The organism is Paraburkholderia ultramafica, assembly GCF_902859915.1.
GTDB lineage: Bacteria > Pseudomonadota > Gammaproteobacteria > Burkholderiales > Burkholderiaceae > Paraburkholderia > Paraburkholderia ultramafica.
In genome coordinates, this window is the sequence record NZ_CADIKK010000030.1 from 1 (window position 1) to 57,671 (window position 57,671).

Sequence of the window (57,671 nt, forward strand, 5' to 3'; positions counted from 1 at the left end):
CTTCAAGCAGTGGATGAGCAAGGGCCTGTACCTCGGCACGTTGATGGTCGGCATCGAGCAGAAGCTGCTGGGCGGCAATGTGCCGTGGACGCTGCATCACCAGCATTCCGATCACGAGATGCTCAAGCCGGCGTCGCAGTGCAAGCCGATCACGTATCCGAAGCCGGATGGGAAGCTGACCTTTGACCGGTTGTCGTCGGTGTTCATTTCGAACACCAACCACGAAGAGAATCAGCCGGCGCACCTGACGCTGAAAGATCCGTCGGTGCCGGTGAACGTGAACTGGCAGACTTATGCGGGCCCGGAATCGCGCTATTGCCCGGCCGCGGTTTATGAGTTCGTCAAGAGCGACGACGGCAGCGAGCGGCTCGTGATCAACGCGCAGAACTGCGTGCACTGCAAGACCTGCGATATCAAGGATCCCACGCAGAATATCGTGTGGGTCACACCGGAAGGCGGTGGCGGGCCGAATTATCCGAACATGTGATCGATGCTTTGTTTGCCTTCGCAGCGCTCATCGGAATGCCTGCGTTGCGAAGGCAAAACTCAACGACGCCGACGCGTCATCGCTTCAATCCGCTCCCGCACTTTCGCCACGACCGGCGCCCAGTCGCCGACCCGCGGCTGTCGAACCAGTTCGATCGAATCGTACCAGGCAGTCAGCGGCGATTCATCGCCCCAGAACCACGCGGATACGTGATCGATCATCAGACAGGTCGGCACGCCGAGCGCCCCCGCCAGATGCGCGGGCCCGCTGTCGATCGTCACGACCAGATCCAGGTTCGCCAGCAACGCGGCGACATCGTCGAAGCCGGACTGAAAATGATGGGTCATGTCGACGACGTCGAGACCCTTCGCGCGCCACTGCACGACCGTCTCGCCCCGTCCCGGCGATAACGCGAAATAGCTCACGCTTGCCACGTCCAGGAGCGGTTCGAGTTGCCCGACCGGCACAGAGCGCCGCGTGTCACGGATATGCTCCGGATTGCCATTCCACACCAGGCCGACTTTGAGGTGGCCTCGCGTGGCCGCAGTGTGCTCATCGACCCGTTCGCGCCACGTCTGCACGTGCGCCGGGTCGGCGCTCAGGTACGGCGCGCCCCACCCCGCTGCGTCGACAATACCGAGCCGCAGCGGCAAGCTCATCAGCCCGCAATGGAAATCGGGCCGTGTTTCGAGACTCGTTTCGAGCGGCAGATCGGCGGGCAGCATCCGTTCGAATAAATGCCGCAACGGCCCGTCGTGTCCGAAGATCACCCGGCCGCCCTCGCGCCGCGCCCGCACGGCCAGCAGCGGCAGAAAGCGCACCGCCCACAGGCAGTCGCCATTGCCTTGCTCGCCGTAGACCACCAGCGTTTTACCCGCCAGCGATTCGCCGTGCCAATGCGCGCTGATCGCCGCGAGCGCACGCTGCGCGTTGTTCAGATCGTCGGCGAACGCGATGCGCGATTCGTAGTGCGCCCAGCCGTCAGCGAAACGGCCGGTGCGGATTTCAAGTTCCGACAGATCGAATAACGCATGCGCGTTGTTCGGCGACATCGCCAGCACCTGTCTGAGCAGCGCCTCGGCTTCGGCGAAACGCGCCTGTTCCTTGATGCACAGCGCGAGCTTGTGAAGCGCCACCGGATTGCCGGGCACGACCCGCACCGCTTCGCGCAGCAGCCGCTCCGCAGTGGCGAAGTCGTCGCGCTGCTGCACGGCGGCCGCGCGCCAGATCAGCGCGTTGGCGTCTTCGGCATGGTGTGAGAGCAGCAGTCCGGTAGCAGAGTCGAGCAACGCCCAATCGCGCACGACGAACGCTGTCTGCGCAATCGTGTGGAGCAGCGTGGGTTCGCACGAGGGATCGAGCTGGTAAGCGCGTACCAGAGCAGCGAGCGCCTCGCGTTGGCGGGCTTTGTCGCGACCGGCGTGCTGCAGCAGCAGGCATCCGAACGCAAAGCAGTCACCCGCGCAGGCTTGCGGCGCGGCGGCACGCACGCGCAGAGTTGCGAGCTGGCTATTCGCCAAGCCGGGATTCAGATCGGCCATTGGGACGGCACTGCGCGCGCAGCGGGTACAGAGACGTTCGACAACCGCCGGTTACGGCGCGCTCGCCGCAATCTTCGGCGTGCTGACGGACACATCGCCGCATTGCGCGCGATGGCGCAGCGCGTGGTCGATCAGCACCAGCGCGAGCATCGATTCAGCAATCGGCGTGGCGCGAATGCCGACGCACGGGTCATGCCGCCCGAACGTTTCGACGATGGCCGGCTGCCCTGCCTTGTCGATCGAACGGCGCGGCATGCGAATGCTCGAAGTCGGCTTGATCGCGATCGACACCGTGATGTCCTGCCCGGTCGAAATGCCGCCGAGCACGCCTCCCGCGTGATTGCCGACGAAGCCCTCAGGCGTCAACTCGTCGCCGTGCACCGAGCCGCGTTGCGCGACGCTCGCGAAGCCGGCGCCGATCTCGACGCCCTTCACCGCGTTGATGCCCATCATCGCATGCGCGATGTCGGCGTCGAGACGGTCGAACAGCGGCTCGCCGAGGCCGACCGGCACGCCGGACGCCACGACGTTGATGCGCGCGCCGATCGAGTCGCCGTCTTTGCGCAGCGCGTCCATATACGCTTCCAGCTGCGGCACGATGCCGGCGTTCGGCACGAAGAACGGGTTCTCACGCACGTGCGCCCAGTCGACGAACGGCACGTCGACCTCGCCGAGCGCAGCCATATAGCCGCGAATCTCGGTGCCGAACTTCTCGCGCAGCCACTTCTTCGCGACCGCGCCTGCCGCCACCGTGGGCGCCGTCAGACGCGCCGACGAGCGGCCGCCGCCGCGATAGTCGCGAATGCCATATTTCTGCCAATAGGTGTAGTCGGCGTGGCCCGGGCGGAACGTGTCGACGATGTTGCCGTAGTCCTTGCTGCGCTGATCGGTATTGCGAATCAGCAGCGCGATCGGCGCGCCGGTGGTCTGGCCTTCGAACACGCCCGACAGGATCTCGACCTTGTCTTCTTCCTGGCGCTGCGTGACGTGGCGCGACGTGCCGGGCTTGCGGCGGTCGAGTTCGAACTGGATGTCGGCTTCGTTGAGTGCCATGCCCGGGGGGCAGCCGTCGATCACGCAGCCGATAGCGGGGCCGTGCGATTCGCCGAAGGTCGTGACAGTGAAAAGCGTACCGAGCGTGTTGCCGGACATGGGCGTCGTCCAAAGAAATGCGGGGAAAGCGCTATTATGCCAGCCCCATCGCGTGTGGGCCGCGTCGCGCGGGACGGGTGGCCGGTCGGCCAGGCCTACTTGCGCGCGCCGCGCAACTCGGCGACGATCTGCTGCAACTTCTCGGGCGTCGCCAGCGCCGGATCGATCGGCTCGCCCACCGCGAGACTCAGCCGGCTCATCACGCCTTTCTGGATTGGCCGCGGCCAGTGCGCGTCGTCGGCACGAGAAAACACGCTGCCCCACAAGCCGCGCAGCGCCATCGGTATGACCGGCGCCGGCGTGCGCTTGACGATCTCGGTCACGCCGTGGCGGAACGGAGTCATCTCGCCGGTACGAGTGAGCTTGCCTTCCGGGAAGATGCAAACCAGGTCACCCTCGGCGAGCGCCTGCGCGCAACGCTCATACGCGCGCGCGAGCAACTGGGCGTCCTGATGCGCGGGCGCGATCGGAATCGCTTTCGCGTGACGGAATACCCAGCCCGCGAACGGCGACTTGAAGATCTGATGGTCCATCACGAAACGGATCGGCCGCGGGCTCTCGGCCATGATGACGATTGCGTCCACGAAGCTCACGTGGTTGCACACGAGCACGGCCGCGCCCTCCTCCGGAATCCGCTCCGCATGGACGAGGCGAATTTGGTAGAACGTATGCACCAGCAGCCACGCGATGAAGCGCAGCAGGAACTCGGGCACCAGCGAATAGATGTAGGTCGCCACCACGATGTTCAGCAGCGCGGTAACGAGGAAGATCGCCGGAATGCTGAAGCCCGCGGCGGTCAGACCCATCGCCATCAACGCCGAAACGATCATGAACAGCGAATTCAGAATATTGTTCGCGGCGATGATGCGCGCCCGGTGGCTCGGCTGGCTGCGGCTCTGGATCAGCGCATAGAGCGGCACGCTGTAGAAGCCGCCGAACATCGCGAGCAGGAACAGATCGGCCAGCACGCGCCAATGCACGAGCTGTCCGAGGAACTCGCCGACGCTCAACAGATGCCCCACGGGCGGCAGCGCGTGGCTCGCGAAAAACAGATCGATCGCGAACACGCTCATGCCGATCGAGCCAAGCGGCACCAGACCAATTTCGATCCGCCGCTTCGAGAGCTTTTCGCACAGCAGCGAGCCGATGCCAATGCCGATCGAAAACGTGCCGAGCAGCACGGTCACGACGTCCGGATTGGCGGACAGCACATTCTTCGCGAAGCTGAAGAACGACGACAGAAAGGTCGCGCCGACAAACCACAGCCAGGAAATCCCCAGCAGGCTCAGGAACACGGTGCGGTTTTCGCGCGCCAGTCTCAGGTTGCGCCAGGTCTCGCTGACCGGATTCCAGTTGATGCGCAGATCGGGTTGCGGCGCGGCGGTGGGCGGCACGAAACTCGACATGGCGCGCCCCACCAGCGCGATCGCGATGCAGGCGCCGGCCAGCACCAGCGCGCCATGTTCGGCGAGACCCGCGCCCGCGCCACCGATGATCGTACCGACGAGGATCGCGACGAAGGTCCCCATTTCGACCATGCCGTTGCCGCCGACCAGTTCCGACTGCGACAGATGCTGCGGCAGATACGAGTACTTGACCGGTCCGAACACGGTCGAATGGACGCCCATCAGAAACGTGCACAGATACAGCAATGGCGCGCTATGCAGCCAGAAACCCGCGCCGCCGATCAGCATCACGACGATCTCGAAGCTCTTGACGAAGCGCGTGAGCATGGCCTTGTCGTACTTGTCCGCGATCTGGCCGGAGGTGGCCGACAACAGCACGAACGGCAGGATGAAAATGGCCGAGATCAGGAACGCCGCGGTGTTCGGATCGACGCCGGAAAAGCGCGCCGCCTGATACGTGACGAGCGACGTGAAGCCGATCTTGAAAACATTGTCGTTCATCGCGCCGAGGAACTGCGTCCAGAAAAACGGCGCGAAGCGGCGCTGGCTGAGCAGCCGGAACTGGGATTCGTGCGCCTCGTGGGCGCGGGCGGCGCGACGGGCGGCAGGTAACGGACGATCGCTCATGAAGTTCGGAGAACGGCCCAGAAGAGCAACAACTAAGAAAGCGCGGTGAACGGCGCCGGGCGCAGGCGGTTCACTGCGCGGAGCACGGGGTCGGCCGGCGATTCAAACTCGCGCGCCGGCGTCCACTCTGACGGCCCGTCCACGGCGCGACCGGGCACAAAAAAAGCGCACGCTTGCGCGCGCGCCTTGCCTGCATCTTCACGCTCATCGCGATGCCCCGAGCGCGACGGTAACTGCCCGCGCATTAGCGCGCCGGCTGTTGTTCCTGCTGCTCTTCCGGCCAGTCGCGGATATAGGCCTTGAGCATGCGGTTCTCAAAACCCTGCTCTTCGACCACCGCCTTCGCCACGTCGTAGAACGAAATGACGCCCATCAGCGTGCGGCTTTCCATCACCGGCAAATAGCGCACGTGATGCTCGAGCATCATGCGGCGAACTTCATTGACGTCCGTTTCAGGCGTGCAGGTGAGCGGATGATCGTCCATGACCTTGCGGATCGTGGAGGTGCCGACGCTGCCGCCGTTCTTGCTGAGCGTCAGAATGATTTCGCGGAACGTCAGCATGCCGACGAGATCGCCGTATTCCATCACGACCAGCGAGCCGATATCGTGCTCGGCCATTGCATCGACTGCGTTATGTAGCGTGGTATCCGGTGTGACCGTGAAAAGGGTGTTGCCTTTGACTTTAAGAATGTCGCTGACTCGCATGATCTGTCTCCGTGATACCCGCTAAGCATGGCTATGCCTGAATGATTTCGATCCTAGCGGAAAGGCCCATAAAAGGAAAGCGGCCCGCCCATCAACGCATAGCGGGCGGTCGTCATCCCAAATTCGCACCGCGTCGCGCACGCGCATCGGGAAAACCGCGCTTGATGCGAATCATGCCGGTGATAGGATGGCCGCCACTTTCTCCTTTCGCGAGGCCGCTCGTGGCCCCGCCGCCCACGATGTCCGCCAACCGTTTCGACACGCTCGCGCTGCATGCCGGCGCTGCTCCCGACCCCGCCACCGGCGCGCGCGCCACGCCGATCTACCAGACTACCTCGTTTTCGTTCCGCGACTCGGACCACGCCGCGGCGCTCTTCAACATGGAGCGCGCCGGCCACGTCTACTCGCGCATCTCGAACCCGACGGTGGCCGTGTTCGAGGAACGCGTGGCCGCGCTGGAAAACGGCGCGGGCGCGATCGGCACGGCCAGCGGCCAGGCGGCCCTGCATCTGGCGATCGTCACGCTGATGGGCGCGGGCTCGCACATCGTCGCATCGAGCGCGCTGTACGGCGGCTCGCACAATCTGCTGCACTACACGCTGCGGCGCTTCGGCATCGAGACGACCTTCGTCAAGCCCGGCGACCTCGACGCGTGGCGCGGCGCGCTGCGCCCGAATACGCGGCTGCTGTTCGGCGAAACGCTCGGCAACCCCGGCCTCGACGTGCTCGATATCGCGGCCGTCGCGCAGATCGCGCATGAGCACCGCGTACCGCTGCTGGTCGACTCGACCTTCACGACGCCGTACCTGCTCAAACCGTTCGAGCACGGCGCCGACTTCGTGTATCACTCGGCCACCAAATTCCTCGGCGGCCACGGCACGACGATCGGCGGCGTGCTGGTGGACGGCGGCACGTTCGACTTCGACGCGTCGGGGCGCTTTCCCGAATTCACCGAGCCTTATGAAGGCTTTCACGGCATGGTGTTCGCCGAGGAGAGCACGGTCGCGCCGTTCCTGCTGCGCGCCCGCCGCGAAGGCCTGCGCGACTTCGGCGCCTGCCTGCATCCGCAGGCCGCGTGGCAACTGCTGCAAGGCATCGAGACGCTGCCTCTGCGCATGGAGCGGCACGTCGCCAATACGCGCCGCGTGGTCGAGTTTCTTGCCGCTCACGCGGCCGTCGAAACGGTCGCGTATCCCGAGCTGCCGACCCATCCCGATCACGCGCTCGCGCAGCGTCTGCTGCCGCGCGGCGCCGGCGCGGTGTTCAGCTTCAATCTGCGCGGCGACCGCGCAGCCGGCCTTAGTTTCATCGAAGCGCTGTCGCTGTTCTCGCACCTCGCGAATGTCGGCGACGCGCGCTCGCTGGTGATCCATCCTGCATCGACCACGCACTTCCGCATGGATGCCGCCGCGCTCGCCGCCGCCGGCATCGCCGAAGGCACAATCCGCCTGTCGATCGGCCTCGAAGATCCTGACGATCTGATCGACGACCTCAAGCGCGCGCTGAAGGCCGCGCAAAAATCGGCCGGCTCCGCTGTGGCGCGAAACGGTGCAGCCACCGCGTCCAACGCCGGCGCCGCCGCCGCGGCAATCAGCTCGTCGGCCCCCTCCAACACCGCTGCGAAATCGCGCCCGGAGTCCGCATGATCGTCAACGTTCAAGGCAAACCTGCCTACGCGTACACCGGCGGCAAACCGTTCGACGCCAGCCTGCCGAGCGCGGTGTTCATCCACGGCGCCGAGCACGATCACAGCGTATGGGCGTTGCAGAGCCGTTACTTCGCACACCACGGTTTTGGCGTGCTGGCGGTGGATCTGCCCGGCCATTGCCGCAGCAGCGGCCCGGCGCTCACCAGCGTGACGGCGATGGCCGACTGGCTCGCCGCACTGCTCGACGCCGCCGGCGTGCAGCGCGCGTTCGTGGCCGGCCACAGCATGGGCTCGCTCATCGCGCTCGACTTCGCCGGCCGCTACCCGCAGCGCGCGACCCACCTCGCGCTGCTCGCCACCGCGATGCCGATGGCCGTCTCCGACGCGTTGCTCGACGCCGCGCTGCATCGCGAGCCCGAGGCGATCGGCATGGTCAACCAATGGTCGCATTCGACGCTCGCAGCCAAACCGTCCTGCCCAGGCCCGGGGTTCTGGCTGCACGGCATGAACCAGCGGCTGATGGAGCGGGTCTCGGCGAGCGGCGAACCGCAGCTGTTCCATACCGACTTCACCGCCTGCAACACCTACGCGGACGGCCTCGCCCGCGCCGCCCAGGTGCGCTGTGCGGCGCGCCTGATCGTCGGCCGGCGCGATGCGATGACGCCGCCGCGCGCGGCCAAAGCGCTCGCGGACACGCTTGCGCAAGCGGGCGTACTGGTCGACACCGTCACGCTCGAAGCAGGCCACGCGCTGATGACCGAACAACCCGATGCCACGCTCGACGCGCTGTTCAGCTTCGCATCCAGGCCGCCTCGCGAAGCCCGATAGCCGCGACGAGACGTCACTCGAAGCCAGCGCGTGAACTGGCACGCGAATCAGCACGATAAGCGCCCGGCAACAACCGCGCCATCGTCCGAATGGCCAGGTTGCGCGCAGGGCCCGATAGCCGCACAATGACTCAAGCCTGTCCTGTTTCCAGCGCGCACGCGTGGCATGCCGGCACGCGGCGAAGCAACCGGGAGCGGCGGGCTTGACGTCGGCAGGCGTCCACATCCGGAGGCCATCATGGCTCATACCGCACATACCGATCACTTCGCGAGTTTCGCGGAGTTCTATCCGTACTACCTGAGCGAGCATCGCAACACGGTCTCGCGGCGGCTGCATTTCGTGGGATCGCTCGGCGTGATCGGCTGTCTCGCGATGGCGTTGGCCACCGGCGACTGGCTATGGCTGCCGTTGGCCGTTATCTGCGGCTACGGCTTCGCGTGGGTCGGGCATTTTTTCTTCGAGAAGAACCGGCCGGCTACTTTCCGCCATCCGCTCTATAGCCTGATGGGCGACTGGGTGATGTTCAAGGACATCTGCGTCGGCAAGATTTCGCTGTAGTTGTCGCTGTACTTATCGCGTCACAGCTTATGCGGTCATTTCCAGCGGCGGGCCGCGATCATCTCGCCACCCAAGCGCAGGCGTTTTATGGCGGGGTCACGCGCCGCCGAATCGCCACTGACTCTTCACCGGTTCCCCACCCGTTCAACTTCGCCAACGCCGTGCAGGACGAGCTTCAGTTGCCCTGCCTCGTGTCAAGCCGCCTGATGTGGCATTGAAGGCGTGGCGCGCTCGCTGTCCCCGGCGCGGGCCGCTTTGGCTGCCGCGCGCGCCGCCAGCAACGCGGCAAGCGTCACCTTCAGCTTGTCGTTGTCCAGCGCCCCCAGCAGCGTGACGCCATCCACGCGCGTGGACTCCAGTTCAAGCTGATACGTGAGTTCCGCGCGGTCGATCACGAACAGCTCGAACAGGCGCTCGACCGTGACCTGCGCCGGATTCGCCAGCAGCAGGAAGTGCGGGCCGGCGCTGTCCTCCTGCGGCCGCGCGATCCAGTCGATCTCCTCGAGCCTTTGCAGCAGGTAGAGCGTGGTGTCCATGTCGCGGCGAAGCATCCGCGACAGCTCGGGCATCGTGTAGCCGCGCGTGCCGGCGTCGCGCGCTTCCGAGAGCCGCGCGAGCAGTTCGAGCGAATCGAACAGGTTGCTGCCGTCGAACGTGGGCCGGTGAAACTGGCCGATGCGAATCGCCGGCAACGCGGAGGCGATCATCGCGCCCGCGAGCGTGATGAACCAGCACAGGTACATCCACACCAGGAACAGCGGCACGGCGGCGAACGCGCCGTACACCGCGGTGTAGGTCGGAATGCGGCGCACGTAGTAACCGAAACCGCGCTTGGCGAGCTCGAACGCAATCGCGGCGGTGACGCCGCCAATCACCGCATCGCGCCATTCCACGCGGCAGTTCGGCAGGTAGACGTAGAGAATCGTGAAGGCGAGCGCCGTCAACGGCAGCACCGCGCCGGTGAGCGCAAACTCGATGACCGGCGTGATGCGCTGGGCCGCTGAGAAGGTCATCGATTGCGTGAACAGATAAGATGAAAGCGACAGGCTCACGCCGATCAGAATCGGGCCGAGCGTGATGATCGCCCAGTAGACCAGAATGCGCTGCGCGATCGGCCGCGCCTTGCGCACCCGCCAGATCACGTTGAACGCGGATTCGACGGTCATCATGGTCATCACCGCCGTGAGAAACAGCAGGATCATGCCGATCGTGGTCAGCCCTTTGGCCTTCGACGCGAACTGGTTCAGATACTTGAAAATCTGACTGTTCAGTTGGGCGGGCATCAGGTGGTCGGCGAGAAAAAGCTGCAGCGAGTCCTGGAAAGAACTGAAAATCGGAAACGCGGTGAACAACGCGAACGCGACCGTGGCGAGCGGCACGAGCGCAAGCATCGCCGTGAACGTGAGGCTGCCTGCCACCTGCGGAATACGGTCTTCGCTAATGCGCTGCGCGGCGAACCGCGCGAGTCGTTTGAGCGTGTCGAGATCGAAACGCACTCTGGACAACAAACCCGCCTCCTTGCTTCGTGAACCGGTGCTGCAGGACCGCGCGCGGGACCTGGCCGAACGGCTATGAGTGGCCTGTGGAGCGGACCGAGCCCCTATAATACCCGTTCACCGATGAGGCCTATGAAAGACATTCTCGTGCTTTATTACAGCCGTCACGGCGCCACCCGCGAGCTCGCACTGGCGATCGCGCACGGCGTCGACAGCATCCCCGGCATGCAGGCGCGCGTGCGCACCGTGCCGGCGGTTTCCACCGTCTGCGAAGCAACCCAGCCGGAGATCCCCGCCGAAGGACCGCCCTATGTCGAGCTGCGCGATCTCGAGGAATGCGCCGGTCTCGCGCTCGGCTCGCCCACCCGCTTCGGCAATATGGCCGCCTCGCTCAAATACTTTCTCGACGGCACCACGCCGCAGTGGCTGGCCGGCGCGCTCGCCGGCAAACCAGCCTGCGTGTTCACGTCCACCGGCAGCCTGCACGGCGGCCAGGAATCCACACTGCTCTCAATGATGCTGCCGCTGCTCCATCATGGCATGCTGATCGTCGGCATCCCGTATACGGAGAGCGCGTTGAGCACCACGCAAACCGGCGGCACGCCCTACGGCGCGTCGCATTTCGCCCGCGCGGGCTCAACCGCGCAAGGCATCTCCGCCGACGAAAAGACGCTCGCGATCGCACTCGGCGCACGCGTCGCGCGCACGGCGGCGTCGATGAGCGAAAGGCCGTGAGCGGACCTGATGTGAAACCGGCCCGCGCAAGCACGGCAGCGGACGACGCAACGACCGCGTCCCTGCGCGCCGCCGTGCTGCCCGTGCAGTCCAGGCCCGCCGCCGCGCTCGGCGCGACTGCCGCGCTGCTGGCGCTGATCGTGTTGTCGATCGCGTGGGAATGGTGGCTTGCGCCGCTACGGCCCGGCGGCTCGGCTCTCGTGCTCAAAGCGGTGCCGCTGCTGCTCGCGCTGCCGGGCGTATGGCGGCGCCGGCTTTACACGCTGCAATGGGCGTCGATGCTGATCCTGCTGTATTTCGCCGAAGGCGTCGTGCGCGGCTGGAGCGATCATGGACTGAGCGCGCGTCTCGGCTGGTTGCAAGCCGCGCTCGCGGTGATCTTTTTCGTCTGCACGCTGGCCTACGTCGCGCCGTTCAAGCGCGCGGCGAAACGCGCCGCGAAGCAGACCGGGAAGCAGGCCACCGCTGATGCCGCAAGTCAGGCAACAGCATATGCGGCAACTCAGGCGGCAACGCAAGCTGCAACTCTGGCAGCAACTCATCCGGCAACGCGCGCAGCAACTCAAGCAGCGACCGACGCCGGCCAGCCCGCCAACCCGAACGCCTGACGAGAACGCCCCGCCCCACCCGACCTTTCCGCTCGAACACGCTGACCGGCCATCATGACTCAAACCGCTTTCCTCGCCGCCTGCCGCGACGCCATCGGCGCCGCCCAGGTGCTGACCGACCCGCACGACACCGCCCCGTATCTCACCGACTGGCGCCGCCGCTACACCGGCGCGGCCTGCGCGGTGCTCTGCCCGGCCACGTCCGCTGAAGTCGCGGCGCTCGTGCGGCTCGCCGTCGAGCAGCGCGTCGCGCTGGTGCCGCAAGGCGGCAACACCGGTCTCGCCGGCGGCGCCACGCCCGACGCGAGCGGTGCGCAGGCGGTCATCAGCTTGCGGCGCCTGAATCGCGTGCGCGACATCGATCCGCACAACAACACGATCACCGTCGAAGCCGGCGTCATCCTCGCCGAAGTGCAGAAGCACGCCGAAGCAGCCGGCCGCCTGTTCCCGTTGAGCCTCGCCGCCGAAGGCAGCTGCACGATCGGCGGCAATCTCGCCACCAACGCGGGCGGCACCGGCGTCTTGCGCTACGGCAACACGCGCGAGCTGTGCCTCGGCCTCGAAGTGGTGACGCCGCAAGGCGATCTGTGGGACGGCCTGCGCGGACTGCGCAAGGACAACACCGGCTACGATCTGCGCGATCTGTTCATCGGCGCGGAGGGCACGCTCGGCATCATCACCGCGGCCGTGCTCAAGCTGCATCCGCAGCCGGCCGCGCGGGTCACGGCGCTCGCCGCACTGGCCTCACCGCATGCGGCGCTCGACTTTCTGTCGCTCACGCAACGCGTCGCCGGGCCGCTTCTGACCGGCTTCGAACTGATGTCGGATTTCTGTCTGCGGCTGGTCGGCCGGCATTTCGAGCAGATGCGCTATCCGTTCGCCGAGCCGCACGCGCAAGTCGTGCTGCTGGAATTGTCGGACAGCGAAAGCGAGGCACACGCACGCGCACTGTTCGAGCGGCTGATGGAAACCGCGCTCGAAGAAGGTCTGGTGCAGGACGCGGTGGTCGCGGAAAACCTCGCGCAGTCGCGCGCATTCTGGAATCTGCGCGAGCACATTCCGCTTGCCCAGGCCGAGGAAGGTTTGAACATCAAGCACGACATCGCGGTGCCGATCTCGCGCATCGGCCAGTTCATCGAGGCGACCGACGCAGCGGTCGCACGGGCGGCGCCGGGCGCGCGGATGGTGACGTTCGGCCATCTCGGCGACGGCAACCTGCACTACAACGTGCAGGCGCCCGAGGGAGTCGACGCGAAGGCGTTCCTCAAGCAGTACCAGAGCCCGATCAACCAGATCGTCTACGACAGCGCGCACCTGCATCGCGGCAGCATCAGCGCGGAACACGGGCTCGGCCAGTTGAAGATCGACGAGGCCATGCAGTACAAGCAGGACGTCGAGGTGCAACTGATGCGCGCGGTCAAACAGGCGCTCGATCCGCTGAACCTGATGAACCCGGGCAAGGTGCTACGCTAACGTTTGAAGCCTCCGCTCTCCCACGCGGGGGTGCTTGCAGGAGTCGTGGCCGTGAAGATTCGAGTGCTGTCCGATCTGCATCTGGAGAACGACGAGCCCGAGCTGATCCCGCATGCGCACGCGGATCTGATCGTGCTGGCCGGCGACATCCACAATCATGCGGCCGGCCCGCGCTGGGCCGCGCAGACCTTCGACGGTGCGGTGCCGGTGATCTATGTGCCCGGCAATCACGAGTACTACGACGGCGAATTCAGCGCGCTCGAACGCGCGCTGTACGACGCGGCCGCGCAGGTCGACAACGTCCACGTGCTGAACAACGCCACGCTGATCGACCCGCAAGGCCGCTGGCGTGTGCTCGGCACCACGCTGTGGACCGACTTCGCACTGTATGGCGCGGACCCTGGCACACTCGCCGAGTCGATCGACGCGGCGCGCCGGGTCATGCTCGACTTCCGCGGGCTGATCCAGATGAACTGGCCGCACGACACCCACGACGCCGCGCGCGACTTCACGCCCGCCGACTCGCTCGCGCTGCACCGGCAAGCGCGCGCGTGGCTCGAAGGCGAGCTCGCCAAACCGTTCGGCGGCAAGACGATCGTCGTCACGCATCATGCGCCGCATCGGCTGAGTCTCGCCGAGCGCTACGCGCAGGACCGGGTGTCGGCGGGCTTCGTCAATCATTTGCCGGAGCTGGTGTGCGCGCCTGTCGCGCTGTGGATTCACGGGCACACGCACACGTCATTCGACTACACGGTGAACGGCACGCGCGTGGTCTGCAATCCGCGCGGCTATTTCGACCGGCGCACCGGCAAGTGGGAAAATTCGCAATTCGCCTGGGATAAGGTCGTCGAGATCTAGCGCGGCCTTCGGGCCGGACTGGATAGCGCGGCTGGAACGGACGCATTACGCTGACGTCGGTTGCGGGTTGCGGGTTGCGGGTTGCGGGTTGCGGGTTGCGGGTTGCGGGTTGCGGGTTGCGGGTTGCGGGTTGCGGGTTGCAGGTTGCGGGTTGCGGGTTGCGGGTTGCAGGTTGCAGGTTGCAGGTTGCAGGTTGCAGGTTGCAGGTTGCAGGTTGCAGGTTGCAGGTTGCAGGTTGCAGGTTGCAGGTTGCAGGTTGCAGGTTGCAGGTTGCGTGCTGCGTGCAGGTCGCAGGTGGTGCCGGTCACCGCTTGCGCGCCGGCGACGCCTGATGCACGTGCCAGCAAGATCCGCCAACTCGGCCCAATAGCTGGAGCTCGCCACGCAGGTCGTCACCGGAGATCACTCATGTGTGGTCGAATCAGCCAGTATCGCGATCCGCAGCTTTACGCCAAACATCTCGGCCTCGCCGATCCGCTGATGCTATTCGACGCCGCCGACCGCCGCCCCGGCTACAACCTGGCCCCCGGCACCCACCCGCTCGCGATTTATCCGGATCAAACGCTGCGTGCGATTCACTGGGGATATTGCCCGGACTGGGCACGCGAGCAGCATCTGCCGCAGACGATCAACGCGCGCGCCGACACCGCGCCGACCGTGCGCTACTTCGAGGCGTTGTGGAAAACCGGCCGGGTGCTGGTGCCGGCGGACGGCTGGTTCGAATGGCGCATCGAAACCGCGGCCGCAACCGGCGTCGCGAACGGCCCGGCGCAAGCCGACGCAAAAAACCGCCAGCCCTACTTCGTGCATCTGAAAACCGACGCGCCAATGTATCTGGCGGCCTTGTCGAGCGTACGCGGCGCCGAGCCGCAAACAGAAGGGATGGGATTGGTGATCGTGGCGGCGAGCGCCGACGCGGGTCTGGTCGACGTGCACGACCGCCGCCCGCTGGCGTTTTCGCCGGATGCGGCGCGCCGCTGGCTGGACCCGGCCTTGCCGCTCGACGAACTGGAACAACTGGCGCGCGGCGCCTGCTTACCCGCCGGCCGCTTTCGCTGGCACCGTGTGAGTCACGAAGTAAACCGCACGCTCAACGACGAGCCGGGCTTGATCGCAGCGCTGCGCTGAGGGCGCAGGCGCGTCTGTCAGAATCGGAAAGAAAAAAGCTACCACTTCTACGCTACGGCCCGGCGCCCCGCAAACCAGGCGCAGAGACGCAGGGACGCCGTGGCGACGCTCAACGGTCGCGCCGTTGAGCCTGCGAGTCTGGGCGTTCGACCTTGATCGGCACCAGTTGCGGCTGCTGTTCGCGCAGGCGGCGCCGCAGATCGCGCGATGCGGCGATCCCGATCAGTCCAAGCATGACGGCCACGCCGATCATCAGATGGGTATCCATGAATCCCTCGTCCTTCAGTTGTTGCGATGTGCCGAACGGCAGCGAACCGGGCGCGTCCGGCTGAAGCGGCAGCGCATGAACCACACGTTAGCAAATCGACCGCGGGCCAGAAGTAAGGAAATGTTGCGGCGCGGCACTTCTGTAACAGACCGTCACGCGAGAGCGGACCGCCGCGTCAACCCGCGCAACCCTCACAGCACGCCCGCACGCCCGCGCTGCGGCCCGGCGCGGCGCTTCAGGAGCGCGCGAACTGCCGCAGCTCCTCCTCATCCGCCGCCAGCGTGGCCGGCAGCTCGTCGCGCAGGAATTCGACCCAGGTGCGGATTTTCGCGTCCAGATACTGCCGGGACGGGTACAGCGCATACAGATTCATTTCCTGCGACGAGTATTCCGGCAGCAGCCACACGAGTTCGCCGCTACGCAAACCGCTGATCGCCGAATAGATCGGAATCAGCCCGACGCCCATGCCCTTGCACACCGCGACCGCCATCGCCTCGGCGACGTTCACCTGAAACGTGGTGGCGCCGAGCGTGACCGTTTCCTCGCCGTTCGGGCCGTCGAAGGTCCATTTGTCGAACGGAAACACCGGCGTCACCATTTGCAGACAGGTGTGGCGCGCGAGGTCAGCGGGCGTTTGCGGCACGCCGTGCCGCTCCAGATAGGCCGGCGACGCGCACGCGATGCTGAACGCGCTGCCCAGACGCTGCGACACCAGTCCCGAATCCGGCAGACCGGTGGCGAGTGTCAGCGACACGTCGAAACCTTCATCGAGCAGATCGGGCATGCGCTGCGCGAGCGTCAGTTCGATGTGGACGTCCGGATAGCGCTCCTGATAGCGGCCGACGGCCGGCACCACGTAGTGCTGGCCGAAGCTCGTCATCGCGTGAACCTTCAGTTTGCCGGACGGGCGCGCGTGCGCGTCGCTCGCCTCGGCTTCCGCCTGATCCACGTACGCGAGAATCTGTTCGCAGCGTTGCAGATAGCGCTCGCCCGCCTCGGTCAGCGCGATGCGGCGCGTGGTCCGGTTCAGGAGGCGCGTGCGCAGATGCGCTTCCAGATCGGAAACCGCGCGCGACGCGTACGCCGTGGTCGTATTCAGATGCTGCGCGGCACCCGTGAAGCTGCCCGCTTCGACGACCCGGACAAATACGCGCATGTTTTGAAGCGTATCCATACCATTCCTTGTCGATCCGGAGTTAGCGCAAAGCACTTGCCCCGGTCCCGTGCAACATAGTTGCGATTGATCGGGAGCGATTGTTACACGATTAGCAAAGGCGATTGTCTCATATCGCGTAAGAATGCCTTGCACCTTTACCAGTTATTCCTCAATCAATCAAAAAATATAATGACGCACAAGCTTCTATAGTCAATTTTGGAGGAAATCGTGCAGTCTCCGGTACCGAAAAGGATCTCCGCAGCCGCAGTTCTTACGATCCTATTAACAATCGCCGGCTGCGCCAGTACCGGAGGCATCGCACCGCAAGATCGTGGAATCGAGCCGTCCTCACTCGACGCGGGCAATGCGATCCGCGCCGCCAACGCCGACGCCCAATGGCCGGCCGCCGACTGGTGGCGCGCCTATGACGATCCGCAGCTCAATGAGTGGATCGAAGCCGCACAGGCGAACAACCCGAGTCTCGCGGCCGCCCAGGCACGCGTGCGCGAGGCGATGTCGATGGCGGGCGTCGCCCGCTCGGCGTTGTCGCCGCAAGTCAACGGCAGCCTGTCGATCCAGCGTCAGAAGTGGGCCGACAATGTGTATTACGGCTCGGGGCCGCTCGCGGGCGAGCAAACGTGGAATAACACCGGCACGCTGAGCCTGTCGTACCACCTCGATTTCTGGGGCAAGGACAAGAACGCCGCCGGGCGCGCGCTCGACGCCGCCCATGCCAGTGCCGCTGATGCCCGCGCCGCCCAGCTCGAACTGCAAGGCAACGTGGTGCGCACCTACATCGAGATGTCGCTGAACTACGCGCTGCTCGATATCGCCAAGGCCACCTTGCAGCAACAGCAGCAGATCGTGGATCTGGCCAACCGGCGTCTGAAAGGCGGCATCGGTACGCAGCTCGAAGTGAGCCAGGCCGAAACGCCGTTGCCGGAATACGAGCGCCAGATCGACGAGATCGAAGAAAGGATCGCGCTGGGCCGCAATCAGCTGGCCGCGCTGGCCGGCAAGGGTCCGGGCGCGGGCGACGCGATCCAGCGCCCGGCGCTGTCGCTCGCCACCCAAACCGGTTTGCCGAGCGCCTTGCCCGCGGACCTGATCGGCCATCGGCCGGACGTGGTCGCGGCGCGCTGGACCGTCGCCGCCCAGGCGCGCGGCATCGACGTCGCCAAGGCCAGCTTCTATCCGGACATCAACCTGCTGGCGTCGATCGGCGGTTATGCGGCGATGGGGCCGCTGTTCCAGTTTCTGAAGAGTCCGTCGCATAGCTGGAGCGTGGGTCCGGCGTTGTCGCTGCCGATCTTCGACGGCGGCCGGCTGCGCTCGCAACTCGGCGCGGCGTCGGCCGGCTACGACGAGGCAGTGGAGCGCTACAACCAGTCGATCGTCGGCGCGCTGAAGGATATCTCCGATCAGGTGATCCGCATCCGCTCGCTCGCCACCCAGGCCGACGACGCCGACCGTTCGGTCGCGGCGGCCCGCAAGAGCTATGAGCTCTCGCGCGAAGGTTATCGGCGCGGCCTGACCGAGTATCTGAACGTGCTGGTCGCGCAGAACCAGTTGCTGCGCGCGCAGGAAGGCGTCGCGAAGATCCAGGCCGAGCGGCTCGGCGCGCATGCGTCGCTGGTCACGGCGCTGGGCGGCGGGCTCGACGAGCCGGCCAATGGTCCGCAGGAAAACGAAACGCTGCCGGCGCATGGCAAGGGTAAGAACAACGCCGCTGCCGCTGCCGCCGCCGACCACGCCGCTGCCAAACCGGCAGCCCCTTCAAACGTCCCGGCGCAAGCAGGTTCGGCCAGCCACGCGGACACCGCCGTACCCGCGCCCGCTGCCGCCAGCCGCGCGAACCGCACCGGCATGAGCACCGCTGCCACCACGCCGCGCGCCACCGCCGGCGCGCCGGCGGCTGAGTGAGGAAGCCGGCCATGTCAGCGTCTCCCTCTTCCACCGCGCGTTCCGCGTCGTTCGCCTCGTTATGCACGGCCGCCGCCGAATGGGCGCGCACCGACGGCTTCACGTGGGTCTACATCTTCAAGGCGCTCGCCGCCTCTTTTCTCGCGCTCGGCATCGCGATGAAGCTCGATCTGCCGCAGCCGCGCACCGCGATGACCACCGTGTTCATCGTGATGCAGCCGCAAAGCGGCATGGTGTTCGCGAAGAGCTTCTATCGGATCTGCGGCACCCTCGTCGGCCTCGTCGTGATGCTCGCGCTGATCGGCCTGTTCGCGCAGCAGCCGGAGCTGTTCATCGCGTCGACGGCGATCTGGGTCGGCATCTGCACCGCGGGCGCCGCGCGCAACCGCAACTTCCGCTCGTACGGTTTCGTGCTGGCCGGCTACACCGCCGCGCTGATCGGCATTCCCGCCTCGCAGCATCCGGACGGCGCGTTTCTGAGCGCGCTCACGCGGGTCGCCGAAGTGGTGCTCGGCATCGTCTGCGCGGGCGCGGTGAGCGGCCTCGTGTTTCCGCAGTTCGCCGGCTTGCAGATGCGCAGCACCGTGCGGGCGCGCTTCTCGGCCTTCGTCGAGTACGTGTCGGCGTCGCTGGCCGGCCGCAACGACCGCGCGCAGATCGAAGCAAGCAATGCGCGCTTTGTCGCCGACATCGTCGGCTTCGAAGCGGCGCGCAGCGTGGCCGTGTTCGAAGGCCACGATTCGCGGATGCGCGGCGGCCGTCTCGCGCGTCTGAACAGCGAGTTCATGACCGCGTCGACGCGCTTTCACGCGCTGCATCAGTTGATGAACCGGCTGCGCGCGACCGACACGAGCGGCGCGCGCGACGCCATCGCCGCGCTCGATCCGTACTTCAAGGAGATCGCCCCGCTGCTCGCGAAGTCCGGCGAACCGGTGCTGAGCGCCGCCGATGCCGAGCACGCCGCCGCGCAACTCGACGCGTACAAGACCGCGTTGCCCAAGCGCGTGCGCGCGACGCGCGCCGAACTGGAGACGCATGCCGATGCGCCGCTGCTCGACTTCGATACCGGCGCCGAACTGCTGTACCGCTTCATCGACGAGCTGCATGCGTACGCGGCCACCTACGCGTCGCTGGCCGTCGACACGCATGCGCGCGAACGCTGGATAGAACGTTACGAACCGAAGACGAACGCGATCGCGGCGGGTGTCGCGGGCTTGCGCGCCACCATCGTGATGATGGTGCTCGGCGCGTTCTGGATCGCGACCGCGTGGCCGAGCGGCTCGACCTTGACGCTGAACGCCGCGGCGGTGTGCGCGCTGGCGTCGTCGTCGCCGAATCCGAAGCGCACCGCGTTCCAGATGGCCGGCGGCACGCTGGTCGCAACGCTGATGGGCATGATCGCGGTGTACGGCGTGTTTCCGCACATCGACGGCTTCGTGATGCTGTGCGCGGCGCTCGCGCCGTTCCTGCTGCTCGGCGTGTTCATGACCATGCGCCCGCTGCTGGCTGGCTACGGTATCGGCTACTGCATCTTCTTCTGTTTTCTGGCCGGCCCGGACAACCTGATGCACTACGACCCGAGCGCGTTCATGAACGATGCGCTGGCGCTGGTGCTGTCGATGCTGGTGTCGTCGATCGCGTTCGCGGTGTTGCTGCCGCCGTCCACGCCATGGCTGCGCAACCGCCTGCTGGTGGACTTGCGCCGCCAGGTGGTGCTGGCGAGCCGCGCGGGCCTGCGGCGGGTGCGTTCGCGTTTCGAAAGCGGCGCGCGCGATCTGATGTTCCAGATCAACTCGCTCGCGCAAAACGAGCCCGAACTCAAACGCGACACGTTGCGCTGGCTGTTCTCGGTGCTCGAAGTAGGCAATGCGGTGATCGACCTGCGCCGCGAAGTGGCGACGCTGCCCGCCGACGCCCGCTATGCGTCGTCGATGCCGTGGCGCATCGCGCTGCGAAGCATGGGCGATGCGCTGAGCGCGCTGTTCGAGCGGCCGCGCGAGGACCGCTTCGACCGGGCGCTCGCAGCGACTACCGACGCGATTGCCACGCTCCAGCAGATGCTGGTCACGTTCACGCCGCCGCGTGAAGAGCGCCATCAACTGCAGCGCATCCTGAGTCAACTGCATTTCATTCGTACCGCGCTGCTCGATCCGCAATCGCCGCTCGAACCGTTGATGAGCGGATCTGCCAACGCGTCAGAAGGAGTTCTTCATGCCACGTGATATCGCCATCCTCGATGCCTACATGCCGGCCATCGTGCTGCTGTTCATCGCGGGCGCCGCGCTTACCTGGGTGCTGGACCGCGTGATCGCCTATACGGGCCTGTATCGCGTGGTGTGGCATCCCTCCCTGTTCCGGGCCAGCTTGCTCGTCTGTGTGTGCGGCCTGCTGGGTCTCGCCGTTTATCGTTGATCAGAGTCGAAACATGACCATCCGAAATATCGTTGGCTTCGTCGCGACAGCCATTATTTTTATCGTCGCGATCTTGATTGGACGCGTGTTGTGGGTTCATTACATGGATGAACCGTGGACCCGCGACGGGCGCGTGCGCGCCGAGATCGTGAATGTCGCGCCGGACGTCTCCGGCGCGGTCGTCGATCTGCCGGTGAAGGACAACCAGTTGGTGAAGAAGGGCGACCTGTTGATGCAGATCGATCCGTCGCACTACCAGATCGCGGTCGAACAGGCGCAGGCGGCGGTGGCCGCCCGCAAGGCCGAGTTGACGATGAAGCGCGACGACGCGCAACGGCGCGCCGATATGGATGCGCTGGTGGTGTCGAAGGAAAGCCGCGAGAACGCGACGCACACGGCGTCCGCCGCCGAGGCTTCGTATCAGCAGGCGCTGGCCGCGCTCGATGCCGCGAAGCTGAACCTGGCGCGCACCCGCGTGGTGTCGCCGGTCGACGGCTATGTGACGAACCTGAGCGTGTTCCGCGGCGACTATGCAACCGCCGGCGCCGCCAAGCTGGCGATCGTCGACAGCCACTCGTTCTGGGTCTACGGGTACTTCGAGGAAACCAAGCTGCCGCACGTTCGCATCGGCGACAAGGCGGAAGTCCGGCTGATGAGCGGCGGCACGCTGCAGGGTCACGTCGAGAGCATCTCGCGCGGCATCTACGATCGCGACAATCCGGAGAGCCGTGAACTGCTCGCGGACGTGAATCCGACCTTCAACTGGGTGCGCCTCGCGCAGCGTGTGCCGGTGCGCGTGAAGATCGATGCCGTGCCGGATGATGTCGTGCTGGCCGCGGGGATTACCTGCACGGTGGTCGTGAAGCCTGACGCCGCCAAGTCGAGCTGACGAGGCCGATGGATCGCGTCAAGCGGCGCTGCGTTGTCCATGCGCGCAAGCAGATGGACAACGCGCGAACGATCAGCGCCGTGCAATCCAACCCGCTTACAGCCTGAATTTCCCGACCATCGCCTTCAGCCCGCGCGCCTGATCGTCCAGCGATCGGGCCGCGGCGGTGGCCTGCTCCACCAGCGCGGCATTTTGCTGCGTGCCCGAATCCATCTGCGTGACCGCGAGGTTGATCTCCTCGATGCCGGCGCTCTGCTCGGACGAGGCCGCCGAAATCTCGCCCATGATGTCGGTGACGCGCTTCACCGCCTTGACCACTTCATCCATCGTCTGCCCGGCGTCCTGGGCCAGCGTCGAGCCGTTGCTCACCCGTTCGACCGACGCATTGATCAAGCCTTTGATCTCCTTCGCGGCAGCGGCGCTGCGCTGCGCCAGGTTGCGCACCTCGGCGGCGACCACCGAAAACCCGCGGCCTTCCTCGCCGGCGCGCGCCGCCTCGACCGCCGCGTTCAACGCCAGAATGTTGGTCTGAAACGCAATCCCCTCGATCACGCCGATGATGTCGCCGATACTGCGCGCGCTGTCGTTGATGTCGTTCATCGTTGCGACCACGCGGCTCACCACCGCGCCGCCCTTCTCGGCGATCTCCGACGCGTTGTTGGCGAGCGTGCTCGCCTGCTTCGCGTTGTCGGCGTTCTGGCGCACCGTCGAGGTCAACTGCTCCATGCTGCTCGCGGTGCGCTCGAGCGCCATCGCCTGTTGCTCGGTACGCTGCGACAGGTCCAGGTTGCCCATCGAGATCTGGCCTGACGCGGTCGCGATCGCGTCCGCGCTCGACGCGATGTCGGAGACCGTCGTCGCGAGTCCGCTCTGCATGTCGTGCAGCGCGAACAGCATGCTCGACTTGTCCTTGCGGCCCAGCGCGATCTGGTTCGACAGATCGCCCGCCGCGATCCGGCTGGCGATTTCCTTCGCGTACGCCGGCTCGCCGCCGAGCTGGCCGGCCAGACGCCGCACCACCCACTCGCTGATGCCGAACGCCAGCGCGATCAGCGCGACCGTCATCGCCGCGAGCATCACGAACGACGACTGGTAGATGAAACCCGACGCGTCGATGGTCGCCTTCGCGGCGGTGCCGCGCTGCGCGACGAGTTCGTCGACGAGCTTTTCGAGCTTGGCGGTTTCGACCAGCAACGACACGTCCTGCGTGCCGACCTGCCAGTTCATTTGCGACAGGTCGAGCGGCTGCGCTTTCACGAGCGTCACGAAGTCGCGCAGGTGGCCGCTCCACACCGTGATCGCGGCGGCAAACGCCTTCTGCTGCTCGACCGCCTTCGCGTCGGAGGTGTCGACGTACTGTTGCAGCGTGCCGAGTTGCGCGGCGAGACCGCTCAAACCCTTGTCGATGTCGGCGCCGAGTTCGTCGCGCTCCTTCGCGGTGGTCGCGGTCAGCAGCATCTTTTGCGCGCGGCTCGCGCGCAACATGTAGCCGCGCGCTTCTTCGGCGGCGCGGCTCGCGACGTGGCCCTGATCGTAGATGGATTGCGCGGACGCATTCAGACGGCTGATCTGCGCGAGCGAGAACACGCCGATCAGCAGCGTGCCGATCAGCAGCACCGCGAACGCGACGCGCAACGTCGCCTTCACCGACAAGCCCTTGAGCTTCACGGCACACGAGCGGCCGCCCGGTCCACGCGACGGCGTCGTGCCAGCCGCCTGTCCTTGCGCCAGGAACCCCGCGCCCTGCTGATTGCCTCGCGAAACTGCTTTCATATTCCCCGTCCCCACATATAGGCCTGCCGGAAAGGTCGGTTCCGGCATTGCCGCTTATCTCTCCGGGTTGACGGCAGCAACGTCTGCGATCTTTAATGCCGCTCGCGCATGCCGGCCGCGTGTCGCCCGGTCCTTGACGCGCCGCTTTGTAAGCTTCGCGCCCGCGACCGTTTATACATGGCCAAAATCCCCGAGCGGTATTTATCGGACGACTTGACCGCGGCGCGTGGTCAGGACTTGACAATCGGTGATGGGCACAGGGGTGGTGCAGCCGATTCCCGGTTTGGAAGCATCGGCGGCTTCCACGCATGCGTCCCTTTGTCTGATTCGCGACAAAACTTGTCCTTACAATTCACTCAAGCCACATTAAACTTCGACCAACGACTGAAAACGCCGGAAGTCGCGTCGAAATGCCGCAGCCCGCCCAAGCGCAACGCGCGACCCACCGGCAACTGCTGAATCCTCACTTGCCACCGTCTTTTCTCTCTCATCTAGCGTATGGAAACGAGCCTCGATAAAGGCGCCCTCGCCGGCGCATCAGCCGCAGGCGGCACTCCTGCCGCTCCCGCCGCACAACCGGCCGCCAAACTCCAGCGCACGGTCTATTCCGTGCTCGGTGCGATCAGCTTTTCGCACCTGCTCAACGACATGATCCAGTCGTTGATCCTGGCGATCTACCCGATGCTGAAAGACAACTTTTCGCTGTCGTTCGGGCAGATCGGGCTGATCACGCTGACCTACCAGATCACCGCGTCGCTGCTGCAGCCGCTCGTCGGCTCCTATACCGACAAGCATCCGAAGCCGTATTCGCTGCCGGTCGGCATGGGCTTCACGCTCGCGGGCCTGCTGCTGATGTCGGTCGCGCCGAGCTTCGGCGTGCTGCTGGTCGCCGCGGCGCTGGTCGGCTGCGGATCGTCGGTGTTCCATCCGGAATCGTCGCGGGTCGCGCGGATGGCCTCGGGCGGCCGTCACGGACTCGCGCAGTCGCTGTTCCAGGTGGGCGGCAATGCAGGTTCGTCGCTCGGGCCGCTGCTCGCCGCGCTGATCGTGATTCCGCACGGCCAGCGCAGCATCGCGTGGTTCTCGGTGGCGGCGCTGGTCGCGATCGTCGTGCTCACGCAGATCGGCCGCTGGTACAAGCAGCATCCGTCGGTGAAAAAGGTACGCAGCCACGTGGCGCACGCAACGCTGTCGCGCAGTCAGGTCATGCTCGCGATGGGCGTGCTGGTCCTGCTGGTGTTCTCCAAGTACTTCTACCTTGCCAGCATCAACAGCTACTTCACGTTCTATCTGATCGACAAGTTCCATCTGTCGGTGCAAGCCGCGCAGATCCATCTGTTCGTGTTCCTCGCGGCGGTCGCGGCGGGCACGGTGATCGGCGGTCCGATCGGCGACCGGATCGGCCGCAAGTATGTGATCTGGGTGTCGATCCTCGGCGTCGCGCCGTTCACGCTGCTGCTGCCGTACGCGAACCTGTTCTGGACCGGCGTGCTGACGGTGATCATCGGCGTGGTGCTGGCCTCGGCGTTCTCGGCGATCCTCGTCTATGCGCAAGAACTGATCCCGGGCAAGGTCGGGATGGTTGCGGGGCTGTTCTTCGGTTTCGCGTTCGGTCTCGGCGGGATCGGCGCGGCGGTGCTCGGGCAGTTGGCCGACGCCACCAGCATCGCGTTCGTCTACAAGGTCTGTTCATTCCTGCCGCTGATCGGCGTGCTGACGGCGTTGCTGCCGGATGTCGAAGGCAAGCGCGCGAAAGCCTGATTGGCCGGCTCGCAAGCTGCATCTTGGGGAAAGGCGCTGCGGCGCCTTTTTTCTTGTTGCGTGGCAAGGTAAAACGCGGCGCGCACGCCGTCCCCGCTCATGGTGAACCCGCGTTGTCCGCCACGCCGCGCGTGCTCTATCCTTGTGCGAATGCATACTGCACTCGCGCCGCGCAACGCGGCCGCACGACCCGACCTCCGTTCACTCACGCAGCAGAAGGATCGCCGCAGATGACCAGCTATCGCGACTTCCACCGCCGTTCGATCGAGAACCCCGAGGCTTTCTGGGGCGCCGAAGCGCAGCGGATCGATTGGCAAACGCCGTTCGAGCTGGTGCTCGACCGCTCGAATCCGCCGTTCGCGCGCTGGTTCATCGGCGGCCGCACGAATCTCTGTCATAACGCGGTGGACCGCCATCTGGCCGAACGCGCGCAGCAGAACGCGCTGGTGTACGTGTCGACCGAAACCGGCATCGAGCGGCGCTACACGTACGCCGAGCTGCACGCGGAGATCAACCGGATGGCCGCGGTGATGCGCTCGCTCGGCGTGAAGCGCGGCGACGTCGTGCTGCTCTATCTGCCGATGATCCCCGAAGCGCTGTTCGCGATGCTCGCGTGCGCGCGCCTGGGCGCGATTCACTCGGTGGTGTTCGGCGGCTTCGCGGCGCCCAATCTCGCGACCCGCATCGACGACGCGAAGCCCGTGCTGATCGTGACCGCCGACGCCGGCGCGCGCGGCGGCAAGGTGATCGACTACGCGCCGCTGATCGACGAAGCGCTCGCGCGCGCGACCCACAAGACGCCGCGCGTGCTGCTGATCGACCGGCAACTCGCGCCCGAACGTCTGAACGCGCGCTACCTGGTCGCCTACGAGCCGTTGCGCGAACAGTTCTTCAATGCGCACGTGCCGTGCGAATGGCTCGAATCGAACGAGCCTTCGTATGTGCTGTACACGTCGGGCACGACCGGCAAGCCGAAGGGCGTGCAACGCGACGTGGGCGGCTATGCGGTGGCGCTGGCTGCATCGATGGAGCACATCTTTCAGGGCAAGCCCGGCGACACGATGTTCACCGCGTCGGACGTGGGCTGGGTGGTCGGCCACAGCTACATCGTCTACGCGCCGCTGATCGCGGGACTGACCACCGTGATGTACGAAGGCACGCCGATCCGTCCGGACGGCGGCATCTGGTGGCGCCTCGTCGAACAGCACAAGATCAATCTGATGTTCACCGCGCCGACCGCGTTGCGCGTGCTGAAGAAGCAGGATCCGGCGCTGCTGAAGAAAGCCGATCTGTCGAGCCTGCGCGCGTTGTTCCTCGCCGGCGAGCCGCTCGACGAACCGACCGCCGCGTGGATCGCCGACGCGCTCGGCAAGCCGGTGATCGACAACTACTGGCAGACCGAGACCGGCTGGCCGATGCTGGCGATTCCGCGCGGCGTCGAAACACTGCCCACCAAGCTCGGCTCGCCGGGCGTGCCGTCGGCGGGTTTCAATCTGACCTTGCGCAACGAACTGACCGGCGAGGCCTGTGCGCCCGGCGAAAAAGGCGTGCTCACGCTCGGCTATCCGCTGCCGCCGGGCTGCATGTCGACGGTATGGGGCGACCCCAGCCGCTTTGTCAGCACCTACTGGTCGAGCATTCCGAACCAGCAGGCCTATTCGACCTTCGACTGGGGCGTGCAGGACGAAGACGGTTACGTGACGATCCTCGGCCGCACCGACGACGTGATCAACGTCGCCGGCCACCGGCTCGGCACGCGCGAGATCGAAGAGGCGTTGTCGAGCCATGCGGCTGTCGCGGAAGTGGCGGTGGTCGGCGTGACGGATGCGGTCAAGGGTCAGGTGGCGATGGCCTTCGTGGTGCTGCGCGGCGCGCAACCCGATGCGGATCCCAGTGAGCGCGCCCGGCTGGAAGCCGAACTCGCGACGACGGTCGATCGCCAGCTCGGCTCGATTGCGCGGCCGGCACGCGTGGTGGTGGTGTCGATGCTGCCGAAGACGCGCTCGGGCAAGCTGCTACGCCGCGCGATCGCGGCGCTCGCCGAAGGGCGCGAGCCGGGCGATCTGCCGACCATCGAAGATCCGGCCGCGTTGCAGTTGGTTCGCGAGGCGCTGGGTGAGGTGGGGAAAGCGTGAGAGAAGCGCGCGCCGACCATACAGCCAGCGCCGCGCGCTTCATGCCTCAGGTTTTCAGACTCGCGCGTTACGCGCGTCGAGAAACCGCGTCAGAATCGCGTTCGAATAAGCCCCCGCGATCTCCGTCAGAAACGACACGAACGACTCCGTCGCGTGATCGTCGGCGGTATCGGAGATCGTGCGCACGACCGCGCACGGCACGCCATATTCATGGCAGACCTGCGCGATCGCCGCGCCTTCCATCTCGACGGCGAGCGCATCCGGCACCGCAACGCGCAATGCCTGGACACCCGCCGCGCTGGCGACGAACTGATCGCCGCTGATAATCAAGCCGCGATGCATACGCGGTTCGCGCGTGCCAAAGCGCGCCGCCGACGCCGCGCCCTCTTCCGCGACAAAGCGCTCGCACGCCGCGGCGAGCCGGTCGGCCAATACCGCATCGGCGGCAAAGCGCGACAGGCCCAGCAAAGGCACTTCGAAACGCGGAAACAGTGGCGACGCGTCGAGATCGTGCTGCAGCAGCGCATCGGCGACAACGATATCGCCGACCCGCACCTCGGCTCCCACACCGCCGGCGACGCCCGTGAACACGACCGACTCGACGTCGAACTCATGGATCAGCGCGCTGACCGTCGCCGCCGCCGCGACTTTGCCGACGCGCGCCAAGGTGACGACGCACGGCGCACCGTGGACGGTGCCGAGGTGATAGTCGCGCTGACCGTGCGTGATCGTGCGCACGCCGGACTCGGCGCGCATCGCTTCGATCAGATCGCCGAGTTCCTGCGGCAACGCCGCCAGAATGCCCAGCGGCCGATGTGAAACCGGCGCGCCGCTGCGGTTCGGATCGATATCGATCGCGTCAGAGTCAGCCCTGCCCGCTGCGTCGGTCGTGCCCGAGCCTGCCATACTTGCGCCAGTCATACCCGCGTCACCCGCACCCACTCCGTCCGCACCCACTCCGTCCGCGCTCATTCCACCGCCTGCAGTTTCGCAACCGCGAGCGCCAACCACTTCTCGCCGTGCCGCTTGAATTTGACCTGCGCTTTCGCGTCAGTGCCGCCACCTTCGAGCGCGGTAATCGTGCCTTCGCCGAACTTGGTATGAAACACCTGCTGCCCGACGCGGAAACCCGTCTCCGCCGCACGCTGTTCATTCGCGAATGCCGGCAAAGGCGCCGGCGTCGACGATGCCGGACCCGTATAACCCGGCCGCGCAAACCAGTCGCGCCCATAACCCGCGTTATCCGAACGGCCGCCCCAGCGCGCGCCCGCCTCGATCTTCGGCGTGAGCCACTTGAGCGTTTCCTGCGGCAATTCGTCGAAGAAGCGCGAACGAATGTTGTAGCGGGTCTGGCCGTGCAACATCCGGCTCTGCGCGAACGACAGATACAAACGCTCCTTCGCCCGCGTGATCGCCACGTACATCAGGCGCCGCTCTTCCTCCAGGCCGTCCGATTCCATCGCGCTGTTCTCGTGCGGGAACAGCCCCTCTTCGAGACCGGTGATGAACACCGCCGTGAACTCCAGCCCCTTGGCCGCGTGCACCGTCATCAGCTGCACCGCTTCCTGGCCGGCTTGCGCCTGGTTGTCGCCCGCTTCGAGCGACGCATGCGACAGGAAGCCGGCGAGCGGCGTCATCGTGTCCGGGTTTTGCGCCGGATCGGCGAGGCCGGGCGCGTCCAGCACGACGGTATTCGGATCGTCGGTGGCGACCGCCAGTTCGGGCGCGGCGGTCGCGCCCGGGCGTAGCGGAATCGAGCGCGCCGGCGTATCCATCCCGTAGCCCTCTTCGCTGACGAACGCGGCGGCCGCGTTGACCAGTTCCTGCAAGTTTTCCAGCCGGTCCTGGCCTTCGCGCTCGTTCTGGTAGAAGTCCGCGAGACCGCTCGCGCGGACCACGTACTCGACGGTTTCGGGCAGGCTCATCTGCTGCGTTTCCGCGCGCATCTTGCCGACCAGATTCGCGAAGCCCGCGAGGCTCGAGCCGGCCTTGCCCGCGACATACGGAATCGCCGCGGCCATCGAGCAGTTGTACAGACGCGCCGCGTCCGCGAGTTGCTCGATCGAACGCGCGCCGATGCCGCGCGTCGGGAAATTGACGACGCGTGCGAACGCGGTGTCGTCGTTCGGATTGTCGATCAGACGCAGATAGGCCAGCGCGTGCTTGACTTCCTGACGCTCGAAAAAGCGCAAGCCCCCGTACACGCGATACGCGATGCCCGCGTTGACCAGCGTATGTTCGATCGTGCGCGACTGCGCATTACTGCGGTAGAGGATCGCGATCTCACTGCGCGACGTGCCGGTGCTGATCAGCGCCTTGATTTCCTCGACGATCCAGCTGGCTTCCTGCGAATCGGTCGCGGACTCGTAGACGCGCACCGGTTCACCGTGACCGGCGTCGGTGCGCAGATTCTTGCCGAGGCGCCGCGAGTTGTTGGCGATCAACTGATTGGCGGCGTCGAGAATATGGCCGTGCGAGCGGTAGTTCTGTTCGAGCTTGATCAGGTGGCGGACGTTGAACTCGTGTTCGAAGTCGCGCATGTTGCCGACGTTCGCACCACGGAACGCGTAGATCGACTGGTCGTCGTCGCCGACCGCGAAGATCGAATTGGTCTGGCCCGCCAGCAGCTTGAGCCACGCGTATTGCAGCTTGTTGGTGTCCTGGAACTCGTCGACCAGGATGTGCCGGAAGCGCGCCTGGTAGTGCGCGCGCAGCGGCGGATTGTGCGCGAGCAGCTCGTAGCAGCGCAGCAGCAGTTCCGGAAAGTCGACCACGCCTTCACGCTGGCATTGCTGGTCGTAGGCTTCGTAAAGCTCGACGAATTTGCGGTTGAAGTTGTCGGTGGCGTCGACGTCTTTCGGCCGCAGCCCCTGTTCCTTCGCGTTGTTGATGAAGTACTGGAGGTTCTTCGCCGGGTACTTTTCGTCGTCGATGTTGAGGCCCTTCATCAGACGCTTGAGCGCGGACAGCTGGTCGGCGGTGTCGAGAATCTGGAAGGTCGCGGGCAGCCCCGCGTCGCGATGATGCGCGCGCAGCATCCGGTTGCACAAACCGTGGAAGGTGCCGATCCACATGCCGCGCGTGTCGATTGGCAGCAGCGCCGACAGACGCGACATCATTTCGCGGGCGGCCTTGTTGGTGAAGGTCACCGCCAGAATCGTGGCGGGCGACGCCAGACCATGCTGGATGAGCCACGCGATGCGCGTGATCAGGACGCGGGTTTTGCCGCTGCCCGCGCCGGCAAGAATGAGCGCGGGCTCGTTGGGGAGCGTGACGGCGGCGTGTTGTTCGGGGTTGAGATTGGCTAGCAGATCGGGCATTTTTTGGGAGGGGCGGCAGGTCGTGCGTCATTATATGCCCCGGCGGGGGTCGGGCTTTTTTGGTTGTCTGGCGGTTTCGGGCTGTGTTCTTCTGGTGTTGGCCTTTCCGCTTTCCTTGAATTCATGGTGGTCTATTGGCGTTGCCCCTGTGCGGGGCGGCACTCACTTTCTTTGCCGCCGCAAAGAAAGTAAGCAAAGAAAGCGGGCTCACACCGCTAGCTTTTAAGCGGGTCTCCTGGCTTGGAGGGGGTCGTGGCGCATCTGGAATCTGTGTTCCCGCACACTCCGCGCCAGTGACAAGGCAGTCATTCTTCCGGCGGCGCGGCGCGCGCCGAAGCGGTACTTCCTGGAACCGCCAGCTATTTCTCTCGGCCTGCGCATTTCTTGAGCGCTGGCCGCTCTTCGGTGCGGATTCAACCGGTGAGGAGACGCGACCTGACGAAAGGGCAAAACGCGATGTTGTTCGCCGTCCGATTTCCCGATGAACGAAAGTGCGGGCGCAGATAGACAGACAGCGCTAACGCGGCGGCTTCGTGAGGCCCGCGCTGTCTTTCACTTCTGTTCCGAGTTGGTTGAACGCTTCGTGCCGACGCCCGGCTCAACGTATTACCCGGCCCGCGCGAGCGGCATGGCGGCCCGTTTATGTAGCGACGGAGGCATTCCCGAAGTCGGACACAGGCGTTGTGCTGGCGAACGTCAACCGCTTCTTTGGCGCGGAGCTGGCGAAAGCGGTTACGTCGGTACGACGACCGAGTCGGATGCGACCGGCCGCGAGCGACCCGTCTCGGCCGCTCGTTAAGCGGCACTGAATGCCGACTATGTTGCGGATTTCGGCCGTTCGTGCTGGTCACGCCTGAAATCAATCAGGCACGGGCGCGGCGACGAATATAGGCGTCTGTCCGGCCGCCACGTCGGACAAGGCATCAAGAAGCCGCTCTGCGTGCTGTTGGCGTCGGGTGCCAGCTTCGTGCCCGATTCCAGGCAGGATGGCTCTTCAGCGAAAGCTGAGCTGTTGGTAAAGCGGAAGGCTCAGGGAATTGAATGTCTCAAGACTGATGCCGCCGGCCCCGCATCCGCAGGCATGCCCGTGAGACAGCCAAAAGCAGGCAGGAGCGGGCTGATGCAGGTCGCTACAAGTAAAGCGCTATCGGCTCGCCTGGATGAATGCGAGCAACGCCGCGCTGACTTCATCATCGGCGGTGTTGAACGAGTCAACCACGGACATGTGATTGTGTCCCGCGAAGCGTGCCCACGTCGGGCAGCGCTTTGCATCGCATAGCGCCCCCCTCAGTTGCGTCGCGTAACCCTCAATTTCGGGCGGATCGAACTCGGCCATTGTCACCATGATCGGCAACGGCGTGCTCAACATGCCGGGCAGCGACGAGCGTTGCGCATACACACTTGCGTCTTCGCCGAAGTATGCGTCGCGCACCGGTCCTTTGGCGCTTGCTGGATCGATGATGCCGGGCGATATCAGGGCGATGCCCACCAGCCCGACGCCCTGGGGTCCGTAAAAGCGCGGCTGCGCGACATAGCTGGCTACGTGCGACGCCCCGGACGAATGGCCGACCAGGAATATCCGCGATGGAGCGCCGCCTTGCGCCGCGATGTTCTGTTGCACCCAGCGTACCGCGAGCCCCAGATCTTCCGCGCCCGATGGCCAGTGGCTTTGAGGAGCCAGCCGATAGTTCACATTCACTCCGACCATCCCATGATTCGCGGCCCAGAGCATGATGTTGTCGTAGAACGGGCTGTCGGGCGCATGCTTGTCGCCGCGCACATAGCCGCCGCCGTGCACGAAGATCATCACGGCGCGCGGCAACGATGGAGCGGCTTCGGGTACGAACGTGTCGAGACGTTGCTTGTCGTCCGGCCCATAGCTCAGGTCTCGCGTAACACGTACGCCCGCATAGGACTGAGCTTTCAACTGAGGCGCGTAGAGCGCACCCGTCACACCAGGGTCGATCACGCGTCCGATGGTTGCCAGTTTTGGTGCGATGTCTGGGGGCGGATCGGCTTGCGCAACCGGGCTGATTGCGGCGCAGCCAGGCCCAACGATAACCCAGGCAAATCCACAGTGCTTCATATCGCCTCCCCTGGAACGACCATGGCGCTCTGATTACCTCGCCCGTTCAGAGGTTAGTCCATCGCGGCGCAAATCTCTATTGAGATATAGCATGAGCGAGCCGGTCGACCCGATCACCGCGGGACCGGCCGACGCTTCTTCGAGCGAGGCTCGTGAGGCACCGCCCGGAAGACTGGCTGCGCAGAGGACCTTCCGCCGACCACCGCGCACAGGGTGTGCTCTATGGTCGGCGAGAAGTTGCTGAGCAGTCTGGGGTGGACTTCGCTTAACTCCGACCACCGTTACAACGGCTTAAACCGATTTCACGGTCGTCGCGTGATTGCCAATCCGATCCCGTCAGCCAACTATCCCGCCTGCGTCCCATACTCGGTCACCACCGGTAGCTTGGGCTTCGGCGGATTCGGAACGCTTTGCTGCGGCGCGTTGCGCTTGATCGTGTCATCCGTCGCGCCGACGAGAGTCAGCGTGTTGTCACGCGCCTCGATCTTCACCGGGTCCGTTTTCTTCCACTGCTTCTTCGGAATCACCAGCTTCCACGTCGCGTCCTTGCCGGCGTTGCGGAAGAACGCGACCACGCCGACATACTCCGCATTCTCATTCATCGGCTCGCTGATGCTCGCACTCGCATCGGGACGCAACACGACATCTTTCGTCGCCAGCAGATCGGCCTTCAGCGCATCGATGTCATTCATCTGCAACTGCGCGTAGTCCAGTTGCTGGAACGTCTGCGATGTCTTCAGCTGATAGATCCGCACCACCGTCGACAACGACTGTCCAGCGCCGTTTGCGTTTAATGACGACCGGCTGACGAGGTCCACGTTCATGGTCTTCACCTGCGTCGTGAACGCCCATTTCGCGGCGTCCACCGTGCCGTCCTTGACCGCCTGCCCGACCCCGCATCCTGCGACGGTAAGGGTGGCCAACACGGCCGCGCCCGTTCGAAGCTGTCGCATCATTCTGTTGATCCTCTTTGTAGTCCATATCCATTGATTGCTGTCCGGAGCCCGTCTCATTGCGCCGCGCGCGCCCGGCTCGCGTAGGGGTCGCTGCCGCCTGTCCACTCGCCCAACTGCACACGCGTGACCGTGGTTGCCACTTCGCGCGTGCGGGATTGCGGCAACTGGGTCGTGAAACCCAGACTGACCTGATCCGAATTCAACTGCGGGGCTGGCATCAGTTCCGGACTCACGTGCATTTCCAGATGCGCCCGTGCCTCGTAGCCAAGGTAAAAGCGCAGTAGCGCCATGAGCTCGCGGTGATTGGCCCGCCCTGGCATCAGCCCGAGCACCGACTCGCGGGTGGTCGGAGTGATAACCACGCGCACCGTATTCGCGCGGTCGTAAAATCCGCGGCCCAGCAGGCAGCCCTCTCCTAATGCTCCCAACGCACCCGGCGTGTCACCCTCGGCGCGGATCCAGACCGGATAGAACTCTTCCACCGTGATCCGGGCGTCCGGCACCGCATGCTGCAGCACGCCCGCCAGTCCTTCGGCCGTGCGCGTTTTCTGGCCCGCGAGCCCGAGCATCGACAGCAGCTTGCGCGGGCCGACCGCCTGCGCGATCTCCGGCGCGCCGAAGCCGAGCCCTGCGAAGCTCAGCAGGTAGCGCGAAATCTCATCGGTGCCGCCGCTTCTGAAACCCGCCGGATAGCGGTACTTGCGCCACACCCGGTAGTACTGCGTGACGACCCGGTGGTGAAACAGATCGAGAAAGCCCGCCATCGGCTCGGCACCGTCACGGTTCTGCGCGACCTCATCGACGAAGTACGACGGCATGCGCGCGTCGACGCCATACAGGCCGAGAAACGTCGTGCGTACCGCCGGCGGCGCCGACGGATTGTCCGGGTCGTATTCCACCGCATCGATCTCGCGGTTCGGAAACCCAAGCCGTGCCCGTGAGCGGAATCGCACCGGCTCTGAAGAAGACGAATCAGAGGTGCCCAGCGGCGGCTTGTCCGGCGCGGCCAGCTCGATCAGCTCGCAGAAGCGGAAGAAATTCATCCGCGCGGCGTCATTGAGCAATTCCGGCAGCAGCGCGCGGTCCGCGCAGGACGGAAACTGCCTGCACGGTGCGTTCAAAACGGTGCTCCTTCACCCTTCGTATCAGGCCATTCGATCCGGCGACCGGTCGGCTGCGATACGACCACGAGCTTCGTGAACAGGTTCAGCGTGGCGTACAGCCCAAGGAAACGGTTCAGCATTCCGCCGAACAGTTCGACGTCGCCGTCGCCGGCAAACTGGTTGCTGTCGAGGGTCACCTCGATCTCGACGCCGCGTTGCAGCCCGCCCTTCACGAGCTTCTGCAGCAGCCGGTGCTTCACGTCGGTGATCGCGTCGATACGGCGTTTGTTCAGCTCGCCCTCGGTCCAGTCGTACAGCGCCAGCGAGCCGCGCAGGATTTCCGGGTTCAGCAGCGACAGATAGTTCGGCGCGAGATGCGACAGCACGCGCCACTGGAAACGGTCGCCGGTCGGCGGATAGACCGGCAGCGTCGGTGCGGTCAGGTTGCGCACCGAGCCGATGTTGGTGAAGCCGCTGCGCATCCGCGTGATGCCCGCTTCGCGCAGGCCCTTGCGTGGCAGCATTCCGTTGGTGCCCGTCACCGACAGCGACAGCGTTTCCTTCGGCAGCGTCACCTGCTGCTCCCATGCGTGGCCGCCCAGCACGACCCACGTATCGAAGCGCCCCGACGGTCCGCTCCGCACGCGCGTATGGAAATAACGCTCGGGCATTTCATGGCGCAACATGCCGCCGCGATGACGGAACGACGCGAACGGCGCGTATTCGAAGCGCCGGCCCGATCCCGCCTCGAAGCCCTGCACGGTATCGACCGAATAGACGTCGACATGGTCGCCGTACTGCTCGATCGCGTGCACGCGGTATTCGGTTTCGAACTGTGTCGCGATGATCGGGTCCGCTTCCAGCTGGAACAGGTTGATGATCGGAGTGCAGAAGAGACGCACGTTATCGGCCGAGAAGCGCATGTCGTCCGGATAGGTTTTCTCGAGCACCACCTCGACGTCGAAATACGGCGCGTCCTGCGCGATGGCCTGCATGTCCAGACCGAGCAGGTCGACGAACATGAATTTCTCGGGGAACGTGAAGTACTCGAGCAGCAACTGGTATCTGTACAAGGCGGTGACGAGCGGCCAGACGCTGAAGTCGATCGAAATCAAGTGGTACAAGATCGACGACGCGGGCAAGGAAAAGGAATACTTCAACACCAGGCTCGACAACGTGAAGGTCGTGGCGGTGAATCCGAAGATGCTGGACATCAAGAACCCGGCGTACGAAAAGCACAACCACCTCGAAGAAGTGCAGCTGCGCTACGAGAAGATCACGTGGTCGTACAAGGACGGCAACATCATCCACACCGACACGTGGAACGAGCGCTCGTAATAGCGCTTCACCCCAAGGCTGGCATGTGTCCTGCTGATCTCCTGAACTAGTCGGGAGCCAGCCGCTCTTCGCCGGTCCGCGCAGCGTGGACCGGTGCTTCTTTTCCGCGCTTTTTCCTGCCGCTTTCCGCCATGACCCATCGCGACCTCTCCCCGTTCCTGCGCCGTCTCAACGATCATTGCGCCCGCGCGCTCGCCGATGCGGCGAGTTTGTGCGAGACACGCGCCCATCGTGATATCGAGGTCGAACACTGGCTGATCAAGCTGCTTGAACTGGGCGAAGGCGACCTTGTCGCGATCGTGCGCCGTTATGAACTCGACATGGACGGTATCTGGAACGGCCTGCTGCACGCGATCGATCGTCTGCCGCATGACTTGCGCGCCAAACCCGGACTGTCGCAGCGCCTCGCCCAGTTGCTCGAAGCCGCGTGGATGCGCGCGTCGCTCGAAGAGGGCTCGCCGTCGATCCGCTCCGCTCACCTGCTGGCCGCGCTCGCCGACGCGCCGCATCTGCTGCGCGCGCCCGATGCGTGGGCGTTGCTGTCCGTGTCCGCGACGCAGATCGAGCGCCTCACGCCCGAACTCAACTGGACCTCCATCGAAGCGCCGATCGTCGAGACCGACGCGCAGGATTGCGTGATTTCACGCCCGGACGAAAACACCACCACCGGTGAAACGAAACCGCCGCCATCCGCAACATCGGCGCGCGGGAACGGGCTCGCTCAACCGGTATCGGAAGCGCTCAAGCGCTTCACCATCGACATTACCCAGAAAGCGCGCGAAGGCAGGATCGACCCGGTGTTCGGACGTGATGTCGAGATCCGGCAGATGGTCGACATCCTCGCGCGCAGGCGCAAGAACAATCCGATTCTCGTCGGCGAACCGGGCGTCGGCAAGACCGCGCTGGTCGAAGGACTCGCGCTAAAGATCGCCGAGGGCGACGTGCCCGCGGTGATCCGCGATGTCAGCGTTCTCACGCTCGATCTTGGTTTGCTGCAAGCGGGCGCCGGCGTCAAAGGCGAGTTCGAGCAGCGCCTGAAGAACGTGATCGAAGCGGTCCAGCAAGCGCCGACGCCGGTGCTGCTGTTCATCGACGAGGCCCATACACTGATCGGCGCAGGCAACACCGCGGGCGGCGCCGATGCGGCGAACCTGCTGAAGCCGGCGCTGGCGCGCGGCGAGTTGCGCACGATCGCGGCGACCACCTGGTCCGAATACAAGCAGTACTTTGAGCGCGACGCGGCGCTGGAGCGCCGCTTCCAGATGGTCAAGGTCGACGAGCCCGACGACGACAACGCCTGCCTGATGTTGCGCGGCCTGAAGGAGCGCTACGCACAACACCACGACGTGCACATCACCGACGCCGCGGTCAGTGCAGCGGTGCGTCTGTCGCGCCGCTATCTGACGGGCCGCCAGTTGCCCGACAAGGCCGTCGACCTGCTCGACACAGCGGCCGCGCGCGTGCGCATGAGCACCGACGCGACGCCCGTGGCGATTTCCGCCTGTCATGCGGAGCGGGCCGCGCTCGACGTCGAGCGTGCGGCGCTGATCGACGATCAAGGCGCGACATCCGCCGATGTCGGCGAGCGGCTGGCTACTATCGACGCGCGCCTGACCGTCCTCGCGCGCGAACTTCACGCACTGGAGCAGGCCTATGCAGACCAGAAAGCCGCCGTCAGCACGCTCGTCGCGCTGCGCGAAAAGTGGCACGCCGCAATCGACGAGTCCGAGCGACGCGATCTCCAGCAGGAGATCAGGATCGCTCACGACAAGCTCGCCGGCTATGGCGCCGATACGCTGATCCAGGCGGAAGTCGATGAAGCCGCGATTGCGCGCGTGATCGCCGACTGGACCGGCGTGCAGGTGGGCAGCCTGCTCGAAGATGAACTGGCCACGCTGCTCGACCTGGAAGCGCGGCTCAGACGCATCGTGGTGGGCCAGGACGACGCGCTCGCGGCGGTCGGCAAAAGCCTGCGGGCGGCGAAGGCCGGCCTCAAATCCGACGAAGCGCCGCTCGGCGTATTCCTGCTGGCCGGTCCCTCGGGAGTCGGCAAAACAGAAACAGCCCGCGCGCTGGCGGACCTGATGTTCGGCGGCGAACGCTCGCTCGTCACGATCAACCTGTCGGAGTACCAGGAAGCGCACACGGTGTCGCAACTGAAGGGCTCGCCGCCCGGCTACGTCGGTTATGGCCAGGGTGGCGTGCTGACCGAAGCAGTGCGTCAGCGCCCGTATAGCGTGATCCTGCTCGACGAAGTCGAAAAAGCTCACCGCGATGTGCTGAACCTGTTTTACCAGGTGTTCGACCGCGGCTTCATGCGCGATGGCGAAGGCCGGATGATCGATTTCCGCAACACCGTCATCGTGATGACGTCCAACCTCGGTAGCGAGCAGATCATGGCCGCCACTGAAGCGGTGGCCGAAGCCGGCGGCGATGTGACCAGCGCCATGCTGATGGAAGCGATCCGGCCGATGCTGGTCGAGCATTTCCAGCCGGCGCTGCTCGCCCGCTTTCAGACCGTGGTGTACCGGCAGCTCTCGTCTGGTGCACTGGGAGAAATCGTCCGGATGAAACTCGACAGGGTCGCGCAACGGATCGAGCGACGCTTCGGCGTGCCGCTCGCGTGCGACGATGCGCTGGTCGCCGAACTCGTGCGGGCGTGCCTGCTGCCCGACTCCGGCGCGCGCAACATCGACAGCCTGCTCGATCAGCAGATCCTGCCGGTGCTTTCGCGTGAACTGCTGGAGCGCGTCGCGAAGCAGCAATTGCCGGCGCGAATCGTCCTCGCGTTTTCGGCAGAAGGCGGCATCGCCGTTGATTTCGATGACGCGCCCGAGGTGGCGGCATGACACGCGGCGGACCAGGACTCTTCGAAGCGGTGACGGGACACTTTGCAAACGGCGCACGGATCGACGACCACGACGCTGCGACGCAGACCTTCTTCTCGGTGCGGGACAACATCCAGCGCATCCTGAACAGTCGCCGCAACGGGCTTGCGCATCTGCCCGATTATGGGCTCGACGACCTGTCGGAAATCTATCGGCATCTGCCGTCGTCCGCACACAGGCTCAGACATGCGATCGAAGCGACGCTGCTGAAATATGAACCGCGCCTGAAATCGATCGATATCAAGATCAGGGAAACAGAGCCGGGCATGCTGCTGAGCTTCACGATGAGCTGCCGTCTGCATCAGGAGGGACTGGTGCGCTTTGGCACGCACTTCACCCCCGACGGCCAGACCCGGCTCGACATGCTGAAAGCCGATCTCGATCGTGACTGAGACGCGTAGCCGATGCCCTGTCCGACTCGATTGGTCGTGAACCGCGCGAGTTGATGGGCTCCCGCACGGCATGGTACCCGTCACGTGCGAAGGCCCGCCATCATGACGGCTCTGCTGTTCAGAATAACCGGCAGAACGGCATTGCCGGGACCGATCTGAATACAGGAAGAATCCGGATGTAGAATCGGCTGGCGAGATGCGCGGGCAGCATCGTGTGAGAGGTCTGCCGTCTGTCGCTCCCAGTGGTTCAACCCATCCAATCCAGTCCACATTGGACGTTACGCGCACACTCCACACGCATTCCTTGTCAATCAGTGCCTCTCGGTCACGGCGGACGATCTCGCCTCGGGTGAGAAGTACTTCGCCGCGTTGTCGCAGGGCGGCCAGGTGACCATGCCATTCGGTAAAACCTTCTGGACGCCGGGCTTCGGGATGCTGGCCCGGTTCCCATTGACACCAAAAATCCCCCAACGCCACGCCCCGCTTATAATCGAGCATTCTTTGCATTTACCAGCCGATCGACACATGAGCGAGACCCCGAGCGACACCACCTCAACGCTTGCCAAAAGCTTCGAGCCCCACACCATCGAAGCCCACTGGGGCCCTGAATGGGAAAAGCGCGCCTACGCGGCGCCTTCCTTCGACGAGAACCACAAGGATTTCTCGATCCAGCTGCCGCCGCCGAACGTCACGGGCACCCTCCACATGGGCCATGCGTTCAACCAGACCATCATGGACGGCCTCACCCGCTATCACCGCATGCTCGGCGAAAACACGCTGTGGGTGCCGGGCACGGACCACGCGGGGATCGCCACGCAGATCGTCGTCGAACGGCAACTGGACGCCGAAGGCGTGTCGCGCCACGACCTCGGCCGCGAAAGGTTCGTCGAACGCGTGTGGGAATGGAAGCAGCAGTCCGGCTCGACCATCACCAATCAGGTGCGCCGTCTCGGCGCGTCGATCGACTGGTCGCGCGAGTACTTCACGATGGACGACAAGATGTCGGCCGCGGTGCGCGACGTGTTCGTGCGCCTGTATGAACAGGGCTTGATCTATCGCGGCAAGCGCCTCGTCAACTGGGACCCGGTGCTGCTCACCGCCGTCTCCGACCTCGAAGTGGTCAGCGAGGAAGAAAACGGCCACCTGTGGCACATCCACTATCCGCTCACCGACGGTTCGGGCCAGCTGACGGTCGCCACCACGCGCCCGGAAACCATGCTCGGCGACACCGCCGTGATGGTCCATCCGGAAGACGAGCGCTACGCGCATCTGATCGGCAAGACGGTCACGCTGCCGCTGTCGAACCGCGAAGTGCCGATCATCGCCGACGACTACGTCGAGCGCGAGTTCGGCACGGGCGTCGTGAAGGTCACGCCCGCGCACGATTTCAACGACTATCAGGTCGGCCTGCGCCACAAGCTGCCGCAAATCGAAATCCTCACGCTCGACGCGCAGATCAACGACAACGCGCCGGAAAGATACCGCGGCCTCGACCGTTTCGCAGCCCGCAAGCTGGTGGTGGCCGACCTCGAAGCGCTCGGCGCGCTCGAATCGGTCAAGCCGCACAAGCTGATGGTGCCGCGCGGCGACCGCACGGGCGTCGTGATCGAGCCGATGCTGACGGACCAGTGGTTCGTCGCGATGAGCAAGCCGGCGCCGGAAGGCACCTACCATCCGGGCAAATCGATCGCCGAAACCGCGCTGGATGTGGTCCGCAACGGCGAGATCAGGTTCGTGCCGGAAAACTGGAGCACCACGTACTACCAGTGGCTCGAAAACATCCAGGACTGGTGCATCTCGCGCCAGCTCTGGTGGGGCCATCAGATTCCGGCGTGGTACGGCGAAAGCGGTGAAATCTTCGTCGCGAAGACCGAAGAGGATGCCCGCGCCAAGGCCGCCGCGGCTGGTTACACGGGCGCCCTGAAGCGCGACGAGGATGTGCTCGACACGTGGTTCTCGTCGGCGCTGGTGCCGTTCTCGTCGCTCGGCTGGCCGAACGAAACGCCGGAGCTGAAGCACTTCATGCCGTCGTCGGTGCTGGTCACCGGCTTCGACATCATCTTCTTCTGGGTCGCGCGCATGGTCATGATGACCACGCACTTCACCGGCAAGGTACCGTTCGACACGGTCTACGTGCACGGTCTGGTGCGCGACGCCGAAGGCCAGAAGATGTCGAAGAGCAAGGGCAATACGCTCGACCCGATCGATATCGTCGACGGCATCGAGCTCGACGCGCTGGTCGCCAAGCGCACCACCGGCCTGATGAATCCGAAGCAGGCCGCGTCGATCGAAAAGAAAACCCGTAAGGAATTCCCCGACGGCATTCCGGCGTTCGGCACCGACGCGCTGCGCTTCACGATGGCGTCGATGGCCACGCTCGGGCGCAACGTCAACTTCGATCTGGCGCGCTGTGAAGGCTATCGCAACTTCTGCAACAAGCTGTGGAACGCCACGCGTTTCGTGCTGATGAACTGCGAAGGCCACGATTGCGGCTTCGGCAAGCCGGAACAGTGCGGCGAATGCGGCCCGGACGGTCACCTGAATTTCTCGTCGGCGGACCACTGGATCGTGTCGCGCCTGCAACGTGTCGAAGCGGAAATTTCCAAGGGCTTTTCCGACTATCGTTTCGACAATGTGGCCAACGCCCTATACAAGTTCGTGTGGGACGAATACTGTGACTGGTATCTCGAACTCGCGAAGGTTCAGATCCAGACGGGTCAGCCGAACCAGCAGCGCGCCACACGCCGTACGCTGCTGCGCGTGCTCGAGACGGTGCTGCGCCTCGCGCATCCGGTGATTCCTTTCATTACCGAAGCGCTGTGGCAGAAAGTGGCACCGCTGGCAGGGCGTTATCCCGAGGGTACAGCCGAGGGGGAAGCGTCTATCATGGTGCAGCCGTACCCCATCGCCGAGCCGTCGAAGATCGACGAAGCGGCCGAGCAATGGGCAGCCGATTTGAAAGCGGTGATCGATGCGTGCCGGAATCTGCGCGGCGAAATGAATCTGTCGCCGGCGGTCAAGGTGCCGTTGCTCGCTACCGGCAACGCGGAGCGCCTGCGGACCTTTGCTCCGTACGCGCAGGCATTGGCCCGTTTGTCGGAAGTGCAGATCATCGCCGACGAGGCAGCGCTCGACGCGCAGGCGGATGGCGCGCCAATTGCTATCGTAGGAACTGACAAGCTCGTGCTGAAGGTGGAGATCGATGTAGCGGTCGAGCGCGAGCGGTTGTCGAAGGAGATTGCGCGCTTGAGCGCGGAAATCATCAAATGCAATGCCAAATTGCAAAATGAAAGTTTCGTTGCAAAGGCACCGCCGGCAGTCGTTGAGCAGGAGCAGAAAAGACTGGCGGAATTCGAAGCCACGGTGGGCAAGCTGAAGGCCCAGTTGGCCCGTTTGCCGGCCTGATCGACGCTCCATGCCTGCCGGTGAAAAAGGGCGGGCAACGACCGAAAGCTTAACCAGAGGACTCAGGGTAATCACATGCTAAAAGTTACAAAGGCGGTATTTCCGGTAGCAGGTCTTGGCACCCGGTTCCTCCCTGCCACGAAGGCGAGCCCGAAGGAGATGTTGCCGATCGTCGACAAGCCGCTGATTCAATACGCGGTTGAAGAGGCGATGGCGGCCGGCATCACCGAAATGATCTTCGTCACGGGCCGCAGCAAGCGCGCGATCGAGGACCACTTCGACAAGTCCTACGAGATCGAAGCCGAACTGGAAGCGCGCGGCAAGGACAAACTCCTCGAACTGGTGCGCAGCATCAAGCCGAGCCATGTCGACTGCTTCTACGTGCGTCAGCCGGAAGCGCTGGGCCTCGGCCACGCGGTGCTGTGCGCGGAAAAGCTGGTGGGCGACAACCCGTTCGCCGTGATTCTCGCGGACGACCTGCTGTACGGCACGCCGCCCGTGATGACGCAGATGATCGAAGTGTTCGATCACTATCACAGCTCGGTGATCGGCGTCGAAGAAATCCCGCCGCAGGAAACCAGGTCGTACGGCATCGTCGACGGCAAGGAATGGGAAGATTCGATCATCAAGATGTCGGGCATCGTCGAAAAGCCGGAGCCGAGCGTGGCGCCGTCGAATCTCGGCGTGGTCGGCCGCTACGTGCTCAAGCCGCGGATCTTCGACCACATCCGCTCGATCAAACCGGGCGCGGGCGGCGAATTGCAGTTGACGGACGCGATCCAGTCGTTGCTCGCCGACGAACAGGTGCTCGCGTACAAGTATCACGGCACGCGTTTCGATTGCGGCAGCAAGCTGGGTTACCTGAAGGCGACGGTCGAGTTCGCTCTGCGTCACCCGGAAGTGGCCGCCGATTTCGAAGAATATCTGCGCACCCGTTCGCCGGTTCTGGAAGGTTGAACAGCAGGTTGAGCGACGAGGCGTTGCAGCCTCCCGGCCGCATCGAACTGAAATGAAAAGGCGCTGTGTCCCGCATTCGCGGGCACAGCGCCTTTTGTTTGATGCGCGCGTTTCGAGCAGCGCGGATTAGCGGCGCTTCATCAGGAACGTGAAAACCTTGTCTTGCGCCGAGCTTTCGACGATTTCATTGCCGGTTTGCTTCGCAAACGCGGCGAAATCGCGCTGCGAGCCCGGATCGGTCGCCAGCACCTTGAGAATCTGGCCGCTTTCCATGTCGGCGAGCGCCTTCTTGGCGCGCAAAATGGGCAGCGGGCACAGCAGCCCGCGCGCATCGACTTCCTTGTGAATCTGAATTTGCATCGACGATGACCTTCGGGACGAGGCGTCGTGAGCGACGCCGGACAGAGGGTCAAATTCTACAGCAGGCTGCGCCTGGCCGCCGGGCGTGACGCCGGCGCGCCAGTTAGCACATCCGCGCAGCCCCGTTGCGGGGCTACAGCGTCACCGCCTGCCCGCTGTGCAGCGACTGCCGCAACGCGACGCCGATACGCGTCGCTTCGAGCGCGTCGGCCAACGTCGCGCCCGCTTGCGTGTCCGCCCCGGCCCCGCCCCGCACCGCCGCGACGAACGCGCGCGCCTCGTGCAGAAACGCCTCTTCGAAACGATCGAAGAAGCTCGGCGTGCATTCGTTGCGGATTCCCGTCGCGTCATATATCTCGACGCGATTCGCGCGCGGATTGCGGCCGATCGCGAGCGCGCCGGCCGTGCCGATCACCTCGCTGTGCGTGTCGTTGCCATGCGCCTGGGTGCGCGACGCGTAGAACATCGCCAGCTTGCCGTCCTCGAACTCGCAGATCGCCACGCCGTTGTCGACGTCGCCGAATTCGCGCAGGCCCTCGTGCAGCGCGACCGCGCCCGCTGCGAACACGCGTTTGGCGCGCGGCTTGCCGAGCAGCCAGCGCGCGACGTCGATATCGTGCACGGTGCAGTCGAGAAAGATGCCGCCGGAGGTCGCCGCGAAGCGCACGAAGAAGCCGTCGGTGTCGTTCTGGTCGGTGGTCTGCGAGCGCACGAGGAACGGCCGGCCGATCTGGCCCGCGGCGATTTTGTCAAACGCGTCCTTGTAGCTCGGATCGAAACGGCGCATGAAGCCGATGGTCGCCTGCAGATGCGGATAGCGCGCGGCTTCGGCCAGCACGCGTTCGCACTCGGCCAGCTCCAGCGACAACGGCTTCTCGCAGAACACATGCTTGCCGGCGCGCAGCGCGTCGACGATCTGCTGCGCGTGCAACGACGACGGCGTGACGAGCCACACCGCATCCACGTCGGGATCGGCGAGCAGGTCCGCGTAATCGCTATAGAGGCGCGGTTCGGGCAACGCTTCACGCGCCCACGCCCGCTCGTCTTCCAGCGGACTGCACGCGGCCGCGAGCGTCGCGCCCGGCACGCGATACGCGAGATTCTCCGCGTGCCGTCTGCCCAGCCGCCCGAGGCCGACCACACCCAACCGAAGCCGCTCCGTAGCCGCCTTCATCACGATGCCTCGCCGAGTTTGACCGCGCGGCCCTCGCGCCATGAGCGGGTCGCGGCGTCGGCGAGTTCGAGCGCTTTCAGACCGTCGGCCACGGTCGTGCGCACCGGCTTGCCATGCGTGACCGCGTCGAAGAAATGCGCGATTTCAAGCGCATAGGCCGCGCGATAACGTTCGAGGAAAAACGCTTCGGGCACGTCGCTCGACACTTCGGTTTTCGAATACGCGGTCACTTCGGTGGGCCGCACGTTGCCCGCCTGCAGCATGCCGGTGCTGCCGAGCACTTCAAAGCGCTGGTCGTAACCGTACGCGGCGCGGCGCGCGGTGTTGATCTGACACAGGCGACCGCGCTTCGTGCGGATCGTCACCGCGGTCGAATCGATGTCGCCCGCGTCGGCGATTGCCGGGTCGCTCAGGCAACTGCCGGTGGCGTGCAGCGTGTCGGCTTCGTCGTCGAGAATCCAGCGGAAGATGTCGAAGTCGTGAATCAGCATGTCCTTGAAAATGCCGCCCGAGTGCCGGATGTACTCGAGCGGCGGTGCGCCCGGATCGCGGCTCGTCACCACCAGCATTTCCGGCGTGCCGATCTCGCCCGCGTCGATACGCGCTTTCAACGCGGAGAAGGTCGGATCGAAGCGGCGCTGAAAGCCGATCATGCAGACCACGCCTGCCCGCTCCACCGCGTCGGCGCAAACCCGCGCGCGCTCCAGCGTCAGATCGACCGGCTTCTCGCAGAACACGTGCTTCTTCTGCGCGGCCGATTGGACGATCAGGTCCGCATGCGTGTCCGTGCTCGAACAGATCACGGTCGCGCCGACCGCCGCGTCGCCCATCGCGCCGTCGACATCCGCGACCTGCGCGCCATGCTCGGCGGCGAGCGCGGCGGCGGCCTCGCGATTCACGTCGACCACGTACTTGAGCCGCACGCCCGGGTGCCGCGCGAGATTAGCCGCATGAATCTTGCCGATGCGCCCCGCGCCGAATACCGCTACGTCGATCTTCTTTACCGCGTCAGTCATCGTATCCTCCGGTGTCTTTGGATTCTTCAACATTCAATTCGAGCTTGTACGCGAGCGCGATGAACAACGCCTGGCACAAACAGATCGTGCTGGTCAGCGAGCGGAATGCGAATGCGCTGCCCTCTTTCACATACAGCTGCGTGCTCGCGTGGCGTGACAGCGGAGATAGTTGGCTATCCGTAATAACCAGCGTCTTCGCCTGATGATGATGGGCGACGCGCAGGCAGTACTGCGTTTCCTTGCCGTACGGCGCGAAGCTGATCGCGATCACCACGTCGCCCTTCTTCACGCTGCGAATCTGTTCGCGGTACATGCCGCCGAAACCGGACACCAGATGCACGCGCTTGGGCGTGTGCTGCAGCGCGTAGACGATGTAGCTCGCCACCGGAAACGAGCGCCGCACGCCGATCACATAGATGTTGTCGGCATGCTGGAGCATTTTGACGGCGGCGTCGAACTGCTTGTCGTCGAGTCCCGCTTCGAGTTCTTCGAGGCCGCTGCGCGAGGCCGCGATGAATTCGCGCGCCACCGCGCCGCCGGACAACGCGCCCGGCTTCTCGTCGATCAGCTTGCGAATCCTCTGCTGGTAACTCGGCGACGACGTGCCCTGCCCCGTGTAAGCCTGGCGAAATACCGCCTGCAGATCGGAGAATCCGGAAAAGCCGAAGCGCTGCGCAAACCGCACCACGGCGGACGGATGCACGCCGCAGCTCGCGGCGATGTCGCTGGTGCGATCCACCATCACGCTCGAGCGGTTCTGTTCGATATAGGTCGCGACGTTCTTCAACTGACGCGGCAACGCCTCGTAGTTTTCCGCGATGCGCTGCATCAATTCTTCGACGCTCGGCAATTCTTCGGTGCTCTCTTCCGCCATAGCTCTCTCTCAAGTGCTTTATTGCAGTGCGGAAGACACCGCTTAGCGCCCGCGCACGGTCTTCCGACGCTGCCGATTATAGGCAGGCTCCACGTCAAATGGAATGTATTTTCCATTTTTATTTATCATGAAATTTTCATTGCAACGTCTCGGAAGATGACCTAATCTTGGTCGTGAGCGATGGTGCTTCGGTGGACATGCGCCGGCCAGTACGCGGATGGAAAGCCGCCGCCACACGTTCCCCTCAATAACGACAGACCGAGAAAGGTGGAGACAATGAGACTTTGCAAGGGCAAGGCTACGCTCAGGATTCTGGTGACGGCATTGACGTTGGCGACGGGATTCGGCGCGGCCTCGGCCGCCCGTGCGGCTGACGCCCACTTCGTGCTGATCAGCCACGCGCCGGATTCGGACTCGTGGTGGAACACCATCAAGAACGCGATCAAACAGGCCGACGAGGACTTCAACGTCACGACCGACTACCGCAATCCGCCGAACGGCGACATCGCCGACATGGCGCGTCTGGTCGAACAGGCCGCCGCACGCAACTACGACGGCGTGATCGTCTCGATCGCCGACTTCGACGTGCTCAAGAGTTCGATCTCCAAGGTCACCGAGAAACACATTCCACTCGTCACGATCAACTCCGGCACCGAGGAGCAAAGCGCGAAGCTGGGTGCGATCATGCACGTCGGACAGCCTGAATTCGCCGCCGGCAAGGCAGCGGGCGAGAAGGCGAAGGCGGCGGGCATCAAGTCGTTCCTGTGCGTGAACCACTACGCGACCAACCCGGCTTCGTTCGAACGCTGCCGTGGCTTTGCCGAAGCGATCGGCGTCGACTTCAAGACATCGACGCTCGATGCCGGCCAGGATCCCACCGGCGTACAGTCGAAGGTGAGCGCCTTTCTGCGCAATCATCCGGACACCCAGGCGGTGCTCACGCTCGGGCCGCTGTCGGCCGATCCGACGCTCAAGGCACTGCAACAGATGGGCCTCGCGGGCAAGATCTGGTTCGCCACGTTCGACTTCGACAGCGACATTGCGAAGGGCATCCAGGACGGCACGATCCTGTTCGCGATCGACCAGCAACCGTACTTGCAGGGCTATATTCCGGTCGCCGTGCTGGCCATCGTTAAAAAGAACCACACCACCGATCCGGCCAAAATCCGCGAGATCCTGCAGGCCAATCCGAAGTTCAAGGAACGGCTTGCCACTTACGGGCTCGCCCCCTCCTATGGGCCGCGCAATATCGGCTCGGGTCCGGGCTTCATCACAAAAGCCAATGTCGACAAGGTGCTCAAGTATGCAGGCCAATACCGCTAGGCAACGCATCGGCTGATGGCGCCGCCGCGATGGCGGCAGGCATGAAACAGGCGGGGACCGGCCAGATGCCTCGGGTCTAGCCGGCGCTCGCCCGTTCACGCTGCTTTACGTAGCGCGCTTGATGTACTGCGCTTTATGTACCGTATTCACGTGCTGCAAACGCCCCGCGGCTTTTGCGTCGACCAGCCGCCCGCCGGCGTATCAAGGAGAGCTTCAATGGGTGTCGCCAACCTTTTCCATCCCAATCACCGCAAGCAGCCACCGTCCGATCCGCAGGATCCGTCGGGGCCGGCTTCGGCCACATCGTCCGTTGCCGTCGACGAGCGCGTGCGCCGGGAATCGTGGTTCCGGCATCTGCTCAATCGGCCGGAATTCGCGGCTCTCGCCGGCACCGCGATGGTGTTCATCGTGTTCGGCGTGACGGCCGGCAACTCGGGGATGTTCAACCTCGACGGCATCATGAACTGGTCGCAAGTCGCGGCCTATCTGGGTCTGATCTCGGTCGGCGCCTGCGTGCTGATGATCGCCGGCGAATTCGATCTGTCGATCGGCTCGATGATCGGCTTTGCCGGCATGATGGTCGCGCTGCCGACCATGTATTTCCACTGGCCGATCTGGCTCGCCATCGTGTTCGCGTTCGTCGGCTCGATGCTGCTCGGCGCACTCAACGGCTATCTGGTGATGCGCACGCGGCTGCCGTCGTTCATCGTCACGCTCGCCTTTCTGTTCATCCTGCGCGGACTCACGCTGGCGCTGTCGGTGATGTTCGCCGATCGCACGATCATCTCCGGCGTCGGCGACGTCGCGCGGCAGGACTGGCTGGCGCACACGCTCTTTCAGGGGGTCGCGTTCCACGGCCTGTTCGTCTGGCTCGGTCACATCGGCCTGGTGAAAATGCTCGACAACGGCATGCCGCTCGTGCCGGGGATTCCCAAAGTGCTGCTGTGGTGGCTCGCGCTTGCCGTCGTCTGCGCGTTCACGCTGGCGAAAACCCGCTTCGGCAACTGGATCTTCGCCGTCGGCGGCGACGCCAACGCGGCCAAGAACGTCGGCGTGCCGGTGCGGCGCGTGAAGATCTCGCTGTTCGTGCTGACCGCGTTCTGCTCGTGCCTGTATGCGGTGCTGCAAGTGTGCGACATCGGTTCGGCCGCGGCCGACCGCGGTTTGCAGGCGGAATTCGAAGCGATCATCGCCGCGGTGATCGGCGGCACGCTGCTCACGGGCGGCTACGGCTCGGTGGTCGGCGCCTGCTTCGGCGCGCTGATCTTCGGAGTCGTGCAGATCGGGATCACCTACACCAATGTCGATTCGGACTGGTTCCGGGTGTTCCTTGGCGTGATGCTGCTGTTCGCCGTGCTGTTCAACCACTACGTGCGCAGCCGCGTCGCGGCGTCTCGCTAAGTCAAGGAACAGGAGTTCATGATGACCGCCCTCGAACAGACCGAAGACGACACCATCCTGTCGCTCGAAAACGTCAGCCGCTATTTCGGCAACATCATCGCGCTCAAGGACATCACGCTCAAGCTCAAACGCGGTGAAGTGCATTGCCTGCTCGGCGACAACGGCGCCGGCAAGTCGACCCTGATCAAGACGCTCGCCGGCGTGTACCAGCCGAGCGAAGGCATCTACCGGGTGGACGGCAAGCCGGTGCGCTTCACGTCGCCGAAAGACGCGCTCGATATCGGCATCGCGACCGTCTATCAGGATCTGGCGCTGGTGCCGCTGCTGTCGGTGGCGCGCAACTTCTTTATGGGACGCGAGCCGCAGAAGAAGCTGTTCGGCTTTATCAACGTGATGGATCTCGAGCAGTGCGCGACTGCGTCGCGCGACAAGCTCGCCGAAATGGGCATCAACGTGCGCGACCCGCATCAGCCGATCGGCACCATGTCCGGCGGCGAGAAACAGTGCCTCGCGATTGCGCGGGCGATCCACTTTGGCGCGCGCGTGCTGATTCTCGACGAGCCGACCGCCGCGCTCGGCGTGAAGCAGAGCTTCAACGTGCTGAAGCTGATTCACAAGGCGCGCGCCAAAGGCATCTCGGTGATCTTCATCACGCACAACGTGCACCACGCGTATCCGATCGGCGATTCATTCACGTTGCTCAATCGCGGCAAATCGCTTGGCACGTTCACCAAGGACACCATCAGCAAGGACGAAGTGCTCGACATGATGGCCGGCGGCGCCGAAATGCAGAAGATGATCGGCGAACTCGAAGGCGCGACGATCTGATCGATTCGCGCGGCTCGTCCGGCGCTTGCGTGGCCGGTGATCGCGCTCAGCTATTCAGGAATATTCATGGATCACTCCAGCACATCCAGCGCAACCCCGCCACCTCCGGCTCCGGCGTCAACGGCCGGCGGACGCTTCGCGCCGGGCCGCAGTCGTGACATCGTCTGCCTTGGCCGCCTCGCCGTCGATCTGTACGCGCAGCAGGTCGGCGCGCGGCTCGAAGACGTGTCGAGCTTCGCGAAGTACCTCGGCGGTTCGTCGGCGAATATCGCATTCGGCTGCGCACGGCTCGGGCTCGCGTCGGCGATGCTTGCGCGCGTCGGCAACGATCACATGGGCCGCTTTCTCACCGAGACGCTGACCAGGGAAGGTTGCGACGTCAGCCACGTGCGCGTCGACCTCGACCGCCTGACCGCGCTGGTGCTGCTCGGCCTGAAAGACCGCGACACGTTCCCGCTGATCTTCTACCGCGAAAACTGCGCGGATATGGCCGTCGACGAAGCGGATTTCGACGAGGCATTCATTGCATCGTCGAAAGCGCTGCTGATTACCGGCACGCACTTCTCCACCGAACAGGTGAACCGCACGAGCCGCCGCGCGCTGGATTACGCGCGCCGCAACCAGGTGCGCACGGTGCTCGATATCGACTACCGGCCGGTGCTGTGGGGACTCACGGGCAAGGCGGACGGCGAAACGCGCGTCGTTGCGAGCGAAGGCGTGAGCGCGCATTTGCAGAGCATTCTGCCGTGGTTCGATCTGGTGATTGGCACCGAGGAAGAGTTTCGCATCGCCGGCGGCAAGAGCGATCTGCTCGAAGCGCTCGCGACGGTGCGCGCCGTCACGCCGGCCACGCTGGTGCTAAAGCGCGGGCCGCTGGGCTGTCAGATCATCGACGGCAAGGTGCCCGCCTCGCTCGACGATTCGCCGCTTCACGGTGGCGTGGAAGTCGAAGTGCTGAACGTGCTCGGCGCGGGCGACGCGTTCGCATCGGGCTTTCTCTCCGGATGGCTGCGCGATCAGCCGCTCGAAGCGTGCGTGCGCGCCGCGAATGCGAGCGGCGCGCTGGTCGTGTCGCGCCACGGCTGCGCGCCGGCCATGCCGACCCCGGCCGAACTCGATTACTTCCTGCGCGAAGCGCAAGCCGATCCGCAACGGATGCGCCGCCCGGATCGCGACGCGACGCTCGCGCGTTTGCATCGCGTCTCGCCGGCCCGCAAACCGTGGCATGAAGTGCTCGGCTTCGCGTTCGACCATCGCAACCAGTTCTTCGAACTCGCGCAGCAAACCGGCGCGAATGAAGACCGTATCGCGCGCCTGAAGGGTCTGTTCGTCGAAGCCGTTGCGCAGACCGAGAGCGCGCTGGGTTTGCAGGATCACATCGGCGTACTGATCGACGAACGTTACGGCCAGGACGCGTTGAACGCCGCCACCGGCCGTGGCTGGTGGATCGGCCGCCCGGTCGAGTTGCCGGGCTCGGTGCCGCTGGTGTTCGATCATGGCCGCTCGATCGGCACGACGCTGCTCGCGTGGCCACAGGAGCATGTCGCCAAGTGCCTCGTGCAATTCCATCCCGACGAGCCCATCGAGCAGCGGCTCGAACAGGAAGCCCAGTTGCGTGCACTCTACGATGCGACGCAGGCAAGCGGCCATGAGCTGCTGCTCGAAGTGATTCCGCCGAAGCATGCGCAGCTGCCGCAAGCGCCGGATATCGTGTATCGCGCATTGAAGCGCCTGTACAACATCGGCATCTATCCGGAATGGTGGAAGCTCGAACCGATGGACGCCGCGCAATGGCAAGCCGTCGACGCGCTGATCGCCGAGCGTGATCCGTATTGCCGGGGCGTGGTGCTGCTCGGTTTGTCGGCGGGTGTCGAGCAGTTGAACGAAGGCTTTCGCGCGGCCGCGCAATCGGCCACCTGCCGCGGCTTCACGGTGGGCCGCACGATCTTTCACGAGCCGAGCCACGCATGGCTCGCCGGAGAAATCGGCGACGACGAACTGATTGCGCGCGTGCGCCAGACCTTCGAGACGCTGATTGCGTCATGGCGGGCGACACGTGACGCGAGCGCCGCGCAGACCAGCGCGCCGAGTCATGTTCATCAGGAGCAGGCGGCATGAACCAGCGGGCCACCCATCACGACGCGGCGTCCGCGAACGACGCCACCCAGACACGCACAGGTTCGGGCGGCAGCATCCGCCTGACCGCCGCGCAGGCGCTCGTGCGCTATCTCGCGGCGCAGCGCGTGACGACCGAAGACGGCAACGGCACCGAGCCGCTGTTCGGCGGTGTGTTCGCGATCTTCGGCCACGGCAACGTGGCGGGCATGGGCGAAGCGCTGTATCAGCATCGCGACGAACTGCCGACGCTGCGCGCCCATAACGAACAGGCGATGGCGCACAGCGCGATTGCGTACGCGAAGGCGCATTTTCGCCGCCGCATGATGGCGGTCACGACGTCGATCGGACCCGGCGCCACCAATCTGTTGACGGCGGCGGCGCTCGCGCACGTGAACCGTCTGCCGGTGCTGTTGCTGCCCGGCGATATCTTCGTCTCGCGCGCGCCGGACCCGGTGTTGCAGCAAGTCGAAGATTTCAACGATGGCGGCGTGTCGGCCAACGACGCGTTCAAACCGGTGTCGCGCTACTTCGACCGCATCGTGCATCCGGCGCAATTGCTGAGCGCCCTGCCGCGTGCGTTGCGCGTGCTGACCGACGCAGCGATGTGCGGGCCGGTCACGCTCGCGTTGCCGCAAGACGTGCAAGCCCAGGCATGGGACTACCCGGCGGATTTTTTTGCGCCGCGCGTCGTCCGGTTTCATGCACCCGCGCCGCGCGTCGACGAGATCGAGGCCGCCTGTACGCGTTTGCGGCACGCCAAACGTCCGCTGATCGTCGCGGGCGGCGGCGTGCTGTACAGCCGCGCGACCGACGCGTTGCATCGCTTCGCGGCCACCCACGGCATCCCGGTCGCGGAAACGCAAGCCGGCAAAAGCTCGCTCGCGTGGAACGATCCGCTGAATGCCGGCGCGCTCGGCGTGACCGGCTCACCGGCGGCGAATGCGTTGGCGCACGACGCCGACTGCGTGCTGGCCATCGGCACCCGCTTGCAGGACTTCACCACCGGCTCGAACACGTTGTTCACGCAGGCCGACGTGATCGCCATCAATGCCAACGCATTCGACGGCGTCAAGCATCGCGCGCTGCTTGTCGAAGCGGACGCGCGGCTGGCGCTCGACGCGCTCGCCGAACCGCTGCAAGGATGGCATGCGGAGCGTGCATGGACTGCGCGTGCGCACAAACTCGCGGCCAGTTGGCGCGATACGGTGAGCACGCTCACGCATGCGCCGCAACGCGACGCCGTGCTGCCTTATGAGGGCGACGTAATCGGCGCGGTGCAGCGTTCGAGCGCGCGCTCCGCGACCGACGACATCGTCGTGTGCGCGGCCGGCACCTTGCCCGCCGAATTGCACAAGCTGTGGCGCGCCGGCAAACCGGGCGCGTATCACGTCGAGTACGGCTATTCGTGCATGGGCTACGAGATCGCCGGGGGCCTCGGCGTGAAACTCGCACGGCCTGAACGCGACGTGATCGTCATCGTCGGCGACGGCAGCTATCTGATGATGAACAGCGAGATCGCGACCTCGGTGATGCTCGGCGCGAAGCTGATCGTCGTGGTGCTCGACAATCGCGGTTACGGCTGCATCAACCGCCTGCAACAGGCGTGCGGCGGCGCGCCGTTCAACAACCTGCTAGAGAACTGCGTGCAAGGCCCGCTCGGCGCGCCACGGATCGATTTCGCCGCGCATGCGCGCGCGCTCGGCGCGCAAGCCGAACACGCCGGCAATATCGCCGGACTCGAAGCCGCGCTGCAACGCGCGCGCGCCGCGGATCGCACGTACGTGATCAGCATCGACACCGACCCGGCCCGCACCACCGACGACGGCGGCTGGTGGTGGGAAGTAGCGGTGCCCGAAGTGTCCGCGCGCGACGCCGTGCGCGACGCGCGCGCGAAATACGAGGCGCAGCTCGCTGCGCGCGCCGACCCGGCCGCTTCCGATGAACGCACCGGCAGCACCGGCCATAACACCGGCCACACCGGCCACGAATGAGGACGCTCGCATGACTGCTTTCGACGTACGCATCGGCATCAACCCGTTATCGTGGATGAACGACGATCTGCCGTCGCTAGGCGGCGAGACGCCGCTCGACGTGGCGTTGACGGAGGGCCGCCGGATTGGCTATCAGGGCTTCGAACTCGGCAACAAGTTTCCGCGCGAGCCGCAGGCGTTGAAGACGCTGCTCGCGCAATACGATCTCGCACTGGTGTCCGGCTGGTACTCCGGGCAGCTCGCGCGACGCAGCGTCGAAGAAGAAATCGCGTCGGTCGACCCGCATCTCGAACTGCTCGCGCAAAACGGCGCAACGGCGATGGTGTATGGCGAAGTCGCCGATTCGATTCAAGGTGCGCCGCAGCCGCTTTATCAACGGCCGCGTTTTTTCAGCGACACGCAATGGGCCGCGTACGCGGCGCGCGTCGACGAATTCGCGCGTTATACGCTCAGCCGTGGCGTGCGGCTCGCGTATCATCATCATATGGGCGCTTATGTCGAAACGCCCGCCGACGTCGATCAGCTGATGGCGCGCACGACCGACGCCGTCGGCCTGCTGTTCGACGCCGGACATATCACGTTTGCGGGCGGCGATCCGCTCGCGGTGCTCGACAAACACATCGCGCGGGTGTGCCACGTGCATTGCAAGGACGTGCGCCCCGCCGTGATGAAGCTGGCGCGCAATCGCAACTGGAGTTTTCTCGACGCGGTGATCGCCGGCGCTTTCACGGTGCCCGGCGACGGCGCGGTGAATTTCCCGGCGCTCATCACCCGCCTGAAGCGGCATGGCTATCGCGGCTGGCTGGTGGTCGAAGCGGAACAGGACCCGGTGGTGGCGCCGTCGTTCGAATACGCGCAGAAGGGCTATATGACCTTGCGCGGGTTGGTCGATGCACCGCTCGACGCCGCGGACAAGACCGTGCAGGAGGTGGCATGAGTTTATTGGTGAAGGCACAGCGCGAGGGCCAGACGATCGCGCGAGTAACGCCGCAGTCCGCCTGCTGGCGTTATGTGGGATTCGCCGCGTACCGGTTGGGCACGGACGAAGTCGTGCACGTGTTCGAACCGTCGTGCGAGGTGTGTATCGTCGTGCTCACCGGCGCGGTGAATATCGAAACCGCCGACGCCACGTGGACCTCGCTGGGTTCGCGCGACAGCGTGTTCGAGGACGCCGCGCCGTACGCGGTGTATCTGCCGCCCAACGTGCGCGCGACGATTCGCGCTTGCCGCGACGCCGAGATCGGCGTCGCGAGCGCGCCCGCCAAAGGCGAGTATCCGGCGCGCCTGATCGAGCCGGCTTCGATGACGCGCTCCACGCGCGGCAAAGGGCTGAATACGCGCTACGTATGCGATATTCTTCCGCAGACCGAGCCTGCCGAAGCGCTGCTGGTGGTTGAAGTCAGAACGCCGGGCGGGCACGCTTCGAGTTATCCGCCGCACAAGCACGACACCGACAACGTCCCTCACGAGAGTTCGCTCGAAGAGACTTACTATCATCGGCTCGATCCGCCGCAAGGATTCGCGTTCCAGCGCGTGTACACCGATATGCGCGACATCGACGAGTCGATGGCGGTGGAGGATCACGATGTCGTGATGGTGCCGCGCGGCTATCACCCGGTGGTGGTGCCGTATGGGTATGACTCGTACTATCTGAACGTCATGGCGGGTGGGCAACGGGTCTGGCATTTCCGCAACGACCCGGCGCACGAGTGGATCATTAATAAGGATGCTTGACGATCCATCCTGCGCGGCGCATCGGCAAGGCGCTCTGACTGCGCCGCGCAAGCAAATCCACTCCCCTGCTTCCTGAGCGCCAGATCGACATGCAACGGCGAAGCAGTAAAACCGCCGTGTGCCATAGCACCGCTCAGCCGACGCCAAGCCACTCCTGCATCACGTCGGAGCGCGTCAGAAACGTCGCCAGCTCGCCGTCGAACACGATCTCGCCATGTCCCATCACGGCGACCCGGCTGGCGATCTCCTGCGCAATCACGAGGCGCTGTTCGATCAGCAGCATCGCCACGCCGCGATCGCGCAGCATCCGCAAACATCCGGCGACCTGCTCCATCACGACACTCGCGAGACCCTCGCCGGGCTCGTCGATCACCAGCAGATCGGGATCGCCGAGCAGCGCCCGCGCGAGCGTCAGCATCTGCTGCTCGCCGCCCGATAGCGCGCCGGCACGCGTACGCTTGCGTTCGCCCAGCACGGGGAAAAGCGCGTACGCGTCGTCGAAAGTGAAGCGCGGCGTGCGGCCGCGAGCGCGCGGCGCGACACCGAGTTGCAGATTCTCGTGGACGCTCAGCGTCGGGAACACGTCGCGATGCTCAGGCACGTAACCGAGCCCAAGACGCGCGATCTCGAAGGTGCGCAGACCGCCGAGCGAACGGCCCGCGAAACGCAGCTCGCCCTCGCTGCGCACGAGGCCCATGAGCGCGCGCGCCAGCGTCGAGCGGCCGGAGCCATTGCGCCCGACCAGCGCCAGCACTTCGCCGGGCTCGATGCGCAGCGTGACACCGTGCAATGCCTGGCTCGCGCCGTACCACGCGTTCAGCGCGCCAATGTCGAGCAGC

45 protein-coding genes and 2 pseudogenes (1 of these 47 running past the window's edge) are annotated in these 57,671 nt (G+C 65.0%); 27 read left to right on the plus strand and 20 right to left on the minus strand.

The genetic code is table 11. From position 1 onward, the window contains the following. The coding region (locus HV744_RS26685) for a 4Fe-4S dicluster domain-containing protein (RefSeq protein WP_175152374.1) at positions 1–487 on the plus strand (487 nt) is incomplete at its 5' end. A 59-nt stretch (positions 488–546) separates the two neighbouring features. Here the strand turns inward: HV744_RS26685 and HV744_RS26690 are convergent. From HV744_RS26690 to HV744_RS26705, 4 genes are all read right to left on the minus strand, one after another. Then, entirely contained in the window at positions 547–2,028 is a 1,482-nt protein-coding gene (locus HV744_RS26690) for a tetratricopeptide repeat protein (protein ID WP_175152375.1), read from the minus strand. A gap of 51 nt (positions 2,029–2,079) precedes the next feature. Then, complete coding sequence (gene aroC, locus HV744_RS26695) at positions 2,080–3,180, minus strand: chorismate synthase (protein WP_175152376.1); 1,101 nt, start codon at positions 3,178–3,180, stop codon at positions 2,080–2,082. A gap of 95 nt (positions 3,181–3,275) precedes the next feature. Then, positions 3,276–5,213, minus strand: a complete 1,938-nt coding sequence (locus tag HV744_RS26700; RefSeq protein WP_175152377.1) for an MFS transporter — start codon at positions 5,211–5,213, stop codon at positions 3,276–3,278. A gap of 244 nt (positions 5,214–5,457) precedes the next feature. Further along, positions 5,458–5,919: a CBS domain-containing protein gene (locus HV744_RS26705; RefSeq protein WP_175152378.1), complete on the minus strand. Its 462-nt coding sequence runs from the start codon at positions 5,917–5,919 to the stop codon at positions 5,458–5,460. Positions 5,920–6,158: 239 nt separating this feature from the next. Between HV744_RS26705 and HV744_RS26710 the strand changes: the two genes are divergently transcribed. The 3 genes from HV744_RS26710 (at position 6,159) to HV744_RS26720 (ending at position 8,953) form a co-directional block, all read left to right on the plus strand. Beyond that, a complete protein-coding gene (locus tag HV744_RS26710; RefSeq protein WP_175152379.1) occupies positions 6,159–7,565 on the plus strand; it encodes an O-acetylhomoserine aminocarboxypropyltransferase in 1,407 nt (468 codons plus the stop codon). Next, the gene (locus tag HV744_RS26715; protein WP_175152380.1) at positions 7,562–8,395 is read left to right on the plus strand and encodes an alpha/beta fold hydrolase; all 834 of its coding nucleotides are present in this window, start codon (positions 7,562–7,564) and stop codon (positions 8,393–8,395) included. The genes HV744_RS26710 and HV744_RS26715 overlap by 4 nt, the downstream gene beginning before the upstream one ends. Before the next feature lie 237 nt (positions 8,396–8,632). Further along, complete coding sequence (locus HV744_RS26720; RefSeq protein ID WP_175152381.1) at positions 8,633–8,953, plus strand: Mpo1-like protein; 321 nt, start codon at positions 8,633–8,635, stop codon at positions 8,951–8,953. A gap of 194 nt (positions 8,954–9,147) precedes the next feature. Here HV744_RS26720 and HV744_RS26725 read toward each other — a convergent pair whose 3' ends face one another. After that, the gene (locus HV744_RS26725) at positions 9,148–10,461 is read right to left on the minus strand and encodes a YihY family inner membrane protein (protein WP_175152382.1); all 1,314 of its coding nucleotides are present in this window, start codon (positions 10,459–10,461) and stop codon (positions 9,148–9,150) included. A gap of 120 nt (positions 10,462–10,581) precedes the next feature. On the opposite strand from HV744_RS26725, the gene wrbA reads away from it, so the two are divergent. Genes wrbA through HV744_RS26745 form a run of 4 tightly spaced genes read left to right on the plus strand, consistent with a single transcriptional unit; the run spans position 10,582 to position 14,123 of the window. Continuing rightward, on the plus strand, positions 10,582–11,184 hold the full coding sequence (wrbA, locus tag HV744_RS26730) for an NAD(P)H:quinone oxidoreductase (protein ID WP_175152383.1): 603 nt from the start codon (positions 10,582–10,584) through the stop codon (positions 11,182–11,184). Continuing rightward, positions 11,181–11,792 carry a DUF2069 domain-containing protein gene (locus HV744_RS26735; protein WP_175152384.1) on the plus strand — a complete coding sequence of 204 codons (612 nt, stop codon included), beginning with the start codon at positions 11,181–11,183 and terminating at the stop codon, positions 11,790–11,792. The genes wrbA and HV744_RS26735 overlap by 4 nt, the downstream gene beginning before the upstream one ends. A gap of 54 nt (positions 11,793–11,846) precedes the next feature. Continuing rightward, positions 11,847–13,265: an FAD-binding oxidoreductase gene (locus HV744_RS26740; RefSeq protein ID WP_175152385.1), complete on the plus strand. Its 1,419-nt coding sequence runs from the start codon at positions 11,847–11,849 to the stop codon at positions 13,263–13,265. Positions 13,266–13,316: 51 nt separating this feature from the next. After that, a complete protein-coding gene (locus HV744_RS26745; RefSeq protein ID WP_175152386.1) occupies positions 13,317–14,123 on the plus strand; it encodes a metallophosphoesterase in 807 nt (268 codons plus the stop codon). On the opposite strand, the gene HV744_RS26750 is transcribed toward HV744_RS26745, so the two are convergent. Beyond that, positions 14,120–14,470: a hypothetical protein gene (locus HV744_RS26750; protein WP_175152387.1), complete on the minus strand. Its 351-nt coding sequence runs from the start codon at positions 14,468–14,470 to the stop codon at positions 14,120–14,122. The genes HV744_RS26745 and HV744_RS26750 overlap by 4 nt on opposite strands. Before the next feature lie 61 nt (positions 14,471–14,531). Between HV744_RS26750 and HV744_RS26755 the strand changes: the two genes are divergently transcribed. Continuing rightward, on the plus strand, positions 14,532–15,251 hold the full coding sequence (locus HV744_RS26755; RefSeq protein WP_175152388.1) for an SOS response-associated peptidase: 720 nt from the start codon (positions 14,532–14,534) through the stop codon (positions 15,249–15,251). Between the two features lie 109 nt (positions 15,252–15,360). Here the strand turns inward: HV744_RS26755 and HV744_RS26760 are convergent, their stop codons facing one another. Further along, positions 15,361–15,519 carry a hypothetical protein gene (locus HV744_RS26760; protein WP_175152389.1) on the minus strand — a complete coding sequence of 53 codons (159 nt, stop codon included), beginning with the start codon at positions 15,517–15,519 and terminating at the stop codon, positions 15,361–15,363. A gap of 235 nt (positions 15,520–15,754) precedes the next feature. Beyond that, positions 15,755–16,693 (minus strand): LysR family transcriptional regulator, encoded by a 939-nt coding sequence (locus HV744_RS26765; RefSeq protein ID WP_175152390.1) that lies wholly within the window; start codon positions 16,691–16,693, stop codon positions 15,755–15,757. A 210-nt stretch (positions 16,694–16,903) separates the two neighbouring features. Between HV744_RS26765 and HV744_RS26770 the strand changes: the two genes are divergently transcribed. Genes HV744_RS26770 through HV744_RS26785 form a run of 4 tightly spaced genes read left to right on the plus strand, consistent with a single transcriptional unit; the run spans position 16,904 to position 21,899 of the window. Next, positions 16,904–18,598 carry an efflux transporter outer membrane subunit gene (locus HV744_RS26770; protein ID WP_246279211.1) on the plus strand — a complete coding sequence of 565 codons (1,695 nt, stop codon included), beginning with the start codon at positions 16,904–16,906 and terminating at the stop codon, positions 18,596–18,598. An 11-nt stretch (positions 18,599–18,609) separates the two neighbouring features. Continuing rightward, positions 18,610–20,820, plus strand: coding sequence for an FUSC family protein (locus HV744_RS26775; RefSeq protein WP_175152391.1), 2,211 nt, complete (start codon positions 18,610–18,612; stop codon positions 20,818–20,820). Then, entirely contained in the window at positions 20,810–21,010 is a 201-nt protein-coding gene (locus HV744_RS26780) for a DUF1656 domain-containing protein (RefSeq protein WP_042322307.1), read from the plus strand. Before HV744_RS26775 ends, HV744_RS26780 begins: the two co-directional genes overlap by 11 nt. A gap of 13 nt (positions 21,011–21,023) precedes the next feature. Next, complete coding sequence (locus HV744_RS26785) at positions 21,024–21,899, plus strand: efflux RND transporter periplasmic adaptor subunit (protein ID WP_175152392.1); 876 nt, start codon at positions 21,024–21,026, stop codon at positions 21,897–21,899. Between the two features lie 96 nt (positions 21,900–21,995). Here HV744_RS26785 and HV744_RS26790 read toward each other — a convergent pair whose 3' ends face one another. Beyond that, the gene (locus HV744_RS26790; protein WP_175152393.1) at positions 21,996–23,672 is read right to left on the minus strand and encodes a methyl-accepting chemotaxis protein; all 1,677 of its coding nucleotides are present in this window, start codon (positions 23,670–23,672) and stop codon (positions 21,996–21,998) included. A gap of 498 nt (positions 23,673–24,170) precedes the next feature. On the opposite strand from HV744_RS26790, the gene HV744_RS26795 reads away from it, so the two are divergent. Both HV744_RS26795 and HV744_RS26800 read left to right on the plus strand, forming a co-directional pair. Beyond that, a complete protein-coding gene (locus tag HV744_RS26795) occupies positions 24,171–25,433 on the plus strand; it encodes an MFS transporter (protein WP_175152394.1) in 1,263 nt (420 codons plus the stop codon). Positions 25,434–25,564: 131 nt separating this feature from the next. After that, positions 25,565–27,568 (plus strand): propionate--CoA ligase, encoded by a 2,004-nt coding sequence (locus tag HV744_RS26800; protein ID WP_425497850.1) that lies wholly within the window; start codon positions 25,565–25,567, stop codon positions 27,566–27,568. 54 nt (positions 27,569–27,622) lie between these two features. On the opposite strand, the gene HV744_RS26805 is transcribed toward HV744_RS26800, so the two are convergent. From HV744_RS26805 to tssF, 6 genes and pseudogenes are all read right to left on the minus strand, one after another. After that, positions 27,623–28,489, minus strand: a complete 867-nt coding sequence (locus HV744_RS26805; RefSeq protein ID WP_425497848.1) for a 5'-methylthioadenosine/adenosylhomocysteine nucleosidase — start codon at positions 28,487–28,489, stop codon at positions 27,623–27,625. Between the two features lie 47 nt (positions 28,490–28,536). Next, positions 28,537–30,888 carry a UvrD-helicase domain-containing protein gene (locus tag HV744_RS26810; RefSeq protein WP_175152396.1) on the minus strand — a complete coding sequence of 784 codons (2,352 nt, stop codon included), beginning with the start codon at positions 30,886–30,888 and terminating at the stop codon, positions 28,537–28,539. Positions 30,889–32,032: 1,144 nt separating this feature from the next. Continuing rightward, entirely contained in the window at positions 32,033–32,974 is a 942-nt protein-coding gene (locus tag HV744_RS26815) for an alpha/beta hydrolase (protein WP_175152397.1), read from the minus strand. Positions 32,975–33,318: 344 nt separating this feature from the next. Then, complete coding sequence (tssJ, locus tag HV744_RS26820) at positions 33,319–33,930, minus strand: type VI secretion system lipoprotein TssJ (RefSeq protein WP_175152398.1); 612 nt, start codon at positions 33,928–33,930, stop codon at positions 33,319–33,321. Positions 33,931–33,983: 53 nt separating this feature from the next. Further along, entirely contained in the window at positions 33,984–34,973 is a 990-nt protein-coding gene (gene tssG, locus HV744_RS26825; protein ID WP_175152448.1) for a type VI secretion system baseplate subunit TssG, read from the minus strand. A gap of 74 nt (positions 34,974–35,047) precedes the next feature. Then, positions 35,048–36,103 (minus strand): annotated as a pseudogene (gene tssF / locus HV744_RS26830) (type VI secretion system baseplate subunit TssF); the annotation flags it as partial. Here tssF and tssD point away from each other — a divergent pair. The 5 genes and pseudogenes from tssD to galU form a co-directional block, all read left to right on the plus strand. Continuing rightward, positions 36,084–36,371: pseudogene (gene tssD / locus HV744_RS26835) on the plus strand (type VI secretion system tube protein TssD); the annotation flags it as partial. The pseudogenes tssF and tssD sit on opposite strands and share 20 nt — an antisense overlap. 131 nt (positions 36,372–36,502) lie before the next feature. Then, a complete protein-coding gene (gene tssH / locus HV744_RS26840) occupies positions 36,503–39,220 on the plus strand; it encodes a type VI secretion system ATPase TssH (RefSeq protein ID WP_175152399.1) in 2,718 nt (905 codons plus the stop codon). Next, positions 39,217–39,651: a type VI secretion system baseplate subunit TssE gene (tssE, locus tag HV744_RS26845; RefSeq protein WP_175152400.1), complete on the plus strand. Its 435-nt coding sequence runs from the start codon at positions 39,217–39,219 to the stop codon at positions 39,649–39,651. Before tssH ends, tssE begins: the two co-directional genes overlap by 4 nt. A gap of 525 nt (positions 39,652–40,176) precedes the next feature. Then, a complete protein-coding gene (locus HV744_RS26850) occupies positions 40,177–43,056 on the plus strand; it encodes a valine--tRNA ligase (protein WP_175152401.1) in 2,880 nt (959 codons plus the stop codon). A gap of 75 nt (positions 43,057–43,131) precedes the next feature. After that, positions 43,132–44,013 carry a UTP--glucose-1-phosphate uridylyltransferase GalU gene (galU, locus tag HV744_RS26855; protein WP_175152402.1) on the plus strand — a complete coding sequence of 294 codons (882 nt, stop codon included), beginning with the start codon at positions 43,132–43,134 and terminating at the stop codon, positions 44,011–44,013. 126 nt (positions 44,014–44,139) lie between these two features. On the opposite strand, the gene HV744_RS26860 is transcribed toward galU, so the two are convergent. From HV744_RS26860 to HV744_RS26875, 4 genes are all read right to left on the minus strand, one after another. Beyond that, positions 44,140–44,367 (minus strand): sulfurtransferase TusA family protein, encoded by a 228-nt coding sequence (locus tag HV744_RS26860; protein ID WP_175152449.1) that lies wholly within the window; start codon positions 44,365–44,367, stop codon positions 44,140–44,142. A gap of 139 nt (positions 44,368–44,506) precedes the next feature. Continuing rightward, positions 44,507–45,547: a Gfo/Idh/MocA family oxidoreductase gene (locus tag HV744_RS26865; protein ID WP_175152450.1), complete on the minus strand. Its 1,041-nt coding sequence runs from the start codon at positions 45,545–45,547 to the stop codon at positions 44,507–44,509. Beyond that, positions 45,547–46,563, minus strand: a complete 1,017-nt coding sequence (gene iolG / locus HV744_RS26870) for an inositol 2-dehydrogenase (RefSeq protein ID WP_175152403.1) — start codon at positions 46,561–46,563, stop codon at positions 45,547–45,549. The genes HV744_RS26865 and iolG overlap by 1 nt, the downstream gene beginning before the upstream one ends. Continuing rightward, a complete protein-coding gene (locus HV744_RS26875; protein WP_175152404.1) occupies positions 46,556–47,437 on the minus strand; it encodes a MurR/RpiR family transcriptional regulator in 882 nt (293 codons plus the stop codon). Before HV744_RS26875 ends, iolG begins: the two co-directional genes overlap by 8 nt. Before the next feature lie 276 nt (positions 47,438–47,713). Between HV744_RS26875 and HV744_RS26880 the strand changes: the two genes are divergently transcribed. The 7 genes from HV744_RS26880 (at position 47,714) to iolB (ending at position 56,832) form a co-directional block, all read left to right on the plus strand. After that, complete coding sequence (locus HV744_RS26880) at positions 47,714–48,760, plus strand: sugar ABC transporter substrate-binding protein (protein WP_175152405.1); 1,047 nt, start codon at positions 47,714–47,716, stop codon at positions 48,758–48,760. A 216-nt stretch (positions 48,761–48,976) separates the two neighbouring features. Then, entirely contained in the window at positions 48,977–50,161 is a 1,185-nt protein-coding gene (locus HV744_RS26885) for an ABC transporter permease (RefSeq protein ID WP_175152406.1), read from the plus strand. A 21-nt stretch (positions 50,162–50,182) separates the two neighbouring features. Beyond that, positions 50,183–50,989 carry an ATP-binding cassette domain-containing protein gene (locus HV744_RS26890; protein ID WP_175152451.1) on the plus strand — a complete coding sequence of 269 codons (807 nt, stop codon included), beginning with the start codon at positions 50,183–50,185 and terminating at the stop codon, positions 50,987–50,989. A gap of 66 nt (positions 50,990–51,055) precedes the next feature. Beyond that, a complete protein-coding gene (locus HV744_RS26895) occupies positions 51,056–53,107 on the plus strand; it encodes a bifunctional 5-dehydro-2-deoxygluconokinase/5-dehydro-2-deoxyphosphogluconate aldolase (RefSeq protein ID WP_175152407.1) in 2,052 nt (683 codons plus the stop codon). Next, on the plus strand, positions 53,104–55,098 hold the full coding sequence (gene iolD, locus HV744_RS26900; RefSeq protein WP_175152408.1) for a 3D-(3,5/4)-trihydroxycyclohexane-1,2-dione acylhydrolase (decyclizing): 1,995 nt from the start codon (positions 53,104–53,106) through the stop codon (positions 55,096–55,098). Before HV744_RS26895 ends, iolD begins: the two co-directional genes overlap by 4 nt. Positions 55,099–55,108: 10 nt before the next feature. Continuing rightward, entirely contained in the window at positions 55,109–56,035 is a 927-nt protein-coding gene (iolE, locus tag HV744_RS26905) for a myo-inosose-2 dehydratase (protein WP_175152409.1), read from the plus strand. Next, a complete protein-coding gene (iolB, locus tag HV744_RS26910) occupies positions 56,032–56,832 on the plus strand; it encodes a 5-deoxy-glucuronate isomerase (protein ID WP_175152410.1) in 801 nt (266 codons plus the stop codon). The genes iolE and iolB overlap by 4 nt, the downstream gene beginning before the upstream one ends. A gap of 133 nt (positions 56,833–56,965) precedes the next feature. Here the strand turns inward: iolB and HV744_RS26915 are convergent, their stop codons facing one another. Next, on the minus strand, positions 56,966–57,671 hold the 3' portion of the coding sequence (locus tag HV744_RS26915) for an ABC transporter ATP-binding protein (protein ID WP_175152411.1). Its footprint extends 8 nt past the window's final position; the window shows 706 of its 714 coding nt (coding positions 9–714); its start codon lies off the right edge, out of view — the gene reads right to left on this strand; its stop codon occupies positions 56,966–56,968.

Excerpts from the sequence above, each read along its gene's own strand:
- HV744_RS26785 (WP_175152392.1), top strand. The coding sequence starts at position 21,024 with ATGACCATCCGAAATATCGTTGGCTTCGTCGCGACAGCCATTATTTTT.
- HV744_RS26720 (WP_175152381.1), top strand. The coding sequence starts at position 8,633 with ATGGCTCATACCGCACATACCGATCACTTCGCGAGTTTCGCGGAGTTC.
- HV744_RS26775 (WP_175152391.1), top strand. The coding sequence starts at position 18,610 with ATGTCAGCGTCTCCCTCTTCCACCGCGCGTTCCGCGTCGTTCGCCTCG.
- HV744_RS26740 (WP_175152385.1), top strand. The coding sequence starts at position 11,847 with ATGACTCAAACCGCTTTCCTCGCCGCCTGCCGCGACGCCATCGGCGCC.
- HV744_RS26790 (WP_175152393.1), bottom strand. The coding sequence starts at position 23,672 with ATGAAAGCAGTTTCGCGAGGCAATCAGCAGGGCGCGGGGTTCCTGGCG.
- galU (WP_175152402.1), top strand. The coding sequence starts at position 43,132 with ATGCTAAAAGTTACAAAGGCGGTATTTCCGGTAGCAGGTCTTGGCACC.
- tssG (WP_175152448.1), bottom strand. The coding sequence starts at position 34,973 with ATGAATTTCTTCCGCTTCTGCGAGCTGATCGAGCTGGCCGCGCCGGAC.
- HV744_RS26890 (WP_175152451.1), top strand. The coding sequence starts at position 50,183 with ATGACCGCCCTCGAACAGACCGAAGACGACACCATCCTGTCGCTCGAA.
- tssH (WP_175152399.1), top strand. The coding sequence starts at position 36,503 with ATGACCCATCGCGACCTCTCCCCGTTCCTGCGCCGTCTCAACGATCAT.
- HV744_RS26700 (WP_175152377.1), bottom strand. The coding sequence starts at position 5,213 with ATGAGCGATCGTCCGTTACCTGCCGCCCGTCGCGCCGCCCGCGCCCAC.
- HV744_RS26795 (WP_175152394.1), top strand. The coding sequence starts at position 24,171 with ATGGAAACGAGCCTCGATAAAGGCGCCCTCGCCGGCGCATCAGCCGCA.
- HV744_RS26815 (WP_175152397.1), bottom strand. The coding sequence starts at position 32,974 with ATGAAGCACTGTGGATTTGCCTGGGTTATCGTTGGGCCTGGCTGCGCC.
- HV744_RS26885 (WP_175152406.1), top strand. The coding sequence starts at position 48,977 with ATGGGTGTCGCCAACCTTTTCCATCCCAATCACCGCAAGCAGCCACCG.
- HV744_RS26690 (WP_175152375.1), bottom strand. The coding sequence starts at position 2,028 with ATGGCCGATCTGAATCCCGGCTTGGCGAATAGCCAGCTCGCAACTCTG.
- HV744_RS26850 (WP_175152401.1), top strand. The coding sequence starts at position 40,177 with ATGAGCGAGACCCCGAGCGACACCACCTCAACGCTTGCCAAAAGCTTC.
- iolG (WP_175152403.1), bottom strand. The coding sequence starts at position 46,563 with ATGACTGACGCGGTAAAGAAGATCGACGTAGCGGTATTCGGCGCGGGG.
- HV744_RS26760 (WP_175152389.1), bottom strand. The coding sequence starts at position 15,519 with ATGGATACCCATCTGATGATCGGCGTGGCCGTCATGCTTGGACTGATC.
- HV744_RS26705 (WP_175152378.1), bottom strand. The coding sequence starts at position 5,919 with ATGCGAGTCAGCGACATTCTTAAAGTCAAAGGCAACACCCTTTTCACG.
- HV744_RS26805 (WP_425497848.1), bottom strand. The coding sequence starts at position 28,489 with ATGACTGGCGCAAGTATGGCAGGCTCGGGCACGACCGACGCAGCGGGC.
- iolB (WP_175152410.1), top strand. The coding sequence starts at position 56,032 with ATGAGTTTATTGGTGAAGGCACAGCGCGAGGGCCAGACGATCGCGCGA.
- HV744_RS26880 (WP_175152405.1), top strand. The coding sequence starts at position 47,714 with ATGAGACTTTGCAAGGGCAAGGCTACGCTCAGGATTCTGGTGACGGCA.
- tssE (WP_175152400.1), top strand. The coding sequence starts at position 39,217 with ATGACACGCGGCGGACCAGGACTCTTCGAAGCGGTGACGGGACACTTT.
- HV744_RS26895 (WP_175152407.1), top strand. The coding sequence starts at position 51,056 with ATGGATCACTCCAGCACATCCAGCGCAACCCCGCCACCTCCGGCTCCG.
- wrbA (WP_175152383.1), top strand. The coding sequence starts at position 10,582 with ATGAAAGACATTCTCGTGCTTTATTACAGCCGTCACGGCGCCACCCGC.
- HV744_RS26765 (WP_175152390.1), bottom strand. The coding sequence starts at position 16,693 with ATGGATACGCTTCAAAACATGCGCGTATTTGTCCGGGTCGTCGAAGCG.
- tssJ (WP_175152398.1), bottom strand. The coding sequence starts at position 33,930 with ATGATGCGACAGCTTCGAACGGGCGCGGCCGTGTTGGCCACCCTTACC.
- aroC (WP_175152376.1), bottom strand. The coding sequence starts at position 3,180 with ATGTCCGGCAACACGCTCGGTACGCTTTTCACTGTCACGACCTTCGGC.
- HV744_RS26755 (WP_175152388.1), top strand. The coding sequence starts at position 14,532 with ATGTGTGGTCGAATCAGCCAGTATCGCGATCCGCAGCTTTACGCCAAA.
- iolD (WP_175152408.1), top strand. The coding sequence starts at position 53,104 with ATGAACCAGCGGGCCACCCATCACGACGCGGCGTCCGCGAACGACGCC.
- HV744_RS26875 (WP_175152404.1), bottom strand. The coding sequence starts at position 47,437 with ATGGCGGAAGAGAGCACCGAAGAATTGCCGAGCGTCGAAGAATTGATG.
- HV744_RS26715 (WP_175152380.1), top strand. The coding sequence starts at position 7,562 with ATGATCGTCAACGTTCAAGGCAAACCTGCCTACGCGTACACCGGCGGC.
- HV744_RS26810 (WP_175152396.1), bottom strand. The coding sequence starts at position 30,888 with ATGCCCGATCTGCTAGCCAATCTCAACCCCGAACAACACGCCGCCGTC.
- HV744_RS26710 (WP_175152379.1), top strand. The coding sequence starts at position 6,159 with ATGTCCGCCAACCGTTTCGACACGCTCGCGCTGCATGCCGGCGCTGCT.
- HV744_RS26780 (WP_042322307.1), top strand. The coding sequence starts at position 20,810 with ATGCCACGTGATATCGCCATCCTCGATGCCTACATGCCGGCCATCGTG.
- iolE (WP_175152409.1), top strand. The coding sequence starts at position 55,109 with ATGACTGCTTTCGACGTACGCATCGGCATCAACCCGTTATCGTGGATG.
- HV744_RS26865 (WP_175152450.1), bottom strand. The coding sequence starts at position 45,547 with ATGAAGGCGGCTACGGAGCGGCTTCGGTTGGGTGTGGTCGGCCTCGGG.